This is a genomic window from Gimesia sp. (genome assembly GCF_048262075.1).
Classification (GTDB): domain Bacteria; phylum Planctomycetota; class Planctomycetia; order Planctomycetales; family Planctomycetaceae; genus Gimesia.
Window position 1 is genome coordinate 1 of the sequence record NZ_JBLXFK010000017.1, and the last position, 57,671, is coordinate 57,671.

The 57,671-nt window shown below is 50.9% G+C and carries 45 protein-coding genes and 1 pseudogene (1 of these 46 running past the window's edge); 31 read left to right on the top strand and 15 right to left on the bottom strand.

Annotation, left to right across the window (positions count from 1 at the left end):
• Window positions 1-286: 286 nt before the first annotated feature.
• From ACN0YH_RS24255 to ACN0YH_RS24285, 7 genes are all read left to right on the top strand, one after another.
• Entirely contained in the window at window positions 287-1,447 is a 1,161-nt protein-coding gene (locus tag ACN0YH_RS24255) for a hypothetical protein (protein WP_417382181.1), read from the top strand.
• A 131-nt stretch (window positions 1,448-1,578) separates the two neighbouring features.
• The gene (locus tag ACN0YH_RS24260) at window positions 1,579-2,130 is read left to right on the top strand and encodes a hypothetical protein (protein WP_417382182.1); all 552 of its coding nucleotides are present in this window, start codon (window positions 1,579-1,581) and stop codon (window positions 2,128-2,130) included.
• Window positions 2,131-2,387: 257 nt separating this feature from the next.
• Complete coding sequence (locus tag ACN0YH_RS24265) at window positions 2,388-3,713, top strand: Gfo/Idh/MocA family protein (RefSeq protein WP_417382183.1); 1,326 nt, start codon at window positions 2,388-2,390, stop codon at window positions 3,711-3,713.
• Window positions 3,714-3,821: 108 nt separating this feature from the next.
• Window positions 3,822-4,139 carry a hypothetical protein gene (locus ACN0YH_RS24270; protein WP_417382184.1) on the top strand — a complete coding sequence of 106 codons (318 nt, stop codon included), beginning with the start codon at window positions 3,822-3,824 and terminating at the stop codon, window positions 4,137-4,139.
• 64 nt (window positions 4,140-4,203) lie between these two features.
• Window positions 4,204-4,719 (top strand): hypothetical protein, encoded by a 516-nt coding sequence (locus ACN0YH_RS24275; protein WP_417382185.1) that lies wholly within the window; start codon window positions 4,204-4,206, stop codon window positions 4,717-4,719.
• A 189-nt stretch (window positions 4,720-4,908) separates the two neighbouring features.
• Window positions 4,909-5,484: an exonuclease domain-containing protein gene (locus ACN0YH_RS24280; RefSeq protein ID WP_417382186.1), complete on the top strand. Its 576-nt coding sequence runs from the start codon at window positions 4,909-4,911 to the stop codon at window positions 5,482-5,484.
• Between the two features lie 429 nt (window positions 5,485-5,913).
• Window positions 5,914-6,903 carry a DUF1559 domain-containing protein gene (locus ACN0YH_RS24285; protein ID WP_417382187.1) on the top strand — a complete coding sequence of 330 codons (990 nt, stop codon included), beginning with the start codon at window positions 5,914-5,916 and terminating at the stop codon, window positions 6,901-6,903.
• A gap of 11 nt (window positions 6,904-6,914) precedes the next feature.
• On the opposite strand, the gene epmA is transcribed toward ACN0YH_RS24285, so the two are convergent.
• Genes epmA through ACN0YH_RS24300 form a run of 3 tightly spaced genes read right to left on the bottom strand, consistent with a single transcriptional unit; the run spans window position 6,915 to window position 12,255 of the window.
• Complete coding sequence (gene epmA, locus ACN0YH_RS24290) at window positions 6,915-7,961, bottom strand: EF-P lysine aminoacylase EpmA (protein WP_417382188.1); 1,047 nt, start codon at window positions 7,959-7,961, stop codon at window positions 6,915-6,917.
• Window positions 7,958-8,431, bottom strand: coding sequence for a DUF1499 domain-containing protein (locus tag ACN0YH_RS24295; protein ID WP_417382189.1), 474 nt, complete (start codon window positions 8,429-8,431; stop codon window positions 7,958-7,960). The genes epmA and ACN0YH_RS24295 overlap by 4 nt, the downstream gene beginning before the upstream one ends.
• 44 nt (window positions 8,432-8,475) lie before the next feature.
• Complete coding sequence (locus ACN0YH_RS24300) at window positions 8,476-12,255, bottom strand: hypothetical protein (RefSeq protein ID WP_417382190.1); 3,780 nt, start codon at window positions 12,253-12,255, stop codon at window positions 8,476-8,478.
• Between the two features lie 426 nt (window positions 12,256-12,681).
• Here ACN0YH_RS24300 and ACN0YH_RS24305 point away from each other — a divergent pair, with 426 nt between their 5' ends.
• The 6 genes from ACN0YH_RS24305 (at window position 12,682) to ACN0YH_RS24330 (ending at window position 19,904) form a co-directional block, all read left to right on the top strand.
• Window positions 12,682-13,821 (top strand): hypothetical protein, encoded by a 1,140-nt coding sequence (locus tag ACN0YH_RS24305; RefSeq protein WP_417382191.1) that lies wholly within the window; start codon window positions 12,682-12,684, stop codon window positions 13,819-13,821.
• Entirely contained in the window at window positions 13,818-15,386 is a 1,569-nt protein-coding gene (locus ACN0YH_RS24310; protein WP_417382192.1) for a hypothetical protein, read from the top strand. The genes ACN0YH_RS24305 and ACN0YH_RS24310 overlap by 4 nt, the downstream gene beginning before the upstream one ends.
• A gap of 201 nt (window positions 15,387-15,587) precedes the next feature.
• The gene (locus ACN0YH_RS24315) at window positions 15,588-16,931 is read left to right on the top strand and encodes an MFS transporter (RefSeq protein ID WP_417382193.1); all 1,344 of its coding nucleotides are present in this window, start codon (window positions 15,588-15,590) and stop codon (window positions 16,929-16,931) included.
• 86 nt (window positions 16,932-17,017) lie between these two features.
• Entirely contained in the window at window positions 17,018-17,629 is a 612-nt protein-coding gene (locus ACN0YH_RS24320) for a pyridoxamine 5'-phosphate oxidase family protein (RefSeq protein WP_417382194.1), read from the top strand.
• 61 nt (window positions 17,630-17,690) lie between these two features.
• Entirely contained in the window at window positions 17,691-18,740 is a 1,050-nt protein-coding gene (locus ACN0YH_RS24325) for a DUF1559 domain-containing protein (RefSeq protein ID WP_417382195.1), read from the top strand.
• A 114-nt stretch (window positions 18,741-18,854) separates the two neighbouring features.
• Window positions 18,855-19,904, top strand: a complete 1,050-nt coding sequence (locus ACN0YH_RS24330; protein WP_154930599.1) for a DUF1559 domain-containing protein — start codon at window positions 18,855-18,857, stop codon at window positions 19,902-19,904.
• A 26-nt stretch (window positions 19,905-19,930) separates the two neighbouring features.
• Here ACN0YH_RS24330 and ACN0YH_RS24335 read toward each other — a convergent pair whose 3' ends face one another.
• Window positions 19,931-21,190: a hypothetical protein gene (locus tag ACN0YH_RS24335; protein ID WP_154930602.1), complete on the bottom strand. Its 1,260-nt coding sequence runs from the start codon at window positions 21,188-21,190 to the stop codon at window positions 19,931-19,933.
• Window positions 21,191-21,389: 199 nt separating this feature from the next.
• On the opposite strand from ACN0YH_RS24335, the gene ACN0YH_RS24340 reads away from it, so the two are divergent.
• The 5 genes from ACN0YH_RS24340 (at window position 21,390) to ACN0YH_RS24360 (ending at window position 25,991) form a co-directional block, all read left to right on the top strand.
• A complete protein-coding gene (locus tag ACN0YH_RS24340; RefSeq protein WP_417382196.1) occupies window positions 21,390-22,052 on the top strand; it encodes a hypothetical protein in 663 nt (220 codons plus the stop codon).
• A gap of 151 nt (window positions 22,053-22,203) precedes the next feature.
• Window positions 22,204-22,857 (top strand): hypothetical protein, encoded by a 654-nt coding sequence (locus ACN0YH_RS24345; protein ID WP_154930605.1) that lies wholly within the window; start codon window positions 22,204-22,206, stop codon window positions 22,855-22,857.
• Between the two features lie 262 nt (window positions 22,858-23,119).
• A complete protein-coding gene (locus ACN0YH_RS24350) occupies window positions 23,120-24,088 on the top strand; it encodes a hypothetical protein (protein ID WP_417382197.1) in 969 nt (322 codons plus the stop codon).
• Window positions 24,088-25,122 carry an RluA family pseudouridine synthase gene (locus ACN0YH_RS24355; protein ID WP_417382198.1) on the top strand — a complete coding sequence of 345 codons (1,035 nt, stop codon included), beginning with the start codon at window positions 24,088-24,090 and terminating at the stop codon, window positions 25,120-25,122. The genes ACN0YH_RS24350 and ACN0YH_RS24355 overlap by 1 nt, the downstream gene beginning before the upstream one ends.
• Complete coding sequence (locus ACN0YH_RS24360) at window positions 25,119-25,991, top strand: fumarylacetoacetate hydrolase family protein (protein ID WP_417382199.1); 873 nt, start codon at window positions 25,119-25,121, stop codon at window positions 25,989-25,991. Before ACN0YH_RS24355 ends, ACN0YH_RS24360 begins: the two co-directional genes overlap by 4 nt.
• Here the strand turns inward: ACN0YH_RS24360 and ACN0YH_RS24365 are convergent.
• Together ACN0YH_RS24365 and ACN0YH_RS24370 are read right to left on the bottom strand one after the other, a co-directional pair.
• Complete coding sequence (locus ACN0YH_RS24365) at window positions 25,960-26,889, bottom strand: carbohydrate kinase family protein (RefSeq protein ID WP_417382200.1); 930 nt, start codon at window positions 26,887-26,889, stop codon at window positions 25,960-25,962. The genes ACN0YH_RS24360 and ACN0YH_RS24365 overlap by 32 nt on opposite strands.
• A gap of 27 nt (window positions 26,890-26,916) precedes the next feature.
• On the bottom strand, window positions 26,917-27,393 hold the full coding sequence (locus ACN0YH_RS24370; RefSeq protein ID WP_417382201.1) for a GNAT family N-acetyltransferase: 477 nt from the start codon (window positions 27,391-27,393) through the stop codon (window positions 26,917-26,919).
• A gap of 150 nt (window positions 27,394-27,543) precedes the next feature.
• On the opposite strand from ACN0YH_RS24370, the gene ACN0YH_RS24375 reads away from it, so the two are divergent.
• Entirely contained in the window at window positions 27,544-28,287 is a 744-nt protein-coding gene (locus ACN0YH_RS24375) for a HisA/HisF-related TIM barrel protein (RefSeq protein WP_417382202.1), read from the top strand.
• A 7-nt stretch (window positions 28,288-28,294) separates the two neighbouring features.
• Here ACN0YH_RS24375 and ACN0YH_RS24380 read toward each other — a convergent pair whose 3' ends face one another.
• The 3 genes and pseudogenes from ACN0YH_RS24380 to amrS all read right to left on the bottom strand — a co-directional run.
• Window positions 28,295-30,211 carry a redoxin domain-containing protein gene (locus ACN0YH_RS24380; protein WP_417382203.1) on the bottom strand — a complete coding sequence of 639 codons (1,917 nt, stop codon included), beginning with the start codon at window positions 30,209-30,211 and terminating at the stop codon, window positions 28,295-28,297.
• 146 nt (window positions 30,212-30,357) lie between these two features.
• On the bottom strand, window positions 30,358-32,355 hold the full coding sequence (gene amrB / locus ACN0YH_RS24385) for an AmmeMemoRadiSam system protein B (RefSeq protein ID WP_417382271.1): 1,998 nt from the start codon (window positions 32,353-32,355) through the stop codon (window positions 30,358-30,360).
• Between the two features lie 63 nt (window positions 32,356-32,418).
• Window positions 32,419-33,513 (bottom strand): annotated as a pseudogene (gene amrS / locus ACN0YH_RS24390) (AmmeMemoRadiSam system radical SAM enzyme); the annotation flags it as partial.
• 309 nt (window positions 33,514-33,822) lie between these two features.
• Between amrS and plsY the strand changes: the two are divergent.
• On the top strand, window positions 33,823-34,518 hold the full coding sequence (plsY, locus tag ACN0YH_RS24395; RefSeq protein WP_417382204.1) for a glycerol-3-phosphate 1-O-acyltransferase PlsY: 696 nt from the start codon (window positions 33,823-33,825) through the stop codon (window positions 34,516-34,518).
• A gap of 109 nt (window positions 34,519-34,627) precedes the next feature.
• Here plsY and ACN0YH_RS24400 read toward each other — a convergent pair whose 3' ends face one another.
• Together ACN0YH_RS24400 and ACN0YH_RS24405 are read right to left on the bottom strand one after the other, a co-directional pair.
• Window positions 34,628-34,861: a hypothetical protein gene (locus tag ACN0YH_RS24400; protein ID WP_417382205.1), complete on the bottom strand. Its 234-nt coding sequence runs from the start codon at window positions 34,859-34,861 to the stop codon at window positions 34,628-34,630.
• Between the two features lie 482 nt (window positions 34,862-35,343).
• On the bottom strand, window positions 35,344-36,672 hold the full coding sequence (locus ACN0YH_RS24405) for an alpha/beta hydrolase (protein WP_417382206.1): 1,329 nt from the start codon (window positions 36,670-36,672) through the stop codon (window positions 35,344-35,346).
• Between the two features lie 281 nt (window positions 36,673-36,953).
• Between ACN0YH_RS24405 and coaD the strand changes: the two genes are divergently transcribed.
• On the top strand, window positions 36,954-37,484 hold the full coding sequence (gene coaD, locus ACN0YH_RS24410; RefSeq protein WP_417382207.1) for a pantetheine-phosphate adenylyltransferase: 531 nt from the start codon (window positions 36,954-36,956) through the stop codon (window positions 37,482-37,484).
• Between the two features lie 39 nt (window positions 37,485-37,523).
• A complete protein-coding gene (locus ACN0YH_RS24415) occupies window positions 37,524-38,117 on the top strand; it encodes a thioredoxin family protein (RefSeq protein ID WP_417382208.1) in 594 nt (197 codons plus the stop codon).
• 95 nt (window positions 38,118-38,212) lie between these two features.
• Here the strand turns inward: ACN0YH_RS24415 and ACN0YH_RS24420 are convergent, their stop codons facing one another.
• Window positions 38,213-38,644, bottom strand: a complete 432-nt coding sequence (locus tag ACN0YH_RS24420) for a carboxypeptidase regulatory-like domain-containing protein (RefSeq protein WP_417382209.1) — start codon at window positions 38,642-38,644, stop codon at window positions 38,213-38,215.
• 198 nt (window positions 38,645-38,842) lie between these two features.
• Entirely contained in the window at window positions 38,843-39,847 is a 1,005-nt protein-coding gene (locus tag ACN0YH_RS24425; protein ID WP_417382210.1) for a DUF1559 domain-containing protein, read from the bottom strand.
• A gap of 493 nt (window positions 39,848-40,340) precedes the next feature.
• Here ACN0YH_RS24425 and ACN0YH_RS24430 point away from each other — a divergent pair, with 493 nt between their 5' ends.
• The 6 genes from ACN0YH_RS24430 to ACN0YH_RS24455 all read left to right on the top strand — a co-directional run bounded on the left by ACN0YH_RS24430 (window position 40,341) and on the right by ACN0YH_RS24455 (window position 52,203).
• Complete coding sequence (locus ACN0YH_RS24430) at window positions 40,341-40,898, top strand: sigma-70 family RNA polymerase sigma factor (RefSeq protein WP_417382211.1); 558 nt, start codon at window positions 40,341-40,343, stop codon at window positions 40,896-40,898.
• Window positions 40,895-42,595, top strand: coding sequence for a hypothetical protein (locus tag ACN0YH_RS24435; RefSeq protein WP_417382212.1), 1,701 nt, complete (start codon window positions 40,895-40,897; stop codon window positions 42,593-42,595). Before ACN0YH_RS24430 ends, ACN0YH_RS24435 begins: the two co-directional genes overlap by 4 nt.
• 77 nt (window positions 42,596-42,672) lie before the next feature.
• On the top strand, window positions 42,673-45,903 hold the full coding sequence (locus ACN0YH_RS24440) for a DUF1549 domain-containing protein (RefSeq protein ID WP_417382213.1): 3,231 nt from the start codon (window positions 42,673-42,675) through the stop codon (window positions 45,901-45,903).
• Between the two features lie 41 nt (window positions 45,904-45,944).
• Window positions 45,945-47,381 carry a DUF1501 domain-containing protein gene (locus ACN0YH_RS24445; RefSeq protein ID WP_417382214.1) on the top strand — a complete coding sequence of 479 codons (1,437 nt, stop codon included), beginning with the start codon at window positions 45,945-45,947 and terminating at the stop codon, window positions 47,379-47,381.
• A gap of 384 nt (window positions 47,382-47,765) precedes the next feature.
• The gene (locus tag ACN0YH_RS24450; RefSeq protein ID WP_417382215.1) at window positions 47,766-50,675 is read left to right on the top strand and encodes a PSD1 and planctomycete cytochrome C domain-containing protein; all 2,910 of its coding nucleotides are present in this window, start codon (window positions 47,766-47,768) and stop codon (window positions 50,673-50,675) included.
• Window positions 50,676-50,742: 67 nt separating this feature from the next.
• The gene (locus tag ACN0YH_RS24455; RefSeq protein ID WP_417382216.1) at window positions 50,743-52,203 is read left to right on the top strand and encodes a DUF1501 domain-containing protein; all 1,461 of its coding nucleotides are present in this window, start codon (window positions 50,743-50,745) and stop codon (window positions 52,201-52,203) included.
• Between the two features lie 82 nt (window positions 52,204-52,285).
• On the opposite strand, the gene ACN0YH_RS24460 is transcribed toward ACN0YH_RS24455, so the two are convergent.
• Both ACN0YH_RS24460 and ACN0YH_RS24465 read right to left on the bottom strand, forming a co-directional pair.
• Window positions 52,286-53,482, bottom strand: a complete 1,197-nt coding sequence (locus ACN0YH_RS24460) for a RidA family protein (RefSeq protein WP_417382217.1) — start codon at window positions 53,480-53,482, stop codon at window positions 52,286-52,288.
• A 72-nt stretch (window positions 53,483-53,554) separates the two neighbouring features.
• Window positions 53,555-55,591 carry a prolyl oligopeptidase family serine peptidase gene (locus ACN0YH_RS24465; protein WP_417382218.1) on the bottom strand — a complete coding sequence of 679 codons (2,037 nt, stop codon included), beginning with the start codon at window positions 55,589-55,591 and terminating at the stop codon, window positions 53,555-53,557.
• A gap of 244 nt (window positions 55,592-55,835) precedes the next feature.
• Between ACN0YH_RS24465 and ACN0YH_RS24470 the strand changes: the two genes are divergently transcribed.
• The 3 genes from ACN0YH_RS24470 to ACN0YH_RS24480 all read left to right on the top strand — a co-directional run.
• On the top strand, window positions 55,836-56,543 hold the full coding sequence (locus tag ACN0YH_RS24470; RefSeq protein WP_417382219.1) for a hypothetical protein: 708 nt from the start codon (window positions 55,836-55,838) through the stop codon (window positions 56,541-56,543).
• A gap of 67 nt (window positions 56,544-56,610) precedes the next feature.
• Window positions 56,611-57,303 carry a hypothetical protein gene (locus ACN0YH_RS24475; RefSeq protein ID WP_417382220.1) on the top strand — a complete coding sequence of 231 codons (693 nt, stop codon included), beginning with the start codon at window positions 56,611-56,613 and terminating at the stop codon, window positions 57,301-57,303.
• A 62-nt stretch (window positions 57,304-57,365) separates the two neighbouring features.
• A protein-coding gene (locus tag ACN0YH_RS24480) for a hypothetical protein (RefSeq protein WP_417382221.1) crosses the window boundary here: on the top strand, window positions 57,366-57,671 show its 5' end (the start). The gene runs 426 nt beyond the window's last position; the window shows 306 of its 732 coding nt (coding positions 1-306); the start codon lies at window positions 57,366-57,368; the stop codon falls past the right edge of the window.

Genomic DNA, 57,671 nt, shown 5'->3' on the forward strand with positions numbered 1-57,671 from the left:
GCTGTTTATCAATAGCAGCCCGATCAACAACCTGTAGGACCAAGCTCTTAAAACTTGACCACCAACCTTTTGCTATATAAAGCCTCACTCAGACAGAAATGTCCGAGTGAGGCTTTTTTACGTACATGGAGAATTTCCTGCAGTAATTAAAAATATACGCTATCTAAGTACTCAGAGTGCTTTCTGGAAAAAGATCTAGACATATGATTCGTCTTCGATACAGTTTGATGATTATCAAATTGGATTTGATGAGAGAGTTACCGAATTCAGGAATCAGGAGGTTTCGATGAAACAGATCTTATTTCCAGTGTTGAATATGATCGTTTTTGTATTGATGATCGGAAATGTCAGGTCGGAAGAGTCTGAATCTACCCCATTCCCTCCATCCGATTTTGTTTCCGTGAAAAATCAGGCAGCGATTAATCTGTTGCAAAAATCGGTTGAAGCACAGGAGAAATATCATGATTCAATCCAGACCTGGACGGGAACCGTAGAATCGCAAGAAACGATACGGATCAACAAGTCATTGATTCATCATCTGAAACAGCTCAAAAATAGTCAGCCTTTCCCTGCTGTTAATGAAAAGGCAACGGATCAGAAAGCGGCAGTGGCTGTTTTCATGAAGCGAAGAAATCGCTATGACTTTAAGTTGAGCAAACCATTAGCAGCGATCTCGACGTTGTATAAACCAACTTCGCCTGTGATGATTCAGAGCGGAGATCAGGAGCAGGTCTGGCAGGAAAATAAACAGAATACAATTCGAACCTTATACCGCGATCAAAGTCTGTATACAAAGACAGAACGGACAAGGGGTGAAATCCAGGAGAGCTTCTTCGCGGCAGAACCGGGTGAAAGATCGTTTGTGCAGTCCATCTTTAGAACTCATGCAGACTGGAACCAAATCTCAAGTCCCGGCAATCCACTGTTTGATCCGCGTGCGATTTACTGGAGTGGAGGTAATAGAATTGATCTGAAAATCAGAGCCCTTATTGGCCAATTGAACGATCCAGGGTATGCCGGTTTGATCGAAGTCGCGCAATCACGTGATGGTCGCTATTTATCGGTTCAAAAGAGATATCGGATCGGTGAAACCGGACAAAATGACCTGAGGATAATTTGTGACTCGCGACTGAAATTTCTTCCTGTCTACCTGACTTATACACTGAAGGGGCAGGTCGTGCTTACTGAAATGACGTGGAAGTATCGGCGGGAAGGAGATTTGTTGGCTCCTGAAAAATACGTAATCATAAAGCAGGACCCGAAGGGCCAGTTGACTGTCCAGAGGTCTTTCACATATGCAAAGTCGCAATACAATGCAATACTCTCAAAGCAGGAGTTCAATCTGACGAGCTTGCAGCCTCAGGATGGTGACTACCTGATTGACCGGGTTGTGAATGAAAAATTTGTATTCCAGAATGGAGAACCAGAACCGGTTTCTCAATTCTAAGACTCGGGAGATCGCTGTTGTCTCGCGTGTTTCTGGGGGCTTCGAAGCAATAAACAGGGCCAGAATTGTTAATCTGTTTCTTAGATCCGAGTTTTTATTTAGAGTCTCAGGCAGAAAAGGATTTTCGTCGCATGATTCCTGAATGGAAAAAACAGAACGCGCTGTATCAGACAATCCAGGTTTGTTTGGTGTTGATTGTCACGCTCTCTGTAATGCTGTTTGCCTCACAGCCAGCGCTGGCTGGTAAGCTTGAGATCACAGTCTCTGCAGATGGCCCTTTCCCGGCGCAAGAATATGGGCCCGGTGAAGGCATCTATGTAGGTGAATTACTGGTTTCCGGAGAAACGTTTCGTAAACTGAATCTCAAAGTTCCGGATCTGGCGGATGTGCGGTCTCTCAGTACTTCGCGTCACGATGACGAATTCAACGTTGGTGTGGGGTTTGTGTTTCCGGGCAAATCCAGTGATCGAAAACTTCAAGTGACTGCCCGGCTCCTGGATGAATGTGGAAACGTACTGCAGAGCCAGTCACACATCTGTGGTGATGCCAGAAACATTCCCGCTAACACCGATTTCGGATTTTCCATGGCACCGGCTCGATATAATTCCGAAGCCTTGCGGTTCAAAGGTTGTGAGCACCTACCCATACATAGAGTGGAAGTATCCCTGGTCAATGTGAAGTAAGCGTGATTCTGTCTGGAGTCAATGCCTGATGGCACTCAACAAGAAGAACAGCCGCCGGATTGCCGTAGACGGAGAAGCCTTCCGCAACAAAGTTTCCGCAACGAGCCCGGACCGCGTCGGTCAACTTTCCTGATTCACTACACGCTCCCTCCCTCTGTCAGTTAAATCCGCTCCTGTTCTGGACATCCTGTCTTTTCTCTGTCATGCTGGAAGGTAGCAAAAATCAGTGATCAGCATGAATCCGGGAGACGATTCCAATGAGCGAGAAGACCGAGCAGCATTCCCCCAACGAAGACAAATCTGTTTCGCGCAGGACCTTTCTCCACCAGGCGGGAACAGCGACTGCGGCGGGGCTGGCTGCCGCGCCTGCGGTCTGGGCTGGTGCTGGAAACAAGGCTGATACACTGCGCGTGGGGCTGATTGGCTGTGGCTCCCGTGGTTCCGGTGCCGCCGTGAATGCCATGCAGGCCGATCCGAATACGCGGCTCGTGGCGCTGGCGGATGTCTTTGCAGACAAACTCAAAGCGAGTGCGGATCGGATTAAAAAAACGATCGGCAACCAGTACGCCGTTGATCCGAGTCAGGAATTCGTCGGCTTCGATGCCTGTGAAAAATTACTAAAGACCGACGTCGATGTGGTGCTGCTGACCACGCCCCCGCACTTTCGCCCCGCCCATCTGAAACAGGCGATCGCAGCCGGCAAACATGTCTTCGCTGAAAAACCGGTGGCCGTAGATGCGCCGGGCGTGCGTTCTGTGATGGAAACCTGCCGCCTGGCGCGACAGAAACGGCTGTCGATCATGTCAGGCCTGATGTTACGTTACAGCAAGGCCATGCAGGAAACGGTCAGCCGCATTCATGACGGTCAACTCGGAAAGATCGTGACCCTGCAGACCAACTACAATATCAATGGCCTCTGGTCACATCCCCGCAAGCCTGAGTGGAGTGACATGGAATGGCAGCTGCGCAACTGGTACTACTTCAGTTGGCTCTCCGGGGGACAACTGGTGGAGCAGCACGTGCATGGGCTCGACCTGATGTCCTGGGTTATGCAGAATGAATATCCCGTTCAATGTTTCGGGCTGGGCGGTCGGCAGTCGCGTACCGATCCACTGTACGGCCACATCTTTGATCATCATGCCATCTGTTATGAATACAGCAGCGGACAACGTTGCTTTGCCTTCTGTCGCCAGCAGGATGGCACCGACATCGATACGTCTCAACTGGTGTTCGGCGAAAAGGGAACCGCCGATTTGAATCGGAATACGCTCAGCGGTGCGGAAACCTGGCGGTACAGCCGGGCCCGCGGTCGCAACAGAAACGGCGCACAGGATCTGCCTTACGTGCAGGAACACGCGGCCCTGTTTAACAGCATTCGAACCGATACGCCCCTCTGCAATGGTGAGTACGCAGCGAAAAGTTCGCTGATGGCCATCATGGGGCGCATGGCCTCATACACGGGAAAAAATGTGACCTGGGACGAAGCCTGGAATTCTAAAGAAGACCTGACGCCCCCGGAATACACGTTCGGCCCGTTGAGCGTTGCCCCCGTGGCCCAGCCCGGCAAGACCCGGTTTTATTAACGGAACGGCCAAATTTCGATTATTTCTCCGTGATGTTTCTTTCTGCTTTCCGCCTGAGTCTCCAGTGAACCGTTTTTTCTCGAAAACCGTTACTGGAGCGGCACATTGATGGTATCCCACTTTTCTAAGACGCGGACCGTGATCTACTGGGGCGTGCTGCTGTACTCGGTTCTGTTTTTGCCCTGTTGTTATTGGCAAATTGCGTCTTACACAGGCGGATGCATGGATGGGAATTTACTCGGCCTCCTCATTTTCTGTTATTTTGCCACGCTCTTCATTTCGGCGGTGGGACTCATTGATACGATCGCGCTGGTTTCCCGCAGTGCCTGGGATCGGATTTCTCCCTCGTTTTTCTTTCGCGCTTTTCCGATCAATTTCGGTCTACTGGTAATCATGTGGTTTTTGATGAAGGTGTGCCTGCTTTGACAGGTAAGCAGATTGAATGCATAGATTGATTGATGAACCATTGCAGCAACAGTAAAGGATACCGATGAAACTTGTCAAAGCGATGCCGACGTTTACGCGGTGGTATCAGACGGGAGCCCACTTGTCTCTGAAGGGCTGTCAGCGTCTGGCAACCATCCCCCGGATGCCTTATCTCGTTTTTCTGATGGCAGCAGTCATCGCAACAACAATTCTACCAATGTTTTTTTCGTTACTGCTGGCAGGGCCTGTGTTCATTATGATCTCCACCCCCATTTGCCTGCCCGTAGTGGCAGGGAACCTGGCGCTGCTGTTCTGGAGCAGGAAACAGACTTTGGTTCGACCCTCGTTATTGTTGCGCTTACTCATCCTGGCGCTGGTGATGGAAGGCTTCTTTCTGATCTTCCGCTATCGAAATCCTCCGCTAAATCCCGGGTATGCATCAACGGAGGCATTGATATTCGTGTGGCTGTATGGTGGTCAGTGTATCTTGCTGCTGATTCTCGAGCCGGGGCTGCGCTGGTGGCAGCGTCGGCGACTGGGAGACAAGACCGAGTCCTTCTTTAGCCATCCTCTGTCTTGAGTTTTTCCTGCAACTGTTGTACGTCCTGTTCCAGTTTGCGGATGCGCTGGTTGTTCTTGAGGTAACAATTCTGTCAGGCTACCCAGACGGTATTGACTGAGCGAACCCTGTCTCGTTATAAAATGTCATAGAAAAAATGAAATGAAAAATCGTTGAGAAGCGATGCAGGACTTCTTTAAGAAAGTAGCTATGAATCAAATTCAGAACCCGTTACAGGACCACCCGTATTATTTAATCATTGATCTGGAAGCGACCTGTTGCGATCAGCGTTCGTTTCCCCGCAATCAGATGGAGATCATTGAGATTGGAGCCGTCATGGTGGCGCGGAAGGGGCTGGCGGTGGTCGATGAATTCCAGACATTCATCCAGCCGGTCAGAAATCCGCAGCTGACGGCATTTTGCAGGGAACTGACATCCATTCGACAGGCAGACGTTGATCAGGCGCCTCAGTTTCCTGCTGCTTTGGAATCGCTGCAGGCCTGGCTCAGGCCCTTTGAAGACTATCTGTTCTGTTCATGGGGCGATTACGATAAATCTCAGTTTGTACAAGACTGCCATTACCATCGACGGGCCTACCCGTTTCCTGATGCTCATCTCAATCTCAAAAAACAGTTTTCCATCACACAGGGTTACAAAAAGCGATTTGGCATGGCGGGTGCTTTGCAGAAAGCAGGAATCCCACTGCAGGGCACCCATCATCGCGGTATCGACGATGCCCGGAACATGGCGCAGTTGATGCCCTGGATTGTCGGTGGTAGATCATAGCGGCAGGTCATAAATGTGGTTTTTTAGAAAAAACTCTATTAATAAATACACAAATGACGTAAGAAACAGGATCATGCTAAACGCTGTGATTCCGTCGCGATTGCCAGCAAGAACGCTGTAGTGATGGCGGCTCCTTCTCCGTTAGAGAGGGGACGAAACCTGGATTCAAAAGCTACAGCGATCCCAATTCAGTTGAAAACAGTTTGAAGTTCAGGCATTGTTTGCGTTTAGGCGAATCCTGGCATATAATATCTGTTCACAGGTTCTGGACAAAACTACCGGTAGAATAGCCGATTCTTAATTGACTTCCACTCTCTCAGTAGAGAAAATATAAGTAGATTCAGGGCCTTTCGTTAACAAACACAAAAACCGATCCCGTCATCAATGCATCAGGCTGGGGTAGCGACATTCACATTCAGGGAGTTATCGATGCGCAACTTCGTACCAGATTCCAAGCACTCATCCCGTCGTGGATTTACTCTGATTGAGCTCCTGGTGGTGATGGCGATTATCGCGCTGCTGGCGGCTATGCTGCTGCCTGCCATTCAGCGGGCACGGGAAAGTGCCCGGCGGACTCAGTGTATCAATAACCTGAAACAGATCAGTCTGGCCGCGCATAACTATGCCAACTCGTTTCGTAGTTTCCCTTCTGGCTGGCTTGAAGCGTTACCTCTGGATGAAGATGGTGAACCAACGGATGGTCCACAAAATGCGAATGTACCTTTCAGCGAAGATGTCATGATTCCCGTCTATGGCAACAGCGGTGCGAACCAGTTCCGACTGGTGGAATGGGAGCTCTCTCCCTGGTGGGGCTGGCAGTCTTTGATTCTGGGGGAAATGAATCAGGCAAACGTTAATGTCAACTACGATTCCTGGAAGTTCTCAGACGATAGCAAAAATGCCAGTATGGTTAATATTGAAAGTTATGTCTGCCCGTCTGCAGCACTGCCTTCCAATCGTCCCCGTAATCTGGGTTATTCGAACTATCGTGGTGTAGGGGGATACCTGGAAGGGTTCTCAATTCTGGCTCCTTACAGTGCCAATTTCAAGGGGGGCGTGTTAGGTAAGAATAGCGGGACCAAGTTCCGGGATATATCAGACGGTGAATCCAATACCCTGCTGTTTGGTGAATCGACCTTCGGTTTCTGGGCAGACAGTCACAGTTCCATGGCAGGTTGTGTAACCAGTTCCAACGGAACTTCTTACTTTAATGGTCGGAACTTTGATGGGGCACCATATCAGGTAGACGGACAGTCGGGCAATCCCTACCACATGACCTTCGGTTCCTGGCATGATGATGTGATCCACTTTGCCCTCGCCGATGGTTCGGCGAAGTCCATGGCAAAAAATATTGATGCGAATCTGTTCCGTCAGTTGTGCGTGCGGAATGACGGCGAACGCATGAATGCAGAATGGTAATCGCTTTCGCGTCAGGCACGTTCCACGGGGAAGGCAATCACTTCCTGAAGAGTCTGCTTCCCTAAAGCGAGCATCATCAATCGATCCAGGCCCAGCGCCGTACCTGCACACGCAGGTAAACCTGCTTCCATCGCCTGCAGGAGATAGCTTTCTGCAGGCAGCGCGGGGCGATTGTCCTGTTTTCGGCTGGCCGACTGTTGTCTGATCCGCGTGCGCAGTTCTTCCGCGTCCGTCAGTTCATGGTAGCCGTTACAAATCTCAATACCATGCAGATAGAGCTCAAATCGCTCCGCAACCCCTTCTGGTCCGAGATCGTTCCCTTGTCGGATACAGGCCAGAGCTGCTTGCCGGGCAGGGTAATCGTAGAGAAAGATGGCCCCTTTCTCGCGCAACGCCGGTTCGATCAGTTCCACCAGCAGCAGGTTCTGCCAGCTCAGACAGTCGTTGACGTCAAAGTCAGCGGGAACCGGAACCTGACGCTCACGGGCGACCTGCTGAAACTGCTTTGCCGTCGAATGTAATGCAGACAAACCGCCAAATTGTAAAAAAGCGGCTTCGTAACTGAAACGTTCAAAAGGAATCTCTGGTAACGACAGGCGCGCCGACTGGTCGGAAAGGGAACCAGCCAGTTCGTATATCTGACGAACCAGCGCTTCAACAAAGCTCATCTGGTCGTGATGCGTTTCTCCCAGCCGATACCATTCGAGCATTGCGAATTCGGGGTTATGCATAGAGCCCCGTTCTGCCTGTCGGAACGCGTGTGTGATCTGATAAATCTGATCCGCGCCGGCCGTCAGTAACCGCTTCATTGCGAATTCCGGCGAGGTCTGCAGGTAGCGAGTTTCCCCGGCAGTAGCATCCCCCTCAGTCGCGTGCCATTCCGTCACAAACGGATCGATATAGGCGTCGACTACGGTATCGCGGGAGAGCAGGGGAGTTTCGACTTCCCAGTATCCCCGAGATTCAAAAAAGGTACGGATTTCGCGCAGCAGCTGACTGCGATGCTGCAGCGTTTCAATGCTTGCCGTGGGCAGATAGTGGGAGTCAGACTGATTCATTTGTCAGAAGTTGAATGATCTTCGCGGGAAAATAATGTGCGAATGGTTTCGATTCGTTTCCGGTTCACACCCAGATCCGAATGGCCGATACGGGATGCGGAGCGGACCTGGATCACATTCTGACGGGAATCAAACAGAAACTCAACGTCGTCCACAAAACCGAAGACAGAGGAGCGAAATTCGGCCCGCAGATAATCACCATCCTGGGCTACAATCTGACATCCGGGTAATTGTTTGAGCACATCCAGCAGATGCTGGCGGGCCTCAGCAGTCGTATCCGTAAATTGCAGCGGGGCAATCTGATGCAGTTCGCTCTGGTCCTGCGAACAGACACAGTTAGGAGAATCAGGGCAGGGAGCAAGCTTGCCGTCGAGGATACCCGGCTGTGTCGCGGGTTGAGACAGCCAGTTGACGCCCCGAATCAGGAGATAAGCGGCTAACAAAAAAGAGACGCACCAGAAAATCAACATGTTTCTAATACGTCTCCTGTTGGATTGATCAGGCGGATTTGAGTTTATGGGTCTTGATCCAATTCCGAATCGGAAGCCGGTAACTGCCCCGGCTCGTCTGGTTGTAATTTGCGTTCTGGTTTTTTAAACAGATCTTCTTTGAGAGATTGTAACTGTTCCTCCTCGGCTGACAACTGTTCCCACTGCTCTGAGAGTGTATCAACCTCGTCATTCAAGGCATCCAGAGGAAATTTCTCTTGTTTCGGCAGGTTCGCTGCCGGGGCCGTCTGTTCTGTTGCTTCGGGTTGCTCTGACTCATCAGGAAGTTTACATGAGAGTAAACCACGTGCTTCATTCCAGCCTCGCAGGAACTGGGCTGTAGAAGCAATCGTAACAGCCAGCGCCGCCCACTTGAAGATGCCCAGGCTGTTGGAACCCCAGAAAGCTTCTCCGAAGATGATCAAAGAGAACAGGATACAAAGCCCGCTTAATATCCCTTTAAAGACTAAATCAGTCTTCTGGTGTTTCAGCGAATGCCGGGCGATGGCCATGCGGGCAGAATAGTTGGCGACATCCCGGAAGGAATTCATGGCGTTGCGGACGGCATCTTTATCCTGTCGATGAGCGGGGGCCTGATTGAGGGTTGCCAGCTTTTCTTCCATGGAAATGCTGGAATTCAATAAGCCTGTTGCTGATGCATTGTCTGGATGCGGTTGTGAAGTTGAGCCGGCCTGCTTTGCCGGGTTTTGGCTGGTATTGCCAGTCTTTGCTGCATTCGAAGATCCCGATTTACCACGAGAGCGTGCCAGCAACTGTTCCATATAGGATGCGATGGATTTGGAATCTTCTGCTTCATCCAGATCGCTCTGAGTCGGTGAAATTTCCGGTTGAGACTGCTGTTCAGTGATGGATGAATCTGATTCGCACTCGGTGGGGGGATCCACTGCAACTGTGTCGTTCTTATCTTTGAACAGATCCAGCAGGCTGGTTGTTTTTAATGGAATCGCCGGTTCGGATTCGAGTACAGATTCAAGTTCGGATTCGGCATAGTCATTAATGAATGACTGCAGCAGAGACCCCGTGGCCTGAGGTTCCGGTTCTGTATCGGCGGAGAAGCTGTCTTCCTGCTCGCTTGTTTCGTGTGGTGTCTGCAGCTCTGGAGAATGACCAGGCTCGGAAAGACTGTCAGGCGAGGTCAAACCGACTTCGGCAAGCAGGCTCTCCTTTTCGGCGAGTTGCTGCTCACGAATCTCTAAAATTCGTTCCCGGTCATCCAGTTCTCCCCGGTCCTTTTCAAATTGAATCTGATTGGATTTCAGGTGTTCCCTCTGGCGTGCGATTTCTTCACGATCAATGTTGAGCTGGTCATGATCCAGTGCCAGTTTTTCTTTTTCAAGTGCCAGCTCTTCCAGAGTGGTCTGCTCAGCAGCGGTTTGCTCAACCGTGTCTTCTGGCTGTTGCGTAAGCAGCTCTTCTTCCCGGTTTGATAATTGTACTTCCCGTTGTTTCAATTCTGACTGTAACTCTGCGAGTTCGGTTCGTAGCTGTTCTAATTCTTCCTGTTGCCGTTGCAGTTCCGCCTGCTCGACAGCAATGGATTCGTTATCCTCTTTAGACGATTCATTTTGAGCCGTCTGTGTCTGCAGTTCTGCCTGAAGCTCGGCGACATCCTGTTCCCTGGTTGTCAGCGCTGCTTCACGTTCCTTAAATTCCTGCTCGCGTGCTGCGACTTCTTCCTGCTGCCGTTCACAGGCGGCACGTTCCTGCTCAAGTTCTGACTTTTGTTTTGAGAAATCGGTACGCTCTGTTTCCAGTTGCTCGCGCGCCTGTTCAAAATCTGCCAGAGATTCCTGGAACGCTGCCTGCTCGTGGTCCCACTCCTGTTTCTGTTCCGCAAGCGTGTCCTGTAATGATTTCAGTTCGTCCTGTTGTTTTGAGAACTGGATTTCCCGCTCTGCTAAGGACTGCTGTTCTTCCTGCAGTTTCTCCTGTTGATCCTGCAATTCTGACTGATCTGTTTTCAACTGTTCCTGATCAGCAGCCAGCTGGGTCTGGTCACTTTCAAGCTGTTCCCGTTCCTGGTTCTGTTTCTTGAGTAACTCCTCCTGGGATGCATTTGCGGAGTTCAGGCTGTCTGTTGAAATGCTGAGTTCGGTCTGTTTTGATTCCAGCTGTGTTTCCTGTTCAGCCAGCAGTTGTTCCCGTTTTTCCAGATCCTGCTTTTGAAGGTCAAGTTCAGCCTGAAACTGTTCCAGATTAGCCTGTTGTTCATTCAGCTGCAGTCGAGATGATTCCAGTTCATTCTGTTCCTGTTCCAGATCCTGACGTGCGTTATCCCATTCGGTTTGGGCTTTCTCGAAGAGATATTTCTGTTCATCAAGCTGGGTGGTCTGCTGATTCAGTTCTTCACGTTCGTCTTGCAGTTTCTGCTGTTCTGTTTCCAGGTCGGTGCTGCGAGAAGTCAGTTCGGACTCTAACTGATCCAGGCGTTCCTGTTGTTCTGAAATGCTGTTCTGTCGCTCGGAAATCTCTGCTTCCAGTTCTGTCAGAGCCTGGTTCTTCTGCTCTATTTCCGCCTGGAGTGTCTGGGTTTCTGCCTGTTGTTCGGTCAGTGATTTTTGCTGGCTCTGGAGTTCAGTCTGCTGATCTTCCAACTGCTGCTGAGTTTCTGACAGTTGCTCCAGATCGTGCTGGAGCTGTTGTTGCTGTTGTTCCAGTTCTGTCTGCTGTTCGCGTTGAGCCGCCAGCGTCTGTTGCTCGGATTCGAGAGACTGTTGCTGGTTTTTCAACTCCTGGTCCAGAGTCTGCAGCCTCTGCTGCTCTGTCTCCAGACTGAGTTCCTGTTCTAAGAGTCGATTCCGTTCTTCCAGTAACTGGTGTTCGAGTTCGATACAGGCCTGTTCAACCTGTTTTGTAGACTGGCTCTGTTGTTCCTGCTGCTGGAACGCTGCTTCCAGATGTGCCTGCTCCGTTTCCAGATCTGCCTGGGAAGTACACAGTGCTGTTTCCAGGTCCAGCCAGGCATGGGTCAGCAGTTGTGATTCTTCAGTCAGTGCGCTCTGTTTTGATAAGAGTTCATTTTCAAAGCGGGCCAGTTGCTGGTGCCTCTGGGCTACCTGTTCCTGGCGTGAAAGCAGTTGTTCCTGCTCCTGTGTGATCTCTCCTTTGAGCAGGTCAAGCTGTTGCAGTTTTTGATCCAGTTCCAGAATGGACTCGTCGAAAGACCGTGATGAGGCATCAAATTGAGGCTGCGGCGGATTCTGCGCTGTCTGCTCTCTCTCTTTTAACAGCTGCTGTTGCAGTTGTGCCAGTTCGGCTTCCTGCAGCTGCATCTCCTTCTGCAACTCCAGCTGTTCTGTTTCAATCTGTTTGATCAGTTTCTGTCGTTCCTGGAGTGCGCTCTGAAAGCGAGCAATTTCCTGCAGTTCTGTAGGGATTTCAATCTGTTCGTCGGTGGTGGAACTGGATGCGGGCTGCTGTTCTGGAGTTTTTTCAAAAGCAGCGACCTGTTCAACAGACTCCACCAGGTATTCAATCGGGCCGATAAAAAATTTCGTTCCAGTCGTCAGTCTGAGCTGGCGCACAGGTCGGTCATTAGACCAGATGCGGGGATCGATGGCCTTCAGAATCACATCAAATTGATCCACGATAATCCGGCAATGTTCTTCGGCAATGCCGGGGACCTGGATCTGGATCGGGCAGGTAGAAGCCGAGCCCACGATGTAGTCCCCTGCGGTCAAATTGAGCGGAGGCAGGGGATGCGTCAAAGGCTGCAGCGAAACCTGGAGAGAGGACTCGCCGGTGTTCTGAATGGTTTCAGCATGCGGGGATGATGTTGTTAACATCCTGATACTCCAAAAAATCGCGTAAATAGATTTTTGAATTGAGGTGGACAGCGTCCGTACTGACCAAAAATAAGTGAGATCAATATTGATGATTCAAAAAAGAAACAGAGTTTTTCTACTGGCATATACCTTGGAAAACCGGGTCAGTCAAACTTTGAGTTCTGTCCGGGAGGAGGGATTACTCTGAAATAGAAGTGTCGGGTAACTGGACACGAAAATAGTGATTGTAGCGGTCTCAATTATGTTGTGATTTTTGAAAAATGGATGAAATTAAGACAATATTACTCATCTATTGTCTCTGCACTGGAGACACCTGTGACAACCGCAGCCGGGATGCCTATAATAGGGTGAGTCAATTTCCATTCTCAAATCAGGGTAAATTCGCTTCGGGCAATGCCTTACATTATGTAAAACGGTATCGTTTTTATGGCTGACTGGCTGAAAATTCCTTCGAAAAACAAACGTCGCGAGGAGGATATTCCCGAGCCATACGAAATCGTTTGTGTCTGTGGGGTCAGCCTGTCAGGGTATCGGCGTAAAGGCCCTTATCGACACGCCTGTCAGCAATGCACTGAAGCATATTTCATCCTCCCGCGGAACACCTATCCTGCCCCCAAAGCCCGCAAAAAAAAGAAGCAGCTTCCCAAACAGCAACAGCTTTCCGATTTCATATTGAATTCTGCATTCGTGACTCGGTTTCGAGAGCGGCTGAAAGAGAAGCAGGAGACGCGGAAACCTGCGGACAAACAAACGGCGGCAGAGACAAAACCGGAAATCTCTCCGTTTGAACTACCTGCGCCCCGTACCCGTTTGATTACCCCTTTCCGGGGAATTCTGGCGGGAATCATGCTGATTGTGGGGCTGACTGGATATGGCATTCTACAGAGCCGCAAGATGGAGCAGGCCAGTGAAACGCTCAAAGCGGCCACTCAGACCGGGAATGAAATGCTGGAACAAGAAGATCTGATCGCTGCCAACGACGCTTACCAGGAAGCATTCCAGGCGTTAGCTGTTCTGGACCGTGATGATCCTGCTGCCAATGAAATCCGCCAGACATCACGCGAACTGCTGGCAATGAATACTCAGGCGGTTTCACCTCTGTTTGAAATGGCCGAAGAAGCTGTCGTGCAAATCAAACAGTCGGGATTCGACAGCTGGAAAACTCTGTTTGACGTGCGTTATGCAGATACCTGGATGATCTTTGAAGCGACGCTTCAGCCCGTGGAGACGCAAGAGGAAACAGAGCATTCCCGGTATCGACTGAACCTGCCCGTGCTGCTGGATGAATACACTCTGTATCTGGAACTGGCTTCACCCACGTTTGAAAAATATCTGGAAACATACCAGGGGCAACCCGTCATTTTTGCGGCTCAAATTGCCGGCTTTCAGCAGGATGCCAGTCGTCCCGATACCGGCATTATCGAGCTGAATGGCCAAACCGCTTTTCTCTGGTCGCATCTGAACCTATACAAACTGCTGGGCATCGAGTTCGATGAGTTTCAAAATCGCGAGCAGATCGAAAAAATCCTGAATCAACAAACCCGCTATCTGGGGCTGACAGAATGAGGAAAACAGAAAAGTACCTGCGCTGCTTAATCCTGTTGCTGGCTCTGCTTGGCGTTCAGGCCACTTCCCGGGCCGCGGACCGCAGCATTCAGTATTTTGTCAGCCAGCGCGAAAAATGGGATAAGCTGATTGGAGTTCCGCAGACACTGGAAGGACGAATCTCCACCTTCAATTCACTTTCCCTCCGATTTCGTAACTGCCCGATCCCCTTTTATTATGCCGGCAAGATTCCTAAGCTGGATAACTCCGTCCAAAATGTAGAAGTCACGGGACAACTGGCACGGGAAAATGGTCGCATCCTGTTTAAGATTACCAGCCTGGAAAAAATGCCGGATGACCTGGAGTATTTCGTCACCGAAGAATCCAAAATCGATCTGACCAATCCCCGTGAATGGTATGCCCTGGGAGACTGGGCCAGTAATCGGGGTGAATTTTATAACGATGACGAACTGAAAAAAAAGGCAGAGGAGGCTTACCGCAAGGGAATCAAAGCGGATTACAGCCATCTCATCGTCAAGCAACCGGAAACCCTGCTCAAACTCGCCGACCGTGTGCGGGAATACAAGCTGTCCTCGCAACTCGCGCGGACACTGCAGCATGAGGCGCTGATGCTTGAATGGGAGCAGTTACAGAAACAGACCAAAGCGGATGAGAAACCCTTGCTCAGTCAGTTGCTGAAATTCTTCCCGACTGCGAAAACGCCTCAAGACAAAGATAATCCTCTGGAACGCCAACAGTATCTGAAAAATCAGAACGAAGTATTTCAGAAGTCGGACGAGGCAAAACAAAATCGCTTAATACGCTGGTTTTATGCTGAGATCGTACGCGACAGCATTTTGAAGAACCTGGAAAAAGGGGGGAGCAACGGTTTTGAAATTGCAGCTCGCATCGCCAAGGAACTTCCCGAACGGACCGATCTGGTTCAGAAATATCAGGGTATGCAGCTCGAGTTCGATTTTAATCGCGTCGACGAATTACCACGTCAGTATGTGCTTGATCTGTCACAGGAATTTCAAAGGCGGGGAAAAAAAGACAAGGCTCAGCAGACGCTGGTGAACTGGATTGAATCCCGCCGTAAAAAGCTGGACCCGAACGATGCAGACGGTCGTGTGCGGCTGGCCCGCGATCTGATGGAACTGACCGACGATAAAGAGGCCGCATCCAAGGTGCTGTTGCGCGCCTGGGAGTTAAATCCCAAATCGACAGAAGCCTCCCTCCTGCTGGGAAGACTGGGTTTCATGTTGCAGAAAGATCAGTGGCTCAATCCGGAAGAAGTCAAAGAGTTTCGGGATGACCCCATTCGCAGAGCGATTCGAAACGGGACTGTGGTGGCAGGGATGAATCGGAATCAGGTCAAAAAAGTACTGGGGGCACCCACCCAGATCGGCCGCAGTATCTCGGGGGGGAAAATGAACGAACTCTGGATTTACGGGGAAGCCAGCAGTCAGTCACTGGTGATTCAACTCTCGCGCAAACGCCGTTCTGATGAATTGACGGTCGTCCGCATCAAAAATGCACAGATGTCCGCAACCCCACTGCCGGAAGCAGTGGATACGGTTGAATAGCGGTCGGTACGAGCATCGAAGTTCTGACACTGAAATGAAATTCAGTTCATATTCAGCAGTTTGAATCAATCAACATTGTCAGAATTCCTGTCAGCCACTATGGTTTAGCTCGATTTCATCTTGAGTGATCATACTCAAATCAGTGAGTAGCTTCCCCGGGCGCTGCTCCAGCTTTTTTGCCCTTTGCAAGGATTGTAAGCGGTGTCTGAACCGGAATTGAAGACGGAAGAGTTACCTCCCCTGTATCAGGATTCTTCATTCTGGGGTATGACGGTCACTCAGTTCTGGGGGGCCTTCAACGACAATTTGTATAAGCAACTGGTGTTATTGTTTTGTGCGCAGCAGGCGTTGCAGACACAAACTGATGATCAGCAAGGCACAGCGCTTGCCGTATTTGCTCTGCCGTTCGTGTTCTTCTCCGGACTGGGGGGCTGGTATGCGGACCGTCATACCAAGCGGACGATTGTCATTGCCTGTAAAATCGCAGAAATCATTATTGCTATGCTGGCGATGGCCGCTTTTTTCTCAGGATCTTTATTGCCGCTGCTGATTGTACTGGGATTACTCAGCACGCAAAGCGCGATGTTCGGCCCCGCGAAGTATGGGATTCTCCCCGAAATGCTTCGCGACGATGACCTGCCTCAGGCCAACGGCATTATTCAGATGACGACTTTCATTGCCATTATTTTCGGAATGGCGTCGGCGGGATTCGTCAAACAGGCATTTCCCGATCAGCTCTGGAAGACCAGTTATTTCTGCATCGGCATTGCCGTGATCGGGACCATCGCGTCTCTGTGGGTTCGTCGAACTCCCGTGGCCCATCCCGGGCTGCCTTTCAGTCGCTCGACGCTGGGCATCGATGCCGAAACCCGCGGGCTGCTGCGAGACGATCGTCGGCTGTTATCGGTACTCCTGATTTCTTCCGTGTTCTGGTTCGTGGGAGGCATTGTTCAGCCGCTGGTGAACATTTTTGGTATTGGTCAACTGCACATCAACGAAAGCCGTACGAGCCTGATGGCCGCCTGCATGGGCGTGGGGATTTCAATCGGCTGTATTATCGCAGGCCGTGCGTCGCGGAAGCGTGTGAACTTCAAGCTGGTGACAATCGGTGCCTGGGGACTGGTATTCTGCCTGGCGGCGATGGCAGGCTTTGGCTGGTGGGCAACTCCGGAAACAGGCAAAGCTCTGCAGCAGACCGAGGGGTCTCTCTGGGCATCGTTTATCCCGCTCAGTACGACCGAGTGGCTGGCGCGGGGAGTGCTCACGTTACTGGGGTTCTTCGCTGGTCTGTTTGTCGTCCCGCTACAGGTAGAACTGCAGACACGCCCCCCCAAATCGCTGAAAGGGCGGATGATTGGTGCGATGAATCTGATTAACTGGATTGGCATCGTACTCTCCGCGTTGTTTTTTGGCATCTTTACCTGGGGCTTCAGTGCCCTCAACTGGCCGATGAGTAATGTCTTTCTGTTCCTGGCAGCAGTCATCCTGCCTATCGCTATCCTCTATCATCCGAAAGATGAGATATTATCTCACGATCGCCCCTGAAGTTTTCAAACTTTCGCTTGACCGTTCGTCTGCATGGTTCAGAATTAAGAGAGAGCGACTCTTACTGTTTTTAAGACTGGACTGTGATGACGAGAGAATTTGAGTTTAACCCCGCTAATGTCAACACAATCCTTTCTCAAACCTGGCGGTATCTGCAGGCTGCCGTGGAAACGGAAACTCATCCCTGGCGACTGGGAACCCTGGCAACGGTCTCTGAGGAGCGGCCCCGCGCCCGCACTGTAGTGTTGCGAAACTTTCTGCCGGAACAACGCGAGCTGATCTGCTATACCGATCTACGATCCGATAAGATCAGTGAACTCAAACAGACTCCCTGGATGGAATGGGTGGCCTACGATTCCATTACCCGCGTACAGATTCGTCTGCGTGGGTCAGCGACTGTTCATGCCAACGATGACGTCTCAGCAGTACATTGGGAGAACAGTAGTCCCGAACATCGCCGCGGCTATATTACGGTCGCTGCTCCGGGTATCAGAACTGAGGCCCCCGAACCAAATCTGCCCGACTATCTGTTTGACCGTCTGCCTAATGATGAAGAAGCGCAATTGGGCTATCAGAACTTTGCGGTTATTGTCTGCCGCATTGAGCATCTCGACTGGCTGCAACTCCGCAGAAACGGTCATCTGGCAGCTCAGTTCCTCTGGACTGACAAGTGGGAAGGCCACTGGAAATTTGCCTGAGAGTCTGCTCAAATAGAAGTTCTGTTTTGAGTGTATCGATTCTCTTTCAGGAAAATTTCTCATGTCCTGGCAACGCTGGATATCAATCGGCCTGGTTCTGGGGCTGTTACTGCTGGCGTTCGGCTTGATTATGCCGGCTGTCTTCCAGGCCCGTGAACAGGCACGCCGCAATTCTGCCAAAAATAATTTGAAACAGATTGGTCTGGCGATTTTCAATTATCACGACACTCATCACTGCCTGCCGCCCGGTGGAACCATCCGCGAGGACGACGCCGCGATGCAGGGGTGGATCGCGATGCTTATGCCATTTCTCGATGCGAGCCCGTATTACAGCTGGCTGGATTTTAACGAGTCCTGGCAGAGTACTGCGAACCGGTATGTATTCGATCAGCGGTTATCCGCTGTTTTAGTACCCGGCGTCGAACAGCAATATACTGATTCCGGTTTTGGGCTGACGCAGATCATGGGAAATCCGAATCTGCTGCATCGCAATAGTGACGTGACGTTCGAGGAAATGACAAACGGTACGTCGTTTACCTGGCTCGCTGGGGAAGTGACCGGTGATTTTCAACCCTGGAGTTACCCGTTCAACTGGCGACCGTTGGGCACAAAGCTCTGCCAGGGACCAGCCAGCTATGGTCGCCCCGATTGGGGAGGCGGACATCTGCTGTTTGCCGGCGGGAGTGTCAAATTTTTCACGGATGCGACATCATCTCGAATGCTGCAGCGCTACGACGCGGCACCCCCCGTCGCGACAAAAACTGAGACAGACATACCGAACAAAGTTTTTCAGTCAGGCGATTATCACTGGGACCGCATTGATCTGCAGTACGATCCTCAATGGAAGTATCAATATTTTGTGTCCGTCTTAAGTGGCTCTGCTAAAACATTGTTCAAGATCAACGTGTATCGACAGATTTTATTGACCGAGGAAGAGCAGCAGCATCCAAAACTCTATCTGAAAGGTCCGCAGTTTCTGCTGGAAATCGATTCTACTACAGACATCGCGACTGCATTGCAGGCGACAACCCTCGCCCATGCGACATCCGCGGAACAACTGGAAGCGAATGTGAAAACGCTGCAGGCACTGCAAAAACAGTTGCAGAAATAAGCTCAGCCCGACAGGGGGATTGTTTCTCTCTTCATTCAGGCACTATGATGGTTATTGAGAGAAGTGTGAAAACTTCAATGGTCCCCGAGTGTCGAAACGAGAGGATCTGAAAACATGACCAGACAACGTTGGTTGGAACTGGGAGTTGTTGCCGGCATCATAATACTGTTACTTGCCCTGCTGCTGCCGGCGGTGCATCGCGCTCGCGAAGAGGCTCGCAGGTCGTCATCAAAGAACAACCTGAAGCAGATCGGCCTGGCGTTGCACAATTATCATGAAACGCATCAATGCTTCCCCCCCGGAGGAACTATCCGAGAGGATGGTTTAGCCATGCATGGCTGGATGATCATGATTATGCCCTTTCTTGATGCCAGTCCTTATTACAATATGGTTGATTTTTCTCTACCCTGGAGCAGTCCGGAGAATTTTCCAGTCTGCGAACAGCCGATACCCGTTTATCAGATTCCCGAAACGCATATGGGGCGGACCAGCGCTGGTCATGGTGTGACTTTTTATCTGGGAAATCCGAATCTGCTGCATCGCAACAGTTCAATGAAACTCAAGCAGATCAGAGAAGGGATCACGCATCACTGGCTGGCTGGTGAAGTCGCTGGAAAATATCAGCCGTGGGCTTATCCGTTCAACTGGCGACCGCTGGGAACAAAGCTCTGTGATGGACCGGACAGCTACGGCCACTCCTCCTGGGACGGCGCCCACATCCTGATGGCTGATGGCAGCGTGACTTATTTATCAGATCAGACCTCGCCCAAGATGCTTAAGCAGATGGCTGAGGTACCTCCCGTCGCAACTCGCGTACAGGCCGATATTCCTGACCGCACGTTTAAAATCGGTACTTACTACTGGCAAAGCATTAACCTGGATTCTAATCCCGAGGGAATCAGTCAATATATTGTCAAAGTGCTGCGAAACCCGTCCGGGAGGTCTTTGTCGATGAATGTCTGCTTTAAGGTTATCGTAAGACCCGGAGAAACTCCTGAATATAAGGGAAAGGGAGCAGTGTTTGAGTTTTTGGCACACATCAGCCCGGAGACAGACATCGCCTCCTTGCTCAAATCCACCATACTCGTGGAAGAGACAACCCCACAGCAGATGGAAGCAAATGTGAAACTACTGCAAAGCCTGCAGAAACAGTTGGCACAATAAAGCAGAAGCGGGAGTTCAACCTTCAATCACCATTGCGGGATTACCTTGCAGACCATTAACACGATGGCTTCATCAGGGCTCGAATCGAGCAGTTGCGTCAGTCCTCCTCGGACAATGACTTTGTAGCCGGGTTTGAGGACTTCGACTTCCTGACTGGTGGGCCACAGGAAACCGCAAATGATTTCATGGTTCTGGGAATTCTTAAAGTAGACTGACCAGCCCCCTTCTTCTTTGACTGCTTTTTCGATGACACCTTCAATCTGCAGTTCATTCTTTGGTTCCGCATAGAGATCGGCGAGTGTCAGATCTTTCTTGCGGGGTTTATCCAGATTTCGATAACGGTAGATGAACTGCCGCGGGTTGGATCGATAGGCTTCCACCAGACGATCAGGGGTAAAATGAGGAACATTGCCATACATCTTGGTTGGTTCCAGATCCCCGTCAGGCCACTGGGGCGCGACGAGCATGATCTCATTTAATTCGGGGATCTGATTCTCGGAACGGTCCGTGACATAGTCTCCCAGTACTTTGATTTCCTGTCCCGGTTTGAGATGAGCAAAATCATTTGTAAATTCTGACCAGAGGACAGCGGATGGTTTCTGGTCCGTTCCTAATTCGATGCGACTGTTTTCCAGGTCGAGTTTTTTGACAGTCCCTGACAGATAGATCGACTCTCCTTCGTACTTTTCATCTGTCTGTTGCGCGTCAGTCGACAATGTTTTTGCTAGTTGTTCTGCAGGAATCCATTCCGGTTTTACATCACCTGTCACTTCAATGAACCGGCACTCTTCTAATTCGGGGCCGATCGAAAAGTTTTCCGGGAAGCGTCCCTGGACTATCACTTCCTGACCGATGGTGGCGTTGGCCCAGGGATTGCGGTCCAGTTCGTGCATGTCCAGCTTGACCCGCCCTGATTTTGATCCAGTAGAGAGACCGTCTAAAAACATCAGGCCAGATCCGGAAAGCGTGCGGTGGAACGAATTCACCTTGCCTGTCAGACGCAGCAGTTTGCCAGCATATTTTTTCGTGGTTGCAGGTTTGTCACTCTCGTATTCCCGGGCCAGGGTGGTAGCTGCGAGTGTAAAATCAGGCTCTGCTGCGGATGGTTCAGTGGTAACCTCGTCTGATTCTGTTTGAGAGTCGTCAGACTCCGGGCTTGTTTTGCTTTCTGACTGAGCCACCCCGTCACCTGGGGGATTCGCGTCATTTTCAGAACTGCAACCAGCCAGGCTAACCAGTGCAGTAAATAGCAGGCAAGAGTACAACTTACGGTAGAAAAACAGCATCAGTGAATCCTCTGATATCAAGTCCTGGTACAGAGCAAGAATACAGGTCAGGAATCACAGTCTTTCAGATTCCTGAACAGACAAGTTGGCATAGTGTATCTTATGATTCTATACAATGTTCAAATGTTTTGTATAGTGGTGGGGAGTCTTGAAGATAATCTAACCACAGTTCGCTCCCTTGAAGTGACAGAAAGTGATCATGGAAGAATCAGATTCGACAGATTCTCATCGGACTCCCGGCGAACAGTGGAGCCAGGCAGGTTCCACTTCCTTGAAACGGACTAAACTGGGATTGAGCTTTGTCTACTTCGGAATAGGACTCGTGGTTTTATCCGCTTTCGGAATAGTCTATTTCATGTTTGCCACAGAAGTGAGGATCACCATCATCAAGATTCTCCAACTGGGAAATCTGGTTGGATACATGTTGCTTTTTATTGGTCCCGTTATTTGTCTGAGCGTACCTGACGAATCGAAGGGCAAAGGCCTGCTGTTTGCGGCTGCACTCTGTCTGAGCACTAATCTGGTTTATTCAGGTACGGAACTCTTAGACCCTGGGTACCTGACGGAGTCCATGATTACATTCTTGAAGCTGGCTGGCGATGTGGGGTTGGTCCTGTTCATTCTGTTTATGAAAAAGCTGGCGATTTATATCAATCATTCAAATCTGATATCAAAGGTAACGCTGCTTTTGTATCTGACAGTTCTGATTCTGGGGGGGGAATGGTTGTTTTCCGTTCTGGAATACTTTTATTTCACGTCTCCTTTTAATCCACTTATCAGCTTGACGGGAATCATGTTCGTGCTGGCGATGTATACCTACGTGGTGGGACTCTTAAAAGAAGCTTTAACGCCCTCGTCTTAAGCGAGGGCTTCAATGTTTTAATTTAGCTCCTGGCAACCTTGCTAATAGAGAGGGAGTGGATTACCAACCGGTTCAGCGTCTGCTAAGATGTTCTCCTGTCAAATTGGAAAGGTCAGTTGAATTGAGTGAAGTCAGAGATCTGGAAACCATAATGAGAGAATCAGAGGGAGCATCAAATTCAGAGTCGACCTCCGGTGAGCAATGGTTTCGGGATGCCTCGGGGGCGCCAAAGCAGATCAGGCGGGGACTCAATCTGGTGATTTATGGCGGTGTACTCGTCTTTCTCGCGGCGGTCGGTGTGCTGTATTTTCTATTTGGTACAGAGTTACAGTCCCTGTTAATGAACGTCCTGCCTGTAATGGCGTTCTCGGGAAATTTGATCATCTTTGCCGGCACCATTTTATGTCTGTCGATACCGGAACAGGCTGGAGCCCGTAGATTACTGATCGGGGCTGCCATCGGCTTTAGTGCCAAAGTGATTTTTTCTGGCACTATTTTTTTTGATACCGAAGTGCTCGACCTGCCTGTGGCGCTGTTTCTGAAGCTGGCCGGGAATGTTGGTTTCATTCTGTTTGCCCTGGCTCTGCGGAAATTCCTGCTCTATCTCAATCGCCCGGATCAGATGTGGAAAGTGTATTGCCTGCTGGGATCGACGGTGCTGTTTCTAATGGGATCCTGGTGCCTGGAACTGGTGGTGGATCTGGGACTGGTGGAAATCAGATTAATTACCATTTACTCAGTGATGCTGGTGGGATTCTTCCTGTATCCCTGCTTCACATTCGGCCTGAAGAAGATACTACGGTAAATCTGGACACACGCGGGTGAGATTCTTCCGGAGCACTCCTGTTGAGACTGAAAGAGTCTGGCGATCACATTTTTCGCTGAATTGGCCTGGATTCTGGCTCCGGGAATCGAAAATCTGAATTTCTTTACACTGAAACCGGCCAGAGTCGGGGGATCAGCTTGACGCATAAATTCAGGGGCAATATACTCGCGCGATGGACTTGTTTATCTCGTTGTGAGAGAATGAGTTTCGGACTGTTTCATATTTTCTGCGAGAGACTCTGATGAAGAGCGAACATAGACACGAACTGCAAACCAATGACCTGGGCAAACTGGTACATCAGGCAGAACCATATCTCGAAACCTATGGCGTCAAAGCCCTGGTGATCGGCGGGGTCTTACTGGTGCTGGTGATCGGTTATTCTGCCTGGAAAACCAGCCAGACCTCGCAGGAAGCGGAAGCCTGGACCCGACTGGCTGCCGCCAATTCGACCGAAGATTTCGAAAATGTCTATGATGAATTTCCTGGCACGAACGTCGCTGACTGGGCGCTGATCCATGCTGCCGAAAGTCACCTGCAGTCGGGAGTGCGAAATTCCTTTACCGATCGTAGTGCCGGTACTCGTGATTTGAATGATGCCAAAGAACAGTTCCAGAAACTGCTCGACTCCTCTTCCACCAGACCCGAAATTCGGGAACGGGCTCTGTTTGGCCTGGCACGGACCGAAGAGTCGATGTCGAATGGCGACCTGAAAAATGCCACCGAACTTTACAAAAAACTGATTCAGGAATTTCCCGATTCCATCTTCCGGAAACTGGCCGAACAACGTGTGAAACCAGTGGATGGTGAAAAAGTCGCTGCCCTCGACGAGGAAGGCACGAAGAACTTTTACAAATGGTTCCACGAACAGTCACCCAAACCCGGTGATCGTCAGCAACCTGGATTCAATATGCCTCTACCAGGGATGACTCCCGGCGGTGCAGGTGGAGCTGCTAAAGAAGATCTGCCCGGACTTCCGGACCTGCCAGGTCTCCCAAGTCTTCCCGGGCTGCCTGAGCCTTTGACGAACTCACCGCAGACCGACGACAAAAAAACGGACACACCGAAACCAGAGGCTCCTGTGAAGGAAGCACCTGTCAAAGCAGAACCCAAGTCTGCAGACAAGCCGGCAACTCCCGAAGAGCCCGCCAAGAAAACCGAAGCACCTGCTGAAAAGCCGAGCCCGGAACCAGCGACCGAAAAGAAACCATAATGTCCGACGAACTTTCGTCACCGCCACCAGAACTCTCCAGCGAGCCCATTGAAATTACGGTCGAGGCTCGCGCTCATGGCTGGCGCATCGATCACTATCTGTGTCGCTTGTATCCGAATTACACCCGCGTTCTGTTTCAGACAGCGATTAAGCAGGAGGCCGTGCTGGTCAATGGCCTGCCTGTCAAAGCAGCCCGCCGTATGCGTGTGAATGATCGCGTATCAGTTCGTCTGCCCGAATTGCCTGACAACCGACTGCCTCCCGAAGACATTCCCATCGATATCGTCTACGAAGACGACTGGATTGCTGTCATCAACAAACCTTCGGATATGATCGTGCATCCGGGCAAGGGAAATTACGCGGGGACTCTCGCTGGCGCGTTGCAGCATCACTTCGATAAATTGAGCGATGTCGCTGGACAGTATCGGCCGGGCATCGTCCATCGGCTCGACCGGAATACGAGTGGGATCATGGTTGTCGCCAAGGATAACCAGGTGCACGCGAAACTGAGCGCCCAGTTTGAAAAACGCGAAGTGCAGAAAGAGTACCGGGCTATCGTCTGGGGCCGCATGGAGTTTGATACCGATTTCATCGATACCTTCATGTGTGTGCACCCGCGGGCGCGGGAGAAAATGATTGTCTGCGATGAAGGGGGTAATGCCCGGAACGCGTTTACTTACTACGAAGTCATTGAACGCTACCAGGCCTTCACCTATGTTTGCCTTAAGCCACGCACAGGACGGACGCATCAGTTACGCGTGCACATGCAGCATCTCGGTCATTCGATTGTCGCGGATCGCGTTTATGGCGGGCACAAGTCTTTGAAAATGAAAAGCCTCGGTAGTCAGGCGGAAGCAGATGCGGCAGAGCGGGAGACTGATGTTTTGATCGAACGTCAGGCCCTTCATGCGTATTGTTTGGAATTTTTCCATCCGCAGAGTGGAAAACCGATGAAATTTGAGGCACCATTACCTGAAGATATGCAAAACACACTCGCCGCGTTAGACCAGTACCAGAAGGAAGTACGAAGATGAAACTCGCTAAAGTTTTATTGTCAAACGGAGAACGACATGTCGCTATCGTGGAAGCGAATGGAGTTCAACTTCTGGATCTGTCACAGGTGGAAAACTGTCATCGACTGACTGATATTCTGCACGCCCCCGATCCGATCGGGCTGGCGAAGTTTCTGATTGATACCGAACTGCCTCCCGTTCCTTTCAACCAACTCGAGTTTCTGGCGCCCATCGATCATCAGGAAGTCTGGGCGGCAGGAGTCACTTACAAACGCAGCCAGGTGGCGCGGATGGAAGAATCGGAAGCAGCGGCCTCACATTATGATCAGGTCTATACCGCAGATCGGCCCGAGCTGTTTTTCAAAGCGACTCCCAATCGGGTCTGTGGGCCAAACCAGCCTGTCAGAGTTCGATTTGATAGTGACTGGTCAGTGCCTGAGCCAGAGCTGGCGCTGGTTGTCTCTCCTGATTTACGTCTGGTCGGTTACACGGTCGGTAATGACATGTCGGCCCGTGATATTGAAGGGGAAAACCCGCTCTATCTGCCTCAGGCGAAATTTTACAAACAGTGCTGTGGTCTCGGACCCTGTGTCCTGCTGCATGAACAGCCTCTGGATCGGGAAGCGACTCAGATCGCTCTGACAATCGAACGCGGTGGTGAAGAGGTCTTCCGCGGTGATACGTCCATCGCAGAGATGGCACGCGGACTGGAAGACCTGATCGGCTGGCTGGGGAAAGAGAATGACTTCCCCAGTGGTGTGATTTTATTAACGGGAACTGGAATTGTGCCCCCCGATGAATTCACACTGGAAGATCGCGATATCGTCTCGATCGAGATCAGTGGGATCGGAACGCTCATTAATCCAGTCGTGAAAGACGCAGCTCCTTAGTCTGCAGTACCGCCTTGATTTCAGCCAGCGTCGGTAAAGCCTCCCGATTGCCCAGACGCTCACATTTCAGAGCCGCTGTCACGCAGGCAAATTTCAAAGTCTGTTCCACAGGCCAGCCTTCCAGAATTCCATACAGCAGCGCGCCGGAAAAGAGATCTCCTGCACCAGTCGTGTCCAGCGAGAGAACAGGCAGCGCCTCACAATGCAGATGGACGGACTCTGTAAACAGCCAGGCACCGTTGACGCCATCGGTGATTGTGACCAGCTCTGGTCCCTGTTGCAGTAAGGCTGGTCCTGCAGCCAGGATGTCATCGGTATTGAGGTATTCAGAAATAAAACGTCGCGGGCAGTTCATTACATTGAGGTAAGGGATTAACACGTCCATTCCCGGTTTCAGTGAACCTGCATCTAAACTGACGATTGCTCCCGCCTGTTGCGCGATCTGGGCGGCGTGCAGGCAGGTCTCCTGGGGCCAGCCATCCAGGTGAACCACACGCGCCTGTGTCAGTATCGATTCATCGAGATCAGCCGGCTGCAGCCAGCGTTCAGGGCGGTAACAGGCGATCGTACGCGTGCTGGCACTCTCATCAATCCAGACCTGCGCATAGCCGGAACGGGTGCCCGGCAACTGATGGCTGCCTGACAGATCCAGATGTTCCCCGGCTAGTTCTTCTGCGATCAGCGGGCCATACTGGTCGTCGCCCCAACTTCCGATAAAGGCACACTGTTTTCCCAGGCGACTCAATAGTACCTGGGCGGTGGGGACCGGGCCGCCGATCTGATAGGCGTCACTGATGATATTGGTTTTGGCATCCTGGACTGGATGATGCGACAGCAGTACCAGATGGTCTACCACGACAGTTCCCAGGCCGACGACATCGTATTTCATTTCAGACATTTCTCATTCAAGCGGCATCGCTACAGGTTATAGTTTCTTTTCCCAGAAAAGAGCGTGCCCCATCTGTGGGGTCAGTTCATAGCCGGAAAATCCCAGGTGGGAATAGACGGCTTGGGCACGCTGATTTCCCTGCAGGACTTCCAGGGTGAGTTTACAGCATCCCCGTGTTTTCGCAATGCTTTCCGCGCATGCAAACAGTTGGCTGGAGATTCCCTGTCCACGAAAATCGGCAGAAACGTACACATCATGGATATTCAACAGAGGTTTGCAGGCAAACGTTGAGAAACCTTCGATACAGGTCATCAGTCCGACGGGGGTCTCGTCTGCGAATGCCAGGAGTACAAGGGCATCCGGGCGTGCCTGTAAGGCAGCCGCCAGATTGTGTTGCACATCTGAAGGTAAATCGGTGCCGCCTCCCTCGGGACTGCAGGCGTAACTGTTTAACAGCGAAACCAGAGCGCTGGCATGTTCCGGGTTGGTCAGGTCTGCTTCGAGAATCTGCATGGTTGTTTCAATTCGGTCTGGATGCAGGGATTGGCATCGGTGGATGATCCACTTTTAGTTTAAGAGCTGTTATTGTAAACAGAGCCCTGCTCACAGGGGAGTCACACGGTTCCAGGTCTGTTGAACGAATCACGCTGCTGAGAGTCTGTTATGAAAATCATACCGGTTCTGGATATACTGAATCAAACCGTCGTTCGTGGTATCGCCGGTCAGCGCGAAACTTATCAACCCATTCAAAGCGGTCTGACCCGTTCCAGTAATCCAGTCGAAATTGCCCGCGCTTTGCGGGATGAATTTGACTTCCACGAATTTTATGTAGCGGACCTGGATGCGATTCAGCAACAGCGTCTCAATCTGGAACTGTATCAGGGGCTGCTCGAAGCTGGATTTACGTTTCTGCTTGACTGTGGATTGCACTTTGCTGCTGACAGTCAACCTTTAACGAAGATGAAAGGCATCACGCTTGTCGCGGGGCTGGAAACATTGGAATCGCCACAGGAATTGAAGCAACTGGTACAAAACTGGGGCGCTGCCTCAACCGTCTTCAGTCTGGATCTCAAGCAGGGGAAACCTGTTCGCAACAGATCCTCAGACAATCTCTTTGCTACGATCAATGATCCGCTGGAGATCGCTGAATTAAGTCTGCAGCAGGGCGTAAATCAAATGATTCTGCTGGATCTGGCTAATGTGGGGACCGGTTTGGGAACCGGAACAGAAATACTCTGTCGCACGCTACGCAGCCGTCACCCCGCGCTGAAACTGATTACAGGCGGCGGCATCCGCAGTCTTGACGATCTGCAGGCCCAGGCAGAGCAGGGGGCAGACGCCGTGCTGGTGGCGTCTGCGCTGCATGATGGCCGGCTGGGAAGAGAAGCGGTTCGCTCCCTGTCCTGACGATACATTATTGCTGCAATAAGCCGGGCAGTGACTTCTTGAGGTCTGCTACATTGGCACTGCGGTTGACCACTTTACCTGACTTATCGACGAGGAACATGGTCGGCAGCGAGATCACGCCGAAGTCGCGAGCGGGCGCACTTTCCAGGCCGCCTTCTTCGTGGATATGAGCCCAGGCAATCTTGTGTTGCTTGATGTAGGCTTCTGCCTGTTCGGGAGTCGCATCGAGGTTGATTCCCAGTACGTCAAATCCCTGGCTGTGGTACTTGTTATACAGCTCCTGAATCTGAGGCAGATCCTCGGTACAGGGTTTACACCAGCTCGACCAGAAAATTACGAGCAGTGCTTTGCCCCGATACTGCTTGGCGTCGATACTGCCTCCCGACAAGGAATTGCCAGTCAGTTCCAGTTCGGTGCCCGACAGATTCATACGTCGCAGGGCGCCCGCACCACGTGTGCCTGCTTCTGAATTGGCGTGGCTTTCGACCAGTTTGGTGTACCATTTTTTTGATTCCGCAACTTTACCGCTGAATTCCTGTGTGACTGCCAGTTGCAGCATTGCTTCAGCAGCGTCATCTGAGCTGGGATATTTCTTGATGAAGTCTTCCAGCTGTCCCAGCCACCAGGTCTGTACATCGCGAAGTTGATCGCTTTGTGTCGACTGTAACTGGGTGCTGTAATCAGCCAGTAATGTGCGGTAAGTCACATACGCGATCAGATCCTGATCCTGTGATTTTTTCTGTACCTGATCTCGAATGGCCTGTAACTGTTTGAGGCCGTCCTTGTAGCCCACAGTCTGCACGGCGGCTGCCAGACCATCGACCATTTGTCGGGTCCACTGCGAACGATCATCTTCATTCTTGGCAGCAGCGATCAGCTTTTCGATAATCGCGACTCGTTCGGTATTATAGCGGGCGACCGCCTGGGGCCCCTTGTCCGGAGTCGGACTGTTCTGATCCAGTTTTTGCAGTTCATCCAGCAGTCCCTGCATCTCTTTGGAAAGTCCGACTGTGGAGTTGGTCGGTAACGTGTTCGTTCCAGCGACTGGCTGCATCAGAATCCCGCCTTCGGTCACCTGAATGGATTCACCTTCAATCGGCAGTGGAACCTGTGTCAGTCGCCAGGCGTTACCCACACGAATCAGTTCTCCAAACTGGATAAGTCCGCTTTTTCCCTTGGTGTCGACAATCGCCATTACATTTTCAAAGACGTGCAGATCTTTGTTCGTTTTAATTTCGTCTGCAGGGATCAGTCCCGGCATGGAACCATCAAAGCGGACCCAGACGGTATCCGGTGTGATCATTTTCGTTTTCGAAAGCATCGTTGTGATATCTTTCGCAGCACTATTGACCGATTCACGAATCTTGTCAGCAAAGGGGTTCTGAATCCCGGCGTCGGTCAGTTCCTCTTCAGTGATCATCAGTGTTTTGAAAGACTTGGTATCATTCTTTGCCAGTGCGTTCATGGCAACGCGGGTGACTTCTTCTGCAGAAATCATTTTCCACTCGTCAATCACACCATCTTCATCGCGGTCAATACCCCAGCGGGTCCCGGCGAGATTCATCCAGCGTGAACCATCTACTTTATTATTATAGTTGGCATCGATATCACGATAGACTTCCAGGCCGCGATTGAAGTACCGCCACTGATCGACCACGTTGTCGCCATTGGTATCAACGAAGCGTCTTAGCACCTGCCCATTCGGTCCATAGACGATCCAGCCGGAACTCTTTTTACTCTGCTCGACTTCGACTTTGCAGCGACCATAATCCGTCTTATCCGGGATTTCAATTTCGATGTCTTCCTGGATCGGTTTGAACGTCAACGCAAGTTCGACCGAAGGCGCGTCGGCCGCCGGCAGTGAATGGGAAAACAGAATGAGGGAAGCGAATACTGTTAAAAAAGAGATTCGACCAATAGACATATCACGGGACTCCGATTCCGCTGGCACGCATACTTTAATGTTTGAAAAACGACAGAGTCGGGATTTTACTGGAAAACCGGTGAGTTGGTCACCATCAATTTCTGTAATTCCCGGCAAATCCATCAGTTACTGACGGAGTTTGTATTTCAGTTGATCAACAGGCCGGCATAGCCGACAACCCGGGATGGATCGCCGGTCACATCCCCCGAAGTTGCATATCCTACCTGCTCTATCTGCTTTAATTTGCCCAGCTTCTGGAGCGTTTTCATCACCATCACCGCAGGCAGGACGCCACACATGGAAATATGGTGCTCGCGCACCGTTTCCAGCAGGCCTTCGGGGTCAAGCGACCGTATTTTTTCGAGTGCCAGTTCGTCCAGTCGGCGATTTTCTGTGTCTGTAGCGAAATGATTCATATCACTGGAAATCAGTAACAGCGGCGGTTCGGGCATTTCCTGAATGACGCGTGCCAGTCCTTCGGCAAACTCCTCACAGCGTTGCAGGTTACCACTGCCGATCACAATTCCGATGACTTTGGTATCCTGCGCCAGGCGTTGAATCAACGGGAGTTCTACTTCAATGGCATGTTCGCTGCGATGGGCGGCGGCATCCAGTTCCAGTCCGGGGATCTGTTCCACTAGTTGTTGAGCCAGCCCTCGATCGGATTCCAGATTACCATTCGGAAGCTGCCAGACCTGATGCGGGGCGAGGGCCCAGTCGACGCCATCACGTGTGTGTTTGGGACCGATGACGATCACCGTAGATGGAAGCTGAATCCGGTTCAGAACATTGGCTGCAATTTTTCCGGAATATTTCCATCCGGCGTGGGGCACCATGGCTGCAGCCCAGGGTTGAGCCTCTACTTTTTCATGGAATAATTCATCCAACTGGGATGTCATTCTGGCGGGGTCGGTGGGATAAAAGGTTCCTGCGACTCCCACCGGTCGGATTTCCGTCCCGAGTTCTGCACGGGGTCGGTTTACGATCTGAAAACGGGATGTTGCGGTCTGTACTGCCAGACTGAGGACCTGGGCAGTTTCCGGCTGAGTACTGTTGAGGGTCTGTTTTGCCTGTTCCAGCAGTTTACCCACTTCCTGATCCCGATCATAACACCAGGCATTTTTCTGCCCGTCAATGAGTAGCAGGCTGCGTTGCTGAAAATCGAAGACCTGCAGATCGTTTTGAGCCAGGGTACCATGCATCGCCGGGTCCGAAGCCAGTACCAGTTTAATCTGAAACTCCCCTGATTTCAGATTCAGTCTGGTGATGATCTGCGTCAATTGCTGACAGAGTGAAAACACAGTGGATTGCATGGGGAACGTCTGCTTCAAGGTCCACTTCGAAAGAATCAGCTCTTCCTCCGTGCCCGTCCGCGATAACAGTAGTGCGACTCCCTGCAGATTCGTATCGGAGACGGCATCACAATAATAGGAGGGAACCTGACCTTTGAGTAATGCGTCGACCGTTGACTGAATGTATTGCAGGTACTGCGCAAATTCGCGTGGTCCCAGGATGGACGGTACCTGCTGCTCAGTGGAGAGGTCAACGAGCTCGGCAATTCGGGCCGCACTCGAGATACCCTGAAACCGCAATAAGGTGGTGCCCGAATCTTTCCAGGCGGTCGGGGGGAGGCCTGCTTTGATACAGGTTTGATTGAGGAATTCTTCCGCATCCCAGCCATGGTCAAGAGGTACGCCAGGCAGCAGCAATCCACTACGACCATCGGCGCGAATCTGCAGGCCATGTTGTCCGACGATCACCGCGTCCACTCGGTCGGAACCCTGTTCGGAAACTGCTTCCAGACCGGACAGCAGCCAGACTTCCAGATCAAGGTGAGCCAGTTCGCTGGGGGAAATGGGAGGGAAGCGGGGATCATCTTTTGCCGCACGGACAGCCGCCTGATGCAGGGCCTGGGCCAGCGGAAGGGGCTGGCCAAAACTGCCACAACAGGATCGCAGTTGCCCCTGACGCTTCAGGCTGACAAAGGCACCACTGACGGTTCTGTCCTGCAGGTCTGCCAGAGGGACTTCCAGAGATCTGTTTCCGGTGACGGTACCTGTAACAATGGCAGCCGCCTGCTGCAGGAGCATCTGCTCCTGATCACTGCTGAGTTTCATGGCTTGTGCTGGCTGATTGATCTGCATCGTCGAAGGACCTTTCTGAGGATCGGTGTTCCGTGATTGCGATACGGGGCTGTTTTTTAAAATTGACTGTATGTCAACGGGCAGTCTTTTCTGACCCCAATTGCCAGGTTGATCATTAAAATGGCCAGCAATTTCCGTATCACAATAACCACAGCGATTTCCCTGCAACGCATATTTGCCTAGTTGATACCAGTTGCGCTCAATCAGTGTCTGCTGACATTCAGGGCAGTAGGTGCTTTGTCGGGATATATCGTTCACATTTCCGGTGTAAACATATTTGAGACCGGCGGCGAGCGCGATCTCACGGGCACGGATCAGCGTTTCCGGCGGTGTACCCCCGCGATCCCGCATCCGGAAATCGGGGTGGAAAGCAGAGAAATGCAACGGGACGTCGGGGCCGATTTCGTTGAGGATCCAGTCACACATCTGCTGAAATTCGCCGTCGTGATCATTCGCCTGCGGAATGATCAGATTCGTGATTTCGAACCAGACGTCCGTTTCCTGTTTCAGCCACTTCAGGGTATCTAGGACCGGTTGTAAATGTGAGAGTGTAATACGGTAATAGAATTCTTCGGTAAACGCTTTCAGATCAATATTCGCAGCGTCGATGTGTTCGAAGAAATCCCCACGGGCCTGTTCGGTGATGTAGCCGGCTGTGACAGCCACGGTTTTAATTCCACGGGCATGACAGGCTTTGGAAGTTTCTATCGCATATTCCGACCAGATGATGGGATCGTTGTATGTGAACGCGACACTCTGGCAGTCCAGTCGGGCAGCGACTTCGGCAATTTCGTCCGGCATTGCCCGGGCGCTTAAGCGTTCAATTTCTCTCGATTTGGAAATATCCCAGTTCTGGCAGAACTTACAGCCCAGATTGCAGCCTGCGGTCCCGAAGGAAAGCACACTGGAACCGGGATAAAAATGGTTTAATGGCTTTTTCTCGATGGGGTCGACACAGAAGCCTGTGCTGAGGCCGAAAGTGGTCAATGCCATCTTGCCGCCGACGTTCTGGCGGACAAAACAGAATCCACGGTCATTTTCTGACAGCGCGCAGGCGCGCGGACAAAGATCGCAGATGATTTTCTCACCTTCTGCATGCCACCAGCGCGCAGGGTAAAGTCCCTGGTCCAGATCAGGCTGATCTGCTGCTGGCGTGATGATGGGAAGCGTATTATCTGCCATGGCTCTTACAAAAGGAAAATCGTTTAAGTGGCTATCAAGGAAGGGAGCCCTGACCTTCAGAATAATTAATTCATAAGGACAGGGCCAATAGTAAGTTCCAACTTTTAGACTTTTGAGGCGATGAGAACCACCTATCCTCGCAAGTCGGCAGGATTCGTCCGTAAAAGTCTTCGCAACAGGTCATCGGACCTGTTGTTGTATTTTCTGGCTCAAGTCAGGTATTATCACAGCACGTTGATCAACTGCCATGTCTCTACACTTCTATTATACGAAACTGTCCACTCGATGTTTGCAGATAATTTCTGGTTTTTTGTAGCGGCCTGCTCTTATCTGGCCGGATCTGTCCCCTTCGGCCTGCTGGTGGCAAAGCTGTTTACCGGTACGGATATCCGTAAAGTGGGCAGCGGAAACATTGGCGCTACCAATGTAGCCCGTACCCTGGGAGCCAAGTGGGGCATCCTGGTGCTCCTGCTGGATGCGTTCAAAGGACTGCTGCCCGTCTTGCTGATCCCGTCTTTGTTCGTGAGCCCGGAGTCTCCTGCTTTCGATCATGCCCGTGTCCTGAGTGGTGTTGCGACCATCCTGGGGCATATGTTTCCCGTCTGGCTGGGCTTTCGAGGCGGCAAAGGGGTGGCGACCAGCCTGGGTGTGATTCTGATGCTGGGCCCGTGGTCGACGCTGGTGGCCGTCATCGGCTTCGCTTTGACTTTTCTGCTGACGAGAATTGTCGCCTTGAGTTCGATTATCGCTGCGATTGCATTTGGCATCGCGCAGTTTATTCAACTGGGGTCCACTGCTTTCACACAGCAAAAGTGGAGTCTGGCTGCTTTCAGCATTGCCGTCCCACTGTTGATTATTATCCGACACTGGAGCAACATGGGCCGGATCATGCGGGGGGAAGAGAAGAAGTTCTCGTTCGGCAGCCGCAAGAAAGAGAGTACGGCAGTCCCCGAATCGAACACCAGTGAAAATGGTTCCTGAGAGCAGGACCGGGGGAGAGTAGCCAAAGCGATCAAATCATCCTGATTAAATCGCAGGCGGTGGCTTGCTCTTCAGAGCGTTCAGCATCATGCGGAACAGGGGAATTCGATCAGGATTCCACGCGAATATTATTGGTCAGGGCGTATTGATCGATTTCACTCAATGCAGCGTGAGTAGCCAGCTGTTTGTGGTAAAATGAATCAGTGCGTCCGGAAAGGACCACGATCTCGCCCAGAATATCAACTTTAAGCGACTGCACCTGGCTGCCAGTCCGAAATGTGATGGTCTGCTCAATTTTCTGGGAAAGCTGTTTTGCTTTTTGGGAATAGGTCTCTACGGTCATCTAAAATCCTCCTTGAATAAAACCTGAATTCAGGCTTAGTGATAGTGGCTCCAGGATCAATCGGATCGTATTTCAACTCGATGAAATGACGGTCGTTTCCCTGGATACGCCTTTGTCAAATTACCAACAGACAATTTCCTGTGAAGCAGCCAGCAGTAGACGCTAAGCTGTCGTGGTATTCAAGGCGGGTGACTCAAAAGCAGCAGACTCTTGAAACTCAAGAACGACAAGCATCGTTCTGTTTCCGGCAGAACACAACTCCATTTTCTGTTACGGCAAATCTCAGTCGGTGAACTCTATGCTGGGACTTTAAAAAAAACAAATCGTTGACTCAAGGTTCCTCTCACTTGAGATTACAATTTGGTCCCACTGAATTCTTAACGATGTAAATTTATCCGCCCGCTTCCCGTTCGTCAAATAAAATTCTCAACGAATATTTCGATTCCCCGGAAATAACCGTCGGGAAAGCGGGCGGCCCGCGTTTACTTCTGGTCTGAATTCCAGATCCAGATCAGGGCTTCCGGCAAAACCGCTTTCCCGTGGCGACTGCTGTGAATTCCATGGCCGGTGACAAACCAGTAGTCGTAACCACTATAAGCCAAGGCGGTTGCCATCCGCTCGTTGTTCAGAAACCAGTTGCCCAGCTTATTGTCTAAATCATTATCCCCGTCCTGTAAAAAGACTTTAAGTGGTTTGGGAGGATACTCTTTGCGAATCAGTCCGGGATAGTCGTGAGCGGTTTTCCAGGGGCCAAATTGATCGAGGGGGATCGTATTCTTCTTGCGGGTGGGATAATCATCGATTCCCCGGAAATCGCAGAAACTGCCCACAAAGGAAATGACCTTCTGGAACAGGTCCGTCCGATGCCAGGCCGCAGTAAAAGCACAACTGCCACCGGAAGAAGCGCCGCAGATCAGATGGTCTTCCGGTTTTTCTGAAATTTGGTACTGCTGACGCACTATAGGTAACATTTCCTGATCCAGGAAAGTCGCATACTGCGCCGTGCAGGTGTCGTACTCATTGCTGCGGTTACGGCTTTCCGATTTTCCTTTCCCGGAAGCAGGGATCACGCCGGGATTGATGAAGACGGCAATCGCAACCGGAATCTTTTTCGCATGAATCAGGTTATCCAGAACGATTGTGGCGTTACCATCGCCGTGACAGTATCCACCGCCATCGGTAAAGACAATCAGCTTGGCGGGAGGCCCTGATTTAGAATATTGGGCGGGCACATAGACCCACCAGTCGCGAACCGTGCCCGGATACTGTTTCGTGCTCTTAAAGGCAGGCATCTGGGTGAGTTTGCCTTGGGGAACCCCGTCCTGTTTGATGCTTTCCGGAGCCCATTCGTAGCTTTCAAAGCCGAACCGGTTATAGCGGCCTGTCTGCAGCCGTTTCCCATTCACACTGAAATGAAAGTGGGCAGCAGAAAAATTGGGGAATTTCTCTACATGAGCGAAATAGCCGGAATCACCCAACTCGGTCATTGGCCACTTTCGCCCCTTCTCCGCAAAGACAATCACTTCATCACCCGGTTCTGCTTTGAGAAACCAGCCGGCATATCCGCCGCCATCGTCGGTTTTGTCGATCAAAGTCTTATGCAGACCCTGTGATAAATCTTTTTCTTTCTGATATCGCTTCTTGAAGTATTCCAGAACCTGTTGCTGATTTTCTTTGCTGAGCGGTGCTTTGAGTATCTTCGAAACATCGGCCAGTTTTTGTGGTGCTGCGGTCAACGTGCAGGTCAGTGTCAGTAGCGACAACATGACCGTAGCCAGTGGGACAGTGACGCGGACAGGGGAATATTTCATTGCAGGAAGCTCCAGTAGCAGGTTTCTGGTCAATAAGTCAATTTGCGTATGATATCAGTTACGTGTTGCATCAGGATTACTTGAATTACCCGATTTCTCTGACTCGTTTTTCACTCCCTGTATTACACTGGCTGACTACGCGATTTGCAATTCCGGGCACTCTCGATCTTCAAATCTTGCGATTCGTTCCAGAAATTGGATGCTGTCCGTTTGGATCATTCCCGCTTCCAGCTACAATCATATTAAGTGGTTCACAGTCATTTATCCTGAAAGGCAGTTTCGTGTCGCAGTCGCTCAATCCACATCATGCTGTTTATGTAGGCAGTTTCGATCCCCCGACGCTGGGGCATCTGGACATCGTGGAACGGGGTGCCGTGATTTATTCGAAAATCACTGTCGGCATCGGGATCAATCCGGATAAGCGCCCCTTGTTTTCACCCGATGAACGCCAGCAGATGCTGGAAGGCCTGCTGACCGCATTTCCGAATGTCGAGGTCAAATGCTTTCAGGGGCTGGCAGTCAATTTCGTGCAGGAGTGTGGCGGCGGCGTCATGCTTCGGGGACTGCGAACATTAACGGACGTGGAAGCCGAATTCACAATGTCACTCGCGAACCGGACTCTCGCTTCAGAAATCGAAACGGTCTTCCTGATGGCCAGTGAAAAATACACGCATATCTCCAGCTCACTGATCAAGCAGATCGCACAATTGGGCGGTGATGTCGCAGAAGAAAAACTCAAAGACTTCGTGCCCCGACAGGTCGTCGGTCCACTGGTTGAAAAATTCGCTTTAAAAACTTCAAACCAGTCTTAACATCTGCCTGACTGGTTGTTCGAAAAAGGAGATCTCATCATGGTAAAAACCGCATCCACAATGCTTCCCCTGGGGACCCAGGCTCCCGACTTCTCCCTGAAAAATGTTGATGGGTCGACTGTCTCCCTCAGCGACTTCAGTGACTCCAAAGGATTGCTGGTCATTTTCATGTGCAATCATTGTCCGTTTGTGATTCACCTGCGCGAAGCTTTGGCTTCCTTTGCAGATGAGTACATGGAAAAAGGTCTGGGCATTGTTGGTATCAGCTCCAACGATGTGGCCACGCACCCCGATGACAGCCCGGAGAAAATGGTGGAAGAAGCCAAATCTGCCGGCTATCACTTCCCCTATCTTTACGATGCTACCCAGGAAGTCGCCAAGGCCTACAAAGCGGCCTGCACCCCTGATTTCTTTCTGTTCGACCAGGAACAGAAACTCGTTTACCGCGGACAGTTTGATGACAGTCGACCAGGCGGGGACAAACCAATCACCGGTAAGGATCTGAAAGCCGCCTGTGATGCCGTCCTGGCGGGATCTCCCGTGACGGAAGATCAGAAGCCGAGCATCGGCTGTAACATCAAATGGCAGGAAGGTAAAGAACCGGAATACTTCACCGGTCAGCCGGCAGTCTAAGTTTTCAGACTTCTAAAAAATCAGCTCCCTTTGTTCCATGATGAAGGGAGCTTTTTTGTGCGCTGTTTCAGTAAAGAACTGTCTTTACCGGGCTGTCAGTTTGATTTCAGTTCAAAGTCGATCTGATTGTCGCCTGCCTGAACTTTTTCCATCAGCGTGCTGTCTGTATTGTATTTCGCGGGAATGTTTTCTTTAAACGATGCCGCTGCTTCACCGCCTGCTTCTTCCGAACTGTCGGGCTGCGCGGTGGTGATGCTGATTTTATGAGTTCCCAGTTTGGCCCCTTTCGAATCGCCGACATACAGCAGGTCATATTGGCCCGCTTCATCGGTGATTGCCATGGAAGAACGCCCCGTTTCCGGGCTGAAGACCAGCATGGCTCCTGTCAGTGGCTCACCATCCAGGGTAACACTCCCGGATACGGTTCCCAGTTCGGGTTGATCACTGGTCTGTCCGCCACATCCTGTGAGAAGCAGACAGAGGGAACTGAAGAAAATAATCCGCAGCGGATTTCCTGTGGGAATCATGAAAGTCTCCTGAACGCATCATATAAGATTCAAGTGAAAGTAATCTCAAGCAGGGAGCGAATCATAGAGGGACAGATGCGAGATCTCAACTCACCACGCAGGTTCCCGGTTGAGCCTGCGTGTCATGTAAAAGAGACAGGCAGTCAATGTGACCGCCTGTCTCTGGAAGACATGGGAAATCATTTTAAATGCGCTAGATTAAAACTCGCCTACAATGTTTCCATCGTTGATTCCGATAAGATATTCGAACGTGCTGTCGGCAGGGATCGTGGCGGCGTTGTGATCGATGTTTTCACTCAGGAACACAATGCGACCATCACCAAACAGAAAATGAGCTCCTCCGACATGCTTACTGCTGAATGCGATTCGTCCCTGGCCGGATGATGCATTCGCATTGATGGTCGCAGCGCCACCGCCCATGATCGAGATCAGTCCCTGGTTCGAAGACGAACCATCGGAGCTGATTGCCGGTCCTGTGGCATTAAAATCACGGACCGCATATAACGCGCCGGCAAAGGCCTTGGTACCACCCAGGGCATAGGCACGTTCGCCTGCCATGATCACATTACTGCTGCCATCGCTGAAGTCACGCAGGCGGACATCGCTGTTTCGATAGAAGGCGCCATTAGCGTGGTTGGTAGGATCAGTACCACTGTCTTTCTTTAAGCCAAAAGAGTTGTTGGCGACAATGTAATTGGTTACCGCCAGGCCATATTCTGTACCAGCGGCTGACATGATTCTGCGTCCCGCTTCTTCATGAATCCGCGGACCACTATCAGAGGGGCAGCGAAAAACAGTCAATGTCTGCTGCATCGTATTGCGAATGCTGGCAGAGTTCAGCACGGTAGAAACCGGTACGGTGCCCACGTTGAGCTGATTGAACAGCGGCGCCTGGTCAAGATAAGGAAGCAGCAAGGAATTCCAGGCCCAGTGTCCCTGGTTATCGGCGATGGAACCACCGTTCGAAGGCAGGCGTTCTTCTACATATCCGGGAGGAAAGGTGCGAAAGGTTTCGTGGTAATTGTGTAACGCGAGCCCAATCTGCTTGAGATTATTTTTACAGCTGCTCCGGCGGGCGGCTTCACGCGCCTGCTGTACTGCGGGCAGTAACAGAGCGATTAAAATGGCAATGATGGCGATGACGACCAGCAGTTCAATCAGGGTAAAACCCCGCTGGCAGTTTAAGCGACTAGTTTTCTTCATGGAGTCGACCTGTCTTTCTGATTCGGGACGGATAAAAAATATCTTGCTCTGGAAAATAGATAAGGGAAATTAAGAACCCAGAGAAACGCAATTTTCAGTGATAGGTTGTCCGATCAGAAATCGAACCGGCAAATGCCCAGGTTTGTGGGGAAGGCTTCACCAGCCTGAACCTGGGCGGACAAGATAAAAATTGCCCTTAAATAAGTAGTCGTACGCATCTACTGTCATTTACCCCTGTTTTTCCAGAAAAACTATAATTGGATCAAGATCTCACATTGGTGTATACTTATGGATATGTTTCTGGTCTGTTTGAGGGGTTCTGGCTGTGGGATTCGTTAATCGTGGCGGAGATCCTGAATTCTCTCGCGATTTCGTCAAATTGAAGGGGTAATTCACTCAGTCTCTGTACGATTGCCTTACAGGGAGACTTTGTTTTTGTATTTGAAGTCTGGAATAACTATCATACTTTTACAGGTTGAATGAAATCATCTGCATGAGCATTGAACAGGAACAGACAGACCTGCCCGACGAATTACATGTGAAATTCCTTCATGTTTTTACGCAGCATCGAAATCAGATCTATTCGTATATCTTTTCGTTACTGCCCAACCGGGATGATGCGGAAGATGTATTTCAGAGAACCAGCCTGATTCTCTGGAAAAAATTTGCAGACTACGATGAAACCTGCAGTTTTTTTTCCTGGGCCTGCGGCGTTGCTTTTTATGAAGTCAAAAACTTCATGCGTGTGGCTCAGAGAAAGCGGTTGCAGTTTCGAGATGATGTCATTCAACAACTGGCAGATGAGCGTGCTCAGATTCCACAACTCAAACTGGATCTACGTGCTACCGCGTTAGAAGAGTGCATGCAGAAGCTGAAAGAGAAAGACCGTCAACTGGTGAATCAGGTCTATCGGGATCAGGTTCCCATTAAAGATATAGCAGAAGCCGCCGGAGCTGCGATACAGACTTTGTATAACAGGCTCAATCAGATTCGTCGTCAATTAACTCACTGTATAGAACGAACGGTCTCTTATACAGGAGAGGGAAAATGAATCAAAACAATAAACACAATGAGTTACTTTACGAGCTCTTCGGTGCGCTTTGTAACCAGAGCATTACCGCAGAGCAGCATCAACAGCTCGAAGACATTCTCTCTACCGACACAGATGCCAGGCAGAAATACTTTAACTATCTCGACCTGCATCTGAATCTGGGGCGAATGCACGACGAGCAGCCGGTTTCCGATTTCGAGTTGCAGATTCAGTCACCCCTGACGACTTCGGCTCATACGCAGGTTCCAGCAGGACAGCCTGTGAAAACTGCCACCGCCTTGTGGCTGTTAGTCTCTGCTGCATGTCTCGTACTGGTGGCAGGTTTTCTTGTCTTCAATCAGGCACCGCCTGCGATCCCCCAGGTCAGCCAGGTTACTCCTCAGTCTGAAATACAGACCCCCTCCACAGCCGCAGTCACACAGACCGCAGCCGTACGGTTTGCCGAAGGTTCTCCCTTCCTGAAAGTCGGTTCTCCCATCGTGAACTGCCAGGAATATGCGATCTCGGCTGGGCAGTTGCAGCTGATTTTTGCCAACGGGGCAGAAGTCATACTCACCGGACCTGCCGTCTTTGAAAGCCAGGGACCAGAACATCTGGCAGTCCGTTATGGTGCCTGCTCTGTCTATGCCCCTGATGGCGCCGAAGGTTTTACCGTTGAAACACCACTCTCGAATGTCGTCGATTACGGCACCCGGTTTTCTGTGAATGTATCGGATGCCGGTAACACCGATGTCCAGGTCATCGAAGGGGAAACCGACGTGCGGCCTGTAAAACTCAAATCTGACAGTGATGTGAAATCACAGCGATTGACTCGCGGCATGGCCCAGCGTTTAACCACTAATAATGGTGTTGTCGTCGATGAGATTCCCTTCGATCACAAACAGTATGTGTCACAGTTACCTGATAGAGTGGTAACTTACACAACGACATTGGGTCCCGATCGGCGTGCGGAAGATTTGAAATGCGTCACCGTACAGCGTGGCGGAAAATCCTATCAGTATGAAGTCGAAGACCTGATTGGAATTGAACTCACCCACTACAAAGGAAAGTCTTTCCTGACCCGCAACGATGGGATTGATCCCGGCAACGATGGGGACCCCAAGACACTGCGACGCCATCTGCTCGAGCAGGATCGTTGTCTGCTGACCGGTGTCGTCAATCCCGGCGGATCCACTGCGCCACTGACTGCGCCACCCGTAATGAATGATCAGGAAGATCCCGCTCACCCCAATACTCCCGGAATGGCCATCCGCTTTCGTGAGCCAGTGGTCAATGATCTCGGGCCGGATATTGTCCTGTTCGATCTACAGGTCATTGTGCACTCGACCACTGGAGATGCCTTTTATGCATCACCACTGCCATTCACGAAAAAATCCAAAACCCACCTGATTCAAAAATTTGACATTGATCTCGCTTCGCCGGAAGCAAAACCACTTGAGAAATTCTGGTTGCATATTTTCAATCAGAAGTCAGGCATCAGTTCCCGCTCTGAACTGGAAACTGCCAGAGGTAATGGCGGTAACTGGCATGTTGTGAGTGCGAAAGCGCTCGCGACTGGCATTGATCTGTCTGACCTCGGTTTTGCAGAAGGGGAAACTGTTGAAGGCCTGTTCATCCAGGATGTGCAGGATGACAACGATGTGATTGACCCGGTCTTTATCGGCGGGCTCCCTCCTTTAAAACATACACGCAAATAATTTCTAAAACACCTGATACGATTCGAAGATAGATACCCTTTTATTTTCAGCGTCGATAAATGAAAGAGGCATGGTTCATGAGATTCCTCAAAGTCAGTCTGTTACTTTTAATGTCCGCCAATCTGGTTGTGGCAGCAGAAAAAACAAAGCCGGTAGATGCTAACGCCAATCAACAGCAGTTGCATTTCTTTGAAAAAGAAATCCGCCCCCTGCTGATCAAGCATTGTCTGGAATGTCACGGCGAGAATAAACAGAAAGGGGAACTCCGCCTCGATTCACTCAAAGCCATGCTGACAGGTGGTGAGAGCGGCCCGTCAATCGTACCTGGCAAATCACATGAAAGCCTGCTGGTAGAAGCGATCAACTACGAATCGTATGAAATGCCGCCGGATGAAAAACTGTCCGACAAAGAAATCACCGCACTCACGCGCTGGGTCAATACAGGTGCCTACTGGCCTGAAAATGCAGACTACGTCATCAAGAAGCGGAAACTGGAAACATTCTTCACGGAAGAAGACCGGAATTTCTGGGTGTTTCAACCGGTGAAGCAGGCAAACGTTCCCGAGGTCAAGGCACAGGACTGGTCGAAAAATCCGGTCGATGCTTTTATTTTCAACCGTCTGAAAAAAGAAGGATTAAAACCCGCCGGCGAAGCCAGCCGTACCACGTTGATTCGACGTGCTTATTATGATCTGATTGGATTGCCTCCTACGGTCGAACAGATTAATGCATTTGTGAATGATCCTTCACCTGATGCCTGGCCGCGCCTGATTGAGGAACTGCTGGAAAATCCACATTACGGCGAAAAATGGGCCCGGCACTGGCTGGATGTGGTCCGTTATGCTGAATCAGACGGGTTCAACCAGGATGCGTTTCGTCCGGAAATCTGGCGCTACCGCGATTATGTCGTTCGTTCCTTCAACAGTGATAAGCCTTACTCACAGTTTGTCAAAGAGCAGCTGGCCGGGGATGAAATTGCACCCGAAGACCCTGAAGTACTCGCTGCAACCGGTTTTCTCAGGCATTACCTCTACGAATACAATCAACGTGATGCCCGTACGCAGTGGAACGATATCCTCGACAATATCACCGATGCGACCGGCGATGTCTTTATGGGGATGAGCATGGGCTGTGCCCGTTGTCACGATCATAAATTTGACCCGATTTCTCATCAGGATTATTATCGGCTGCAGGCATTTTTTGCCCCGATGATGCCTCGCGACGATGTTCCCTTTGCGACGCCGCAGGAACTTGCCGAATATAATCAACAGCTGGAAATCTGGGAGAAGAAAACGGCTGACATTCGTGCCCAGATTGATGAAGTGACCAAGAAAACACTCGAAAAAGCAGCCCACAGTCAGATCAAAATGTTCCCTGCCGACATCCAGGAAATTATGGACAAACCGGAAGACAAACGCACCGCTCACGAGCATCAGCTGGCTGACCTTGTGAACCGCCAGGTGGCGATTAAGGAACGGTCTTCACTGGCTTCACTCAAAAAAAGCGATAAGCCGAACGGAAAAAAATATCAGGAACTGCTCAAGCAGCTGGCTGCCTTTAATGATCTAAAACCAAAACCGTTACCGACCGGGATGAGTGTCACCGATTCCAGGGGGGCTACCCCAGTCACGACGATTCCCGATGATCCTAATCACACGCCGATCGTTCCCGGTTTTCTTTCACTATTGAAACCGGGGGAAGCGGAGATCATCCCCATTTCGACCGCACCGCATTCCACAGGGCGTCGTACCGCGCTGGCGAACTGGATGGTCAATCCACAAAACCGTCTGACGACGCGCGTGATTACTAACCGTGTCTGGCAGTATCATTTCGGTACCGGACTGGTAGCGACTGCCAACGACTTCGGTCATATGGGAGAGGCTCCCAGTCATCCGGAACTGCTAGACTGGCTGACAACTTATTTTGTCGAGAATGGCTGGAGCATCAAAAACCTGCACCGCCTGATTATGAATTCCTCTACGTACCGCCTGTCCGCTTTCCATCCGGCAGCGCAACAGGCCGAATTGAAAGACCCGACGAACCGGCTGCACTGGCGAGCCAATATTCGCCGCCTGGATGCAGAAGACATTCGTGATTCCGCCCTGTTTCTGTCTGGCGAGTTGGACACAAAACTGGGGGGACCTTCCGTCAGTGCAAATCAGCCACGTCGCAGCATCTACACGATTATGAAACGTAACGTGCAGGATCCTGTATTAGGCGCCTTCGATCTGCCCGGCGGTATTAAAAGTGTTGCCCAGCGTGATGTCACCACTACCGCTAATCAGGCCTTGCTGATGATTAACGGCGACTGGTTCCTGAAACGTGCCAATGCAATGGCCCGTAATGTCAAATCGGAACCGTTCCATTCCGAAGAAGAACTGATCAGTCATCTGCATCAGATGGCATTCGGGAAAAAACCAGAACCAGCTGAGTTGCAGCTGTTTTCGGAATTTCTCAATACTCAGGAAAAACGAATCGCAGCAGAAGCCGACAGTCACAAGCAGACCTTCATAGGTCAAATCACCCAGAAAACGGGCGACGCCATCAAGCTGGGGAAAGGCTCGAAACTTGCCAGTCTGAGTGCGGGCCCAGCCAAAGCTCTGCCCGCTGCAGATCTGACGATTGAAGCCGTCGTGCAGCTGGATTCCATTTATGAGAATGCGACCGTCAATACGATCGCTGCCCACTGGACCGGAAACTCAAAACAGAAGGGCTGGTCGTTTGGTGTGACCAGTCAGAAATCCGCCTACAAACCGCGGAACCTGATTCTGCAACTGGTCGGCAATAATAATGACGGAAAACTGACCTACGAAGTGGTCGCTTCCAATCTACATCTGGAACTGCATAAACCTTATTATGTTGCGGCTGCCATCAACATTGCTGATACCAGTGAGAAGGGGATCACTTTTTATGTGAAAGAACTTTTCTCAGACAAACCACTGCAGACAGTCTCTGTTAAACATTCCGTCGTCGGAGATTACCGTCCCGACTATAACTTTGTACTGGGCGGGCGTGAGAAAACATCGGGCAGCAGATGGAACGGCCTCCTGGACAATGTCCGCCTTTCCAAAGCAGCTTTAACTCAGCCGCAACTTCTCATCAATCAACCCGGTGAGCAGCCTGATACTACCGTTGGCTTTTGGCAGTTCAATGACCAGAACAGCCTGTTGAAAAACCAGATCGCAAGTGCACTGAAAATTCTGCCTCCTTCTGAAACTTCACTGGGAGCCAGTAATGCACGCCAGCAGGCTTTGGCTGATCTATGTCATGTCCTGTTAAATTCCAACGAATTCCTCTACCTGGATTAATCCGTCGAGACTTACGACAGCAAGAGTAGAAAGACAATCCGATGAGCAATCAAACTCAACAGAATATCAATCGACGTGAGCTTCTTTTTCAGGCCGGCGCAGGGTTCGGCGGGATCGCGTTGAACGCATTAATGGCGCAACAGGCCCAGAGTGCATCCATTCCGGACCGCAAGACGCTGTCTCCCCTGACTTCAAAACAGACCCATTTTCCAGCAACAGCGAAAAGTGTGATCTTCCTGTTCATGGAAGGGGGACCCAGCCATATCGACATGTTTGATCCCAAGCCGGAACTGCAGAAACTGGCTGGCAAACCGTTACCGGAAAGTTTCAAAAAGCCGATTACCGCGATGGGGGAGGTCAATTCACCCCTGCTGCCATCCAAACGAAAATGGAAGCAGCATGGCGAAGCGGGTACCTGGGTCTCAGACTGGTTGCCGCACACTGCAACCTGCGTCGATGACATTGCGGTCCTGCGTGGCTGCTGGACCAATGGCATCAATCACGCCGGCGGTGTCTGCCAGATGAATACCTGTATTCCCCTGGCTGGTCGGCCTTCACTGGGAAGTTGGGTGACGTACGGCCTGGGAACAGAAAACGAAAGCCTGCCTGCCTTCGTAGTCATCCAGGATAACAACGGGACCGTCGTGAACGGCCCCCGGAACTGGGGAACCGCTTTCATTCCCGCCGTTTATCAGGGCACCCGACTCAATACGGGGAAAACGCCGATCTCCAACCTCTATCGTCCCGAAGATATTTTCCCGACGCAGGAAGCCGGCAAACTGGATCTGCTGGCGAAACTGAATCAGCGCCACGCTGCTTCCCGCAAACAGCAGTCCGAACTGGATGCCCGGATTGAATCTTACGAACTCGCGTTTCGTATGCAGGCCGCTGCTCCGGAAGCCGTTGACCTGTCTCAGGAAACCAAAGAGACTCAGGAACTGTACGGCATGGATCAGAAAGAGACCAAGGTCTACGGCACTAACTGCCTGCTGGCACGTCGCATGGTGGAGCGGGGCGTGCGCTTCGTTCAGCTTTACAACGGAGCTGGCAGCAAGTGGGATTCCCATTCCGGTATTGAAAAACGTCACGCCAGTCTCTGTAAAGGGATGGATAAATGTGTCGCCGGTCTGTTGAAGGATCTCAAGCAGCGTGGTCTGCTCGATTCGACACTGGTCGTCTGGGGCGGCGAGTTTGGTCGGACCCCGATGAGTGAAAAAGGGGATGGTCGCGATCATAATCCGACCGGCTTCACCATGTGGATGGCCGGGGGTGGTGTCAAAGGAGGCCAAACAATTGGTGGAACGGACGAACTCGGACTTTACGCGGTTGAGGATCGCATGCATGTCCGTGATATTCATACCAGCATTTATCATCTGCTCGGGCTCAGTAATCTGAAACTCGAATATCGCCACAAAGGCAGCCCTGAACGCCCGACCCTCAACGAAGGGGAATTCATGAAAAAACTGGTTACCGGATAGTCTGTGTCCAGTTTTACTGAAGCGTCTTCAGGGCTGTTTGGTCCGAGTCGATTCGATTGAAAGATGCTATCATTAAAGTCGATGCGATCTTTTCTGAGAGGTAACTCCCTATTTCATAGTGGTTTAGTGGGTTTACTGCGTCTTCAGAGTGTCGAGGCGACTCGGGACCCCTCTATTGGGAACAATCCTGAGAATCCAACACTTTTTTATTAATCAAACTCCAGTGAAAATCCTCTCTTGCACTTCGGTCTAAAACCGATACCATAATATATAAGCAACTTTTAGATATTATTCATCTTAAAGCCTGCGATGAGCCCTCCATACATACTATTCACCAAACATGAATAGCCCTCACTGAAACCATTACCAAGAGAGTCTTCTTCTATGATCGGGCGACTTTTCCTGGCGTATCTGTTTGCCGCTTCTGTCTGTTTGAACTCAGCATCAGCCGCTGAGCCTGCGGATAATGCTCCGAAGCTATCGTTCGAAAACGATGTGCGTAAAATCCTCAAAATTCATTGCCTGCATTGTCATGGTGAGAATGGCGAGATGGAAGGCAGCCTGGACCTGCGTTTGAAACGCTTCATGGTCAAAGGAGGCGACAGCGGCCCATCCATCGTACCCGGTAAAAGCGATCAGAGTGAATTGATCGCCCGTATCGAAGCTAAAGAAATGCCCCCCGAAGGCAAACAGATGTCCGCTGAGGAACTGGCAATTCTTAAACAGTGGGTCAACCAGGGAGCCCACAACATCAGACCAGAACCGGAAACCATCGGAGCCGACTACGTGGCCCCCGATGACCTGGCATTCTGGTCTTTTCAACCGGTGAAGAATTATCCGGTCCCTGAAGTCAAGCAACCCGCGCTGGTCAAACAGCCCGTCGATGCTTTTCTGCTCGCCAGGCTGGAAGCAAAAGATCTGACGTTTACTTCGCAGGCGGATAAAACGATCCTGGCCCGTCGTGCCTTCTATGATCTGATTGGCCTGCCTCCCACGCCGGAAGAACTCAAACTGTTTCTGGATGACAAAAGTCCGGATGCCTATGAAAAACTGATCGATCGCCTGCTGGCCTCCCCACATTACGGCGAACGCTGGGGGCGACACTGGCTGGACGTTGCCGGTTACGCCGACTCCGAAGGCTACAACAACAAAGACCAGGAGCGTCCCTGGGCATACCGCTACCGGGATTATGTCATCCGTGCGTTCAATAATGACAAACCCTACGATCAGTTTCTGAAAGAACAGCTCGCCGGTGATGAGATGGTGAAGCCTCCTTATCATAAACTGAACGCGGACGAGATGGAAAAGCTGGTTGCTACCGGATTCCTCCGCATGGCCCCTGATGGAACCGGCAGCAATCCTGCTGAAAAAGAAGTCGCCAAAAATCAGGTGGTTATCGACACCGTTGATATCGTTTCCTCTTCGATCCTGGGAATGACCGTCGCCTGTGCCCAATGCCACGATCACAAATACGATCCGATTCCCCAGAATGATTACTATCGGTTCCGGGCTATTTTCGAGCCGGCCCTCGACTGGAAAAGCTGGCGAACACCCGCTGCGCGGCGGATATCAATCATGTCGGACGCGGATCGCAAAGTAGCCAATGAACTGGAAGTCGAAGCAAAAAAAGTTCTCGCAGAACGTACCGAGCTGGTCAACAAGTTCATCGACCGGACTCTGGAACGCGAGTTGATGGATGTGCCGGAAGACAAGCGGGACGCCATGCGAACTGCCTACAAAACTCCCGGCAAGAAACGTACGAAAGAGCAGGCAGCGATGCTCAAAGAGTACCCTCGCATCAACCGTCTCTCTGCCGGTTCGCTGTATCTTTATGATCGCACATTGGTGGAGCAGTCGAGCAAAGCAGCTCAGAAAGCCAAGGAACTGGCCAAAACGCTGGTAGAGAAAATTGAAAAAGAAACGCTGGAAAAAATACCCGCTGATAAGAAAGCATTAGCGCTGGCTGCGAAAAAAGCAGAAGTCAAAAACCAGACCGAAGAGCAGAAAAAACTGCTGGCAGAATTCCCGGCACTGCTGGTTTCTGTTTCGAATCTGGAAAAATTCGATCCTAAAGGTGCCGCTGAAATTCAGCATCTCAAAGAGGAATCCAAGCGGCTGAGAGAACTCAGAACAACAAGTATTTTGAAAGAGTACAGTGACAAAGCAACTGCGATTCGGACTAAAAAACCGAAAGAAGAATTCATCCGCGTGCTGACAGAAGTTCCGGGAAAAGTCCCGAAAACCTACTTCTTCAACCGTGGAGATTTCGAACAACCCAAGCATGAACTACAACCCGCCGGCCTGACAGTGATTAAATCCAACCTGGAAAAGCCGGTTGAGATTCCCCCTGTCAATAAAGAACTTCCCACGACCGGACGTCGGCTGGCGTATGCCAACTACATCACCAATGGTCAGCATCCACTTACGGCACGCGTGTTTGTCAACCGACTCTGGTTGCATCACTTTGGCAAAGGAATTGTGGCCTCTCCTACCGATTTCGGTAAACTGGGGATTCCCCCGACTCATCTGGAGTTACTGGACTGGCTGGCGAATGATTTTGTGAACAACGGCTGGAAAATCAAACGCATGCATAAAATGCTGATGACTTCTACAGCCTATATGCAAAGCTCACAACGTTCTGATGAATACGATGTTGCCGATCCGGACAATCTGCTGTACGGGCACATGCCCATCCGCCGCCTGGAAGCTGAAACCATTCGGGACTCCATTATCGCGGTCACGGGAAAACTCAAAACCGACCTGTACGGCGAGCCCGTTCCGGTGAAGGAAGACGAAGTCGGACAGATCGTGGTGGGACTTGCCAATGTGGATTCGGCTGGTCGACAGAAAAAAAATCTCAAGATGGATGATCGCAAATTCCGTCGCAGTATTTACGTCACTGTCAGCCGCAGTAAACCGCTGGCCGTGCTCGATATGTTTGATGCACCCAAGATGGAACCGAACTGTGAGAAACGTTCTTCCTCCACGGTCGCACCCCAGTCACTGTTGATGATGAACAGCGCCTTCATGGTGGAAAATGCCGAACTCTTCGCAGAACGACTGCAGAAAGAAAAGGCCGGCAATAAAGCAGAACAGGTCAAGCTGGCCTGGATTCTGACCTTCGGAAAAGAACCATCGATGGAAGAAATTAAGCAGTCTGTTGAATTTATTGACTCACAACTGCCTCAATTTAAAGATAAAGCAGGGAATGCCGGTAAGTCCCCTGAGCAACTGGCACTGGCGACATTCTGCCAGGCATTACTCAGCAGTAATGGCTTCCTGTATGTAGACTAACCTGGCTATACGGAAGCAGTATTCTAAAAACAGATTTTGACTCCGGTTAGAATAACGGTATCGAATTATGAAAAAGCAATCAATTTCAGCTCCCCATTCCAGGCGACACTTTCTGGCATCCGGTTCCATGGGCATCGGATCGGTGGCCCTCTCCTGGTTGTTGAATCAGGAACAGTCCCAGGCCAAGCCTGCCATCGTGCGACCCGAACTGGAAAAGAAACAGTTTGACCTGACATTAAAGCCCACACATCATCCACCCCGCGCCAAAGCCATGATCTCCATGTTCATGCAGGGGGGCCCCAGTCATCTGGATATGTTTGATCCCAAGCCGATGCTCCAGAAGTACGACGGCAAAAAATTTCCCGGCGACATCAAGTACGATAACGCTGCCCAGGCCAGCTCAAAAGTATTAGGCAGTCCCTGGAAATTCAGTAAACACGGTGAGTGCGGAATGGAGTTATCTGAACTCGTTCCCGGTTTATCTGAAGTCGTCGACGATATTGTTTTGATGCGGTCGATGCACACCAGTGTGAACAATCATGGTCAGTCAATCTATGCGATGCACAGCGGGCGAATCCTGCCCGGAAGACCTACACTGGGTAGCTGGTTGACCTACGGTCTGGGAGCCGAGTCGGAAAATCTGCCTGCTTATATCGCGATGGTCGACCCAGGCGGCGCGCCTGTATTGGGTGTCGATAACTGGACCAACGGCTGGTTACCTTCACTCTATCAGGGAACCGTGATTCGTCCCAAGGAACCACGCATCCTGAATCTGAATGCCCCACCTCACCTGAGCGGCAAAGCCCAGGAAAAGTACCTCGACTTCCTCGGGAATCTGAATCAGCGGCACTTGAGTCAACATCCAGGCGAAGACGATCTGTCAGCGCGGATTGCCAGTTACGAGCTGGCAGCCAAGATGCAAACCGCAGCGGCGGAAGCACTGGATCTGAGCAAGGAAACCAAAGCGACACAGGCTCTGTACGGGATTGACGTCCCTGCATCAGCCGAGTTCGGCAAACGCTGTCTGATTTCCCGCCGCCTGATTGAACGGGGCGTACGCTTTGTTCAAATCATGACTGGCAATCAGACCTGGGACCATCATACCAGTATGCGAACGTCACTACCCAGCGCCTGTAAACGCGTTGATATGCCTGCGGCCGGCCTGGTCAAAGATCTCAAACAGCGTGGGCTGCTGGATGAAACCCTGGTTCACTGGGGGGGAGAAATGGGACGTCTGCCTGTCATTCAGAACGACGCGGGTATCGCCAAGCAGGGCCGCGATCATAACACTTACGGCTTCAGCATGTGGCTCGCCGGTGGTGGACTGAAGGGGGGGATGACCTACGGCGAAACCGATGATTTCGGTCATCATGCCATCAAGGATAAAGTCAGCCACAGTGACTATCACGCGACACTGATGCATCTGTTTGGCCTGGACGCGGAACGACTGGCCTTTACCCGCAACGGGGCTCCCCAGACACTGATCGATGGTCAGGAAAATCGTGTGGTGAAAGAAATCATTGCCTGAAGCCCGCTCGAATTGAAGTCAATAAAAAAACGCCCTGTTTCTGCAGGGCGTTTTTTTATTTGGAGTTGTCAGAAGCGAACGTTTATTTCGCTGGTATCGCAATCATATCCAGCACCAGAATCCGATTGGGCACGCCCACGCTTTTGACGGTCGCTTTGGAGGCAGCCGGCGGGCGCTGAGGATTATAATATTCCGTGCGGATCTTCCCGAAGTCACCACTGATGCCATCTTCCGAGACATAGTAGGTGGCTTTTGCCAGATGCTGCATGTCGCTGCCCGCTTCTCCCACAATGGTCTTCAACTGATTGAAGACGCTGTGAATCCGTGTCGGGTAGTCGCCGGGTTCTTTTGATGTGATGCCTGAAACATAAATCCGATCACTGACTTCAGCAATCGCCACCCGGCTGTAAACGGGCGATGCCTTCATACCGGTCGGAGTTTTATAGGTGACTGTTTCCGCAGGACGGGATGCAGCAGCTTCTTCAGGCATCGCGACGATCATTTCAATTTCGATGGGCAGCGACGAAAACCATTCGACCAGTGAGACAGGCGGCCTGCGTTCTTCGGGAAAGATGCCGTCAATCATTTCGGTGACTTCATTGGCCTGGCTCATGGGAGTCATGAACGCTTTGATGTGCACGATGTTTTTCGGTTTCGCGCCCAGGTATTCCAAGGTCTCAAACAGCTCTTTCATCGTCAGGATGGCGGCTTCGGAAACCGTATCTGCCTTGACGGCCTGGCCGGAAATGTAAGCCGTACGGCCCGCGGGTAACAAAGCGACTCGGAATCCGGAAGGGGCATCATTAAAGACTTTGGTTTCCGTCAGTTTACTGGACGAGTCAGTCGCAGCGACCGCATCCAGCGCCACGAGCGCTTTCGGATCAGGAAGTTTCGTCACCACATAGGTGCACGCCGGTTGGGCGATCAGTTCCAGTTCCTTTGTCAGTCGCTGCTGGACCTCCGCGACCAGATCTTCACGGGCGACATAGATATTCAGCTTCACCAGTTTATTCAGCGAGCAGTCTACTTTTTTCAATAGATAACTCAGGTTCTTCAGTACGAGTGCCGTCTGATCTTCGGCACTACTTGAAGTAATCATTCCCCCCTTGATATTCAAAGGCAGAATTTGAGATGTGTGCGCTAAGACATCGTCTTTCACGACGACGCACAGGGAAGCACCCGTTTTAGAGGAAGGCTTGTAATAAGAGACTTCTGCCTGGATCAAACCCGTCAGCCCCAGAATAAAAACGGCGGTCAGTATTTTCGTCAGGTGTTTCATAATCTAGTTAACAATTCTTAAAGGATCGGTTTATCATGATTCCGGGTTGTCATGCCCGAAACAGGGAACGCTTTATTTTAAACGCCAGAACTCGTCAAAGAAATTCGCATCAACGACTTTTCCCGGATACTGACTGCCTGCGGGAGTCCGCAGATCGATAATCGCCCAGTCCGGCAGCATGGGTACCTGCCGGGCATTATTCAGATAGGCATATTCACGATAGGTGAAGCCGCTGTTGAGCACCACATATTTTTCAGGATTTAACGGATTCGGGAAAATCAGTACCGGTGCATGGTGATCGGCCGGGTATTGTTTGTCCCCCACGATGATTGCATCTTTGGTCCATTGAATGGGCAGCTTGGCAGCGATCTTCTTGATAAGCTGATTACTCTGGGGATCGCCCCACAGGACAAGGTTGCTGGATGCGATTTCTTTCTCGGTGATTTCTGTGTCTTTCATCACGCGAGCATCGCCACGAAACTGTTGACGCCAGTGGACGATGGCATGTTCCAGTTCGGACTGAACCCATTTATCGACAGTGGGAGACGCACACGTTCCGGAAGGGGAGACAAAGAGGAACGAATCCATAAAGGCATCGTCAATCGGACCCTGCAGATTATGTTTCTTCACCATTTGTCCAGGTTCGTAAGTCGCAGGACCTGTCTGCCAGCTGTCTCCCGATTTATGAAATGAGACTTCCCAGGAACGATCAGACATCGGGCGAGGCGCTTCCAGCTTCATCCCGTCCACCTGCACGGTCACTGGTTGTGTCATATCCAGTGGCGATTCACCGGCTGCCATTTTCAGAGAGAAAGCGGTCACGTTTTTGGTTTTCACATCGACCCGGTTTTGACTCAATAACTGAGCGTCGATCTGGGCCTGCGTCCATTCTTCCTGCATCGCATCCAGCGTGACCCACGCCATCTGATTGTATTTCAGCGTAAACGCGACCAGATGAATGGTTGTCGGAACGCGTTGTCGGCCTACACGTGCCAGCGAATCCATTTTCTCTTCGATGATGATTTTGGAATCCGGGTGAATCTTATGCGCGGTGTCTGGTCCGATGATGTGGACCATGTCGATCCCCACTTTTTCCATCGCCAGTTCCATCACATCGGCGGCCTGCTTCTGGCGATCGATTTCCCCACTGTAGGCGACTGTCGGACACTGAAACAGGTTAAGGGCATAGCCGGGACAGTCATACATCTGCCATAATTTCTTTTCATACCAGGTTGGCTTCAGCTTTTCATCCTGGAAGACCTTGAGAAACAGCGGCGTTTCCGAAAAGCCGGCTCCCGGATTGGCAGCGAACCAGCGGTCGGCGTAATGCACGGCAAACTGCCAGCAGGCAGCGCCACCCATGGAAAACCCACGGACAGAAACGCGGTCCTCGTCGATGCGGTAGTTCTGCTTTGTTGATTCCAGCGCTTCGAGCACATCAATTTCACCGGCGAACTTGAATGCATTGGAATAACGGCCATACGGATGCAGCACGATTGTATTCGCGGGCGTGTATTGTCCACGGGACCGCTGCTGCTGGTTAATGAAATTGACTTCGCTCAAACGTTCTCCCCGGCCATGAAACCAGAGATCGCAGCGATAATCACTCTTGCCAGAAAATGTATAGTTGTCCGGGATGACCAGTCCGTAGGGCTGTACGGTCTGATCGATCTTTGAAGTATAGCCTCGCACGACTAACCCTGTCTGACGGGTCCAGGGGGCTTCTCCTTTTGACAGCTGGTCGGCCCGTTCCTGTCCCTGCTTCAGCAGATTCAGGCCACTCCCGATTTCCCGCTCGTGAAAGAACTCCTGGTATTCGAGAGCACACCGTACTGCACGATGATAGATCTCGACATCAGGAATCAATGATCGGATTCGCGCGTCCTTACTTTTTTTAAGTTGATCCAGTGACGCTTTGAGCTTCGCCAGACCCTGTTCCAGCTGCTGCTTTTGAGCTGCCGGAACTTTGACTCCCAGACCGGGGATACGCCGCACCTGGTCGGGGAGATTATCTTTGGGGCCATCAGCGTATGCCGTTGATGTGATGCAGAGTACAGCACACAACGCCGGAAATGTAATTTTAACAATGCATTTTTGTAGAAAAAACATGAGCAGACTCTCACAGGAACAAGGAATGATGTAACTTCTTAAACAGTGGTGACTAAGCTTGATCTTTATATCATGTCGGATAGCGTGGCATTTGAAAACTGTGACGCTCAACATAATCCCCGATCGTTCAAAGAGACCAGATCCGTCGCAATTGGCATGGACGGTCGAAAATCTGTCTGTTAGAACACCGGATAAGCCTGCCCCCGGGCCCTGAAACTTTTCATACAGACAATGGAGACAATCCATGTGTAACCATAGCTTCTCTGCGTCTTTGAGTATTCTCTTCCTGTTTGTTGTTAGCGTCTCCGGACAGGCAGAAGTTACCAGCTCGAAATCTGACCCACCTCACGAAGTGCATACGCTCCAGATCCAAGGTATGGAGCTCAAGGGAGAGGAAATCGACTACAAGATTCAGCAAGATGGTCAGCATCAAATCAGCTTGCGCGGTCAAGCGGAAATGCGAATTGGTGTGCTCGCAGTTGAAGCAGATTTCATACAGGCAGCCTATACAGAGACGAAGGATCTGATTCTCGACCTGAAAGGGCAGGTCAGTATTGTCAGTCCGCTTTCCCAACTGCGTGCCAGGTCAGCGGAAGCAATGTTTGATCTCGGTGCCAAATCGATTTCACTCAAAGGCACTGAAAAGGAACCAGCGCAGTTGAATCGCTACATCGGTTCAATAGTGACTCAGTTAGATGCGTTGGAGATTCAGATTCAACTGTCTGAAACGGAGAACATTCGGATCAGATCACAGGGGCCGATCGAAATCTCAGAGCGGAAACAAACGCCCGCTGATGATTTTCCAGTACTTCCAGCGATCAGTCAGGATCAATTTCCCGAGACACTGTTTTCCCCTTCTGAACTCCCAGGGTCGCAACTCCCCCGTGTGCGCGGCGATTCGAATTCTGCTCCGGTGCAGCAGTATCTAGGCGGCTACCCGTTTACGAGATAACTGGCTCGCACATTCCATTCTACCAGGGTCTGAAATAACGCACGATATCATCCAAAGGGAGTTTGACATGTTAATCCGATTGTTAGCTGTTGTGATTTGTTTGACAGAAATTCACTCGATTTGTCGAGCTGAGACTGCTGTCCCGGTCCGCAGAGATAAACCGAAAAACTACGCGGCTCTTTCAGCTGAAAATAAAACGATCGAGTTTGGTCCTTTTATATTGAAGGCAGAAGAACTGGATGTCAGGGTTACGAGGGATGATCGAAATTTCTTCAGACTCAAAGGGGATGCCCGAGTTCTCTGTGGGAAAACGCGTCTTATGGCTGAGACGATTGAACTTGTCTACAAAGATGAACACGACCTGAGGATTGATTTAAAGGGAAATGTTAAGATTGAAAACGAGCGAGATCAACTGCGAATGTTGGCACAACACGCGGGCCTGGAGTATGGCGGTCGATTTTTAAGACTCAGCAGCGGAGATCGCGGCTATGTCTCATTAATTCGAACTCAGAACCAGCAGACAACAGAAATCAAAGCTTCGCATATTCTTATGAAATACAAAGATCTGCATACGATGCTGGTTCACCCCATCGAAAACGTTAACATGATTGAGCGGCAGGCAACACCGGAAGACATCGTCACTGTTGAAAAATCTGAGCCGAGCCAATTCGATTTCTTCGATCAAATCGCCATCAGTCAGATTAAACTGTTTTCGTATGACTGGTCTGTTCGAGCAGAGAAACCTTACCTGCAAAATTAGCCTGTGTTGGAATGCTGTCAGATTCACCGAATACGAATCTTATTTCCTAATGGAGAAACTAAATGACCAACCCGCATTTTTCGATCGGCCTGTTCCTTATATTTGCAGGCAGCTTTCTGAATCCGGGATTCTCTGAAGAAATCGCGGAATCGAAGGCTGAGAATAAATCAGCTACTTCCGCCAAAGTTCAGACGCTGCCCCTGGGGCAGATGGTCTTAAGTGGTGAAGAGATCGACGTGAAAATCCATGGGGACGGGAGCCATGTAATTCGTTTGCAGGGAAGAGCCGGAATTATCATTGACGAAATCAAAGTCACAGCAGATCTAATAGACGCTACCTGCGCCACCGATTCTGATCTGAAACTCGAC

Bases quoted from the DNA above. Each gene is read 5' to 3' on its own strand.
- ACN0YH_RS24280 (WP_417382186.1), top strand. From the start codon at position 4,909: ATGAATCAAATTCAGAACCCGTTACAGGACCACCCGTATTATTTAATC.
- ACN0YH_RS24305 (WP_417382191.1), top strand. From the start codon at position 12,682: ATGGCTGACTGGCTGAAAATTCCTTCGAAAAACAAACGTCGCGAGGAG.
- ACN0YH_RS24380 (WP_417382203.1), bottom strand. From the start codon at position 30,211: ATGTCTATTGGTCGAATCTCTTTTTTAACAGTATTCGCTTCCCTCATT.
- ACN0YH_RS24470 (WP_417382219.1), top strand. From the start codon at position 55,836: ATGTGTAACCATAGCTTCTCTGCGTCTTTGAGTATTCTCTTCCTGTTT.
- ACN0YH_RS24300 (WP_417382190.1), bottom strand. From the start codon at position 12,255: ATGTTAACAACATCATCCCCGCATGCTGAAACCATTCAGAACACCGGC.
- ACN0YH_RS24450 (WP_417382215.1), top strand. From the start codon at position 47,766: ATGATCGGGCGACTTTTCCTGGCGTATCTGTTTGCCGCTTCTGTCTGT.
- ACN0YH_RS24260 (WP_417382182.1), top strand. From the start codon at position 1,579: ATGATTCCTGAATGGAAAAAACAGAACGCGCTGTATCAGACAATCCAG.
- ACN0YH_RS24365 (WP_417382200.1), bottom strand. From the start codon at position 26,889: ATGTCTGAAATGAAATACGATGTCGTCGGCCTGGGAACTGTCGTGGTA.
- ACN0YH_RS24420 (WP_417382209.1), bottom strand. From the start codon at position 38,644: ATGATTCCCACAGGAAATCCGCTGCGGATTATTTTCTTCAGTTCCCTC.
- ACN0YH_RS24350 (WP_417382197.1), top strand. From the start codon at position 23,120: ATGAAGAGCGAACATAGACACGAACTGCAAACCAATGACCTGGGCAAA.
- ACN0YH_RS24335 (WP_154930602.1), bottom strand. From the start codon at position 21,190: ATGCTGTTTTTCTACCGTAAGTTGTACTCTTGCCTGCTATTTACTGCA.
- ACN0YH_RS24320 (WP_417382194.1), top strand. From the start codon at position 17,018: ATGACGAGAGAATTTGAGTTTAACCCCGCTAATGTCAACACAATCCTT.
- plsY (WP_417382204.1), top strand. From the start codon at position 33,823: ATGTTTGCAGATAATTTCTGGTTTTTTGTAGCGGCCTGCTCTTATCTG.
- ACN0YH_RS24285 (WP_417382187.1), top strand. From the start codon at position 5,914: ATGCGCAACTTCGTACCAGATTCCAAGCACTCATCCCGTCGTGGATTT.
- ACN0YH_RS24295 (WP_417382189.1), bottom strand. From the start codon at position 8,431: ATGTTGATTTTCTGGTGCGTCTCTTTTTTGTTAGCCGCTTATCTCCTG.
- ACN0YH_RS24445 (WP_417382214.1), top strand. From the start codon at position 45,945: ATGAGCAATCAAACTCAACAGAATATCAATCGACGTGAGCTTCTTTTT.
- ACN0YH_RS24400 (WP_417382205.1), bottom strand. From the start codon at position 34,861: ATGACCGTAGAGACCTATTCCCAAAAAGCAAAACAGCTTTCCCAGAAA.
- ACN0YH_RS24345 (WP_154930605.1), top strand. From the start codon at position 22,204: ATGAGAGAATCAGAGGGAGCATCAAATTCAGAGTCGACCTCCGGTGAG.
- amrB (WP_417382271.1), bottom strand. From the start codon at position 32,355: ATGCAGATCAATCAGCCAGCACAAGCCATGAAACTCAGCAGTGATCAG.
- ACN0YH_RS24475 (WP_417382220.1), top strand. From the start codon at position 56,611: ATGTTAATCCGATTGTTAGCTGTTGTGATTTGTTTGACAGAAATTCAC.
- ACN0YH_RS24430 (WP_417382211.1), top strand. From the start codon at position 40,341: ATGAGCATTGAACAGGAACAGACAGACCTGCCCGACGAATTACATGTG.
- epmA (WP_417382188.1), bottom strand. From the start codon at position 7,961: ATGAATCAGTCTGACTCCCACTATCTGCCCACGGCAAGCATTGAAACG.
- ACN0YH_RS24440 (WP_417382213.1), top strand. From the start codon at position 42,673: ATGAGATTCCTCAAAGTCAGTCTGTTACTTTTAATGTCCGCCAATCTG.
- ACN0YH_RS24360 (WP_417382199.1), top strand. From the start codon at position 25,119: ATGAAACTCGCTAAAGTTTTATTGTCAAACGGAGAACGACATGTCGCT.
- ACN0YH_RS24465 (WP_417382218.1), bottom strand. From the start codon at position 55,591: ATGTTTTTTCTACAAAAATGCATTGTTAAAATTACATTTCCGGCGTTG.
- ACN0YH_RS24370 (WP_417382201.1), bottom strand. From the start codon at position 27,393: ATGCAGATTCTCGAAGCAGACCTGACCAACCCGGAACATGCCAGCGCT.
- ACN0YH_RS24425 (WP_417382210.1), bottom strand. From the start codon at position 39,847: ATGAAGAAAACTAGTCGCTTAAACTGCCAGCGGGGTTTTACCCTGATT.
- ACN0YH_RS24270 (WP_417382184.1), top strand. From the start codon at position 3,822: ATGGTATCCCACTTTTCTAAGACGCGGACCGTGATCTACTGGGGCGTG.
- ACN0YH_RS24340 (WP_417382196.1), top strand. From the start codon at position 21,390: ATGGAAGAATCAGATTCGACAGATTCTCATCGGACTCCCGGCGAACAG.
- ACN0YH_RS24415 (WP_417382208.1), top strand. From the start codon at position 37,524: ATGGTAAAAACCGCATCCACAATGCTTCCCCTGGGGACCCAGGCTCCC.
- ACN0YH_RS24265 (WP_417382183.1), top strand. From the start codon at position 2,388: ATGAGCGAGAAGACCGAGCAGCATTCCCCCAACGAAGACAAATCTGTT.
- ACN0YH_RS24460 (WP_417382217.1), bottom strand. From the start codon at position 53,482: ATGAAACACCTGACGAAAATACTGACCGCCGTTTTTATTCTGGGGCTG.
- ACN0YH_RS24330 (WP_154930599.1), top strand. From the start codon at position 18,855: ATGACCAGACAACGTTGGTTGGAACTGGGAGTTGTTGCCGGCATCATA.
- ACN0YH_RS24275 (WP_417382185.1), top strand. From the start codon at position 4,204: ATGAAACTTGTCAAAGCGATGCCGACGTTTACGCGGTGGTATCAGACG.
- ACN0YH_RS24310 (WP_417382192.1), top strand. From the start codon at position 13,818: ATGAGGAAAACAGAAAAGTACCTGCGCTGCTTAATCCTGTTGCTGGCT.
- ACN0YH_RS24355 (WP_417382198.1), top strand. From the start codon at position 24,088: ATGTCCGACGAACTTTCGTCACCGCCACCAGAACTCTCCAGCGAGCCC.
- ACN0YH_RS24435 (WP_417382212.1), top strand. From the start codon at position 40,895: ATGAATCAAAACAATAAACACAATGAGTTACTTTACGAGCTCTTCGGT.
- ACN0YH_RS24325 (WP_417382195.1), top strand. From the start codon at position 17,691: ATGTCCTGGCAACGCTGGATATCAATCGGCCTGGTTCTGGGGCTGTTA.
- ACN0YH_RS24455 (WP_417382216.1), top strand. From the start codon at position 50,743: ATGAAAAAGCAATCAATTTCAGCTCCCCATTCCAGGCGACACTTTCTG.
- ACN0YH_RS24255 (WP_417382181.1), top strand. From the start codon at position 287: ATGAAACAGATCTTATTTCCAGTGTTGAATATGATCGTTTTTGTATTG.
- ACN0YH_RS24405 (WP_417382206.1), bottom strand. From the start codon at position 36,672: ATGAAATATTCCCCTGTCCGCGTCACTGTCCCACTGGCTACGGTCATG.
- ACN0YH_RS24375 (WP_417382202.1), top strand. From the start codon at position 27,544: ATGAAAATCATACCGGTTCTGGATATACTGAATCAAACCGTCGTTCGT.